This is a genomic window from Sorangium sp. So ce1504 (genome assembly GCF_051521635.1).
Classification (GTDB): Bacteria; Myxococcota_A; Polyangia; order Polyangiales; family Polyangiaceae; genus Sorangium; species Sorangium cellulosum_B.
Genome location: NZ_CP150365.1, coordinates 4617055 through 4674725, shown reverse-complemented (window position 1 = coordinate 4674725; position 57671 = coordinate 4617055). Strand labels below are relative to the sequence as shown.

The following is a 57671-nucleotide window of genomic DNA, read 5'->3' as shown; positions in this document are numbered from 1 at the left end:
CAGGCCGGGCTCGATCTCCGTGCCATCGTGCGCGGACCCGTGCCCCATGCCCGTCATGCTGGCGTAGACGCGGAGCTTGATCCGCTGCGCCGGGCTCCGCGAGTCGGTCCAGGTGAGCCGCACGTGGAAGGTGTTGAAGCCTCGCTTGATCGGCTCGGTCGACTCCACCGCGAACTCGATGCGCCCGTTCACGCCGACGTCCAGCCGGTGGCCGGCGTCCGGCTCCACGTCCCGGGATCCGCAGCCCGCCGGCGAGAGGACGGCGAGCGCCGCGATGAGGGCGGCGCGGGCGCGCGCCCAGCGGCGCCTGGGAGGTGGCTTCGGCGAAGGCTGTTCACGAGGTTCAATCACGTCTTCCCCACACGTAGCGGAGGCCTGCGGACAGGGCGGCGAACGCGCCCTCGTTGCGGCCGATCCCGGAGATCGGCACGTCCACCTGGAGGTTGCCGACGGCGGTCCAGCGCGCGCCGATGTCGTGGGCCAGCACGGCGAGCAGCGCCGTCCGCACGCGCGCCTTTCCCATGGGATTGCGGGGGCCCGGGCCAGGCTCATCCTCGCGCGGCTCGCCCTCGCGCTCGTGGAGCGCGCCCACGGTGAGCGAGGCGCCGGAGGGCCACGCGGGCCCCGCCGCGGCGAGGATCTGCACGCGGGGCGCGGACCGCGCCGCGTCGCCGTCGGGGAGACGGTAGCTGGTGCGGACGCTGGCCGAGGCGGAGAGCAGCGCGTGGAACGAGCCCCACGACTTCTCGAAGATGATCCCCGGCCGGATCTCGGCCACCCCGAGGCCGGTCGTGTCGGCGCCCGTCATGTCGACGCCCATCGCGCGCGCGCCGGTCGCGCCGGTCGCGCCGCTCACGCCGGCGTCGAGCGGCGCCGTCCCGGTGCTCGGGCCGCGCCCGGTCGGGAGCGTCACGCCGAGCGTGAACGCGGCGGACGGGATCCACGGCGACGCCGCGCCATCGATGAGGTCGATCCTGGCTGCCGCGCCCAGGTCACCCGGCCCGCCGCCAGACGCCGTCACGCCGAGCCCCACCCCGCTCCAGGTGACCATCATCGGGACGGAGACGGCGAGCTGGAGGTGATCCCCGGCCCGCACCAGCCACCCGGCCTCGGCCCTCAGCTCGCGGTGGTAGACGCCCTCGCCGGACACGTCGAAGACTCCGTCCACCGCCCACGTCCCGAGCTGCTCGGTGAGCCGGACGGAGAAGCTCGCCGCGGCGCGCTCCGAGGGAGCGAGCCACTGGGCCATGCCGTGGCCCGCACCGCAGCAGGCCGACGCGCGCGCGGCCCTCGGGTGCACCGCGAGCGACAGCAGGAGCACCACACAGGCGACGGCTCTGGCCAGCACGGCCGCTCCTATAGGCGAGGCTCCTGCCCCGCGCCAATGCGACACGTTGTCGCGCGGAGGGCGCCTGATCTCGATCGGGCCGCGCCTTCACGCGGTGCCCCGAGCCGCCTCCGTTCCGCGCGCAGCGCCTCGCGACCGCGCGCGGCGCTCGGCGACGGCGCGGCGCTCGGCGACGGCGCGGCGCTCAGCTGGCGAGGGCCTGGCGGTAGACCTGGACGTAGCGGCGCGCGGGGCGGTCCCAGCCGAGGTCGAGGCGCATGATGCGGCGCTGGACCGCGGGCCAGCGCGGCGACGTGAGGGCCGCGAGGGCGCGCTGGACGCCGCCGAGCAGCGACGTGGCCGTCGGCTTGTCGAACAGGAACCCCGTGCCGGTCTCCAGGGCGGCGTCGATGTCGACGATCGTGTCGACGAGGCCTCCGGTCCTGCACGCCACCGGGGCAGCGCCGTAGCGTTGCGCGTACAGCTGCACGAGTCCGCACGGCTCGAAGCGCGACGGCACGACCACGAGGTCGGCCGCGGCCATGAGCCGGTGCACGACGGCCTCGCTCACCCCGCCGAGGAATTTCGCCCGCTCGGGCGCCTTGGCCGCGGCGGCGGAGAGCTTCTCCATGAGCTCGGCGTCGCCCTCGCCGGCCACGACGACGCTGACGTCGCCCTTCAGGATCTTCGGCATGGCGTTCGCGAGCAGGTCGCTTCCCTTCTGTGCGACCACCCTGCCGATGGACACGAGGAGCGGGCGATCCGGCCGGATCTCGAGCCCGAGCTCCTGGAGGAGCGCGCTCTTGCAGCGGCCCTTGTTGCTCACGTCCTCCGCGTCGTAGCGGGCGATGATGGCCGGATCGGTCATCGGGTTCCAGACGGCGTAGTCGATGCCGTTGACGATGCCGGACAGCTGGTTCGCCCGGGTGCGGAGCACGCCGTCGAGGCGCTCGCCTTGCTTCGGCGTGAGGATCTCGTTCGCGTAGGTGGTCGAGACGGTGGTGAGCGCGTCCGCGGCCAGGATGCCGCCCTTGAGGAAATTGAGCTGGCCGTAGAACTCGAGCCGCTCGGGCCGGAAGTGGTCGTCGTCGAGGCCGAGGTACGGGAGCGCGTCCTTCGGGAAGAGGCCCTGGTGCGCGGCGTTGTGGAGGGTCAGCACGGTCCGGCCAGGCGCGGAGTGCTGGTGGCGGAGCAGGTACGGCACCATGGCGGTGGGCCAGTCGTGGGCGTGGACGATATCGAACGGCGAGCCCGACCGGGCGCGCTGGCGGACGAGCTCCACGACGGCGCGGGAGAACAGGGAGAACCGGCGCGCGTTGTCCTCGTAGTCGCGCCCCTCCTCGCCGTAGATGCCAGGCCGATCGTGGAAGCCTGGTACGTCGAGGACGACGAGCTCCACGCCCGTGCTGAGCCGCCCGTCGAAGAGCGTCACCTGGATCGGCCCGCCCGGCGACACCTTCGCATCGATTTCGAGCGGCATCGGGGTGAGGCGGCGCGCCATCATCAGCCCGCTCGAGTCGAGCGCCTGGTAGCGCGGCAGCGCGATCGTCACCTTGTGCCCGAGCAGCCGGAGCGCCTTCGAGAGCGACGACACGACGTCGGCCAGGCCGCCGACCTTGACGATGGGCGCGATCTCGGACGCAGCGAAGAGGATGTCCATGCGGGCGCCGTGTGTAGCACGAACCGGGGCGCGTACAGCGCGGCTTCCGAACCCACAGCGGCGCTGAACGCTGGCCAGCGCTCGGGTGTCGCCGCAGGGGCAGCGCCACGCGCGCCGTTTTGGAGCAACTTTCCATCCGCGCCACATCCACTTCCAGGGCCCTACATCCAGGGCCCTGCATGGCGAAGACGCCCCATCCGGGCCTGTGTATTATTTCTCCATGAGCAGCATCCTTAAATTTCCCAGGCTTTCCTTGCTCCTCGCCCTCCTCGTCACCGGCGTCGCCGTGAGCTGTGGCGGCAAGAACGACGGCGACGGTTCGTCCCAGGGCTCCGGCGGCATCGGCGGCAGCGGTGGGAGCGGTGGCGCGGGCGGCAGCGGCGCCGGCTCCGGTTCGGGCTCCGGCTTCGGCGAAGGCGGCGCGGGGCTCGACTTCGCCGGCTCGCACAACTCGAGCGGCACGGACGGCGGCGGCGGCGGCGCATGCCAACAGCTCGACATCACGTTCGAGCCGCAGACGCCGACCGTGATGATCGTCGTCGATCGCTCGGGCAGCATGTACGGCAGCGGCTTCTGGGATCCGCTCAAGACTGCGGTGCTCAGCGTCGTCGACGGGCTGCAGGACAGGGTGCGCTTCGGCTTCGTGACGTTCACCGGGATCGAGAACATGCAGTGCCCGCTGCTCGCCAGGGCCGACGGCATCGCCCTCAACCACCACGCCGCCATTTCCGCCGCCTACAACGAGGCCTCCACGGTGCCGCCCGGCAAGCTCGAGACGCCCACCGCCATGACGTTCAACGAGACGGTCGTCCCGGAGCTCCTCGCGTTCCCGGAGCCTGGCCCCAAGTACATCCTGTTCGTCACCGACGGCGAGCCCGATCGCTGCGACGACGTGGCGGCCGTGTGCGCGCGCGACGACGTCGTCGGCGCGGTGCAGGACGCCTACGAGCAGGGCATCGGCACGTTCGTCTTCGGCCTCGGATCGGGCGCGCTCGCGCAGCACCTGCAGGACGTGGCGAACGCCGGCGCGGGCCAGCCCGTCCAGCGGCCCCAGAGCGGCACGAACGAGGATTGCTTCGCCGGCGCAGGCACCTACGCCAACGCCGGCGGCACCGCCACGTACTACACGCCGGACCCCACCGACGCGTCCGCCCTGGAGGACGAGCTCAACGCGGCCATCGCCGGCGTCAAGAGCTGCACGTTCGACCTCCAGGGCTCGATCGAGGTCGACCTCCGCAACGCGTCGCTCGGCCAGGTGCTCCTCGACGGCACGCCCGTGCCCTACGACGCGCAGAACGGCTGGACCATGGAGAGCGCCACCCGGCTCACCCTCGTCGGCGACGCCTGCGAGCGGCTCAAGGACGCGCAGGAGATCTCGTTCGACTTCCCCTGCGAGATCCTCGTCCCTCAGTGAACATGCGCCGGCGCGCGCCAGCGCGCGCCGCCCCTTTTCCGCGCCACAGGCCGGCGCTTTTGCTAAAGGCGAAGGCCAGCTCGACCCATGACCAGGATCAGCGCGCGAGAGCTCGCCGGCACGAGCGGCCCCTTCGGCCGCGGCACGCCGGTGGTGCGCCCCGCGGAGGTGCCGGAGGGTTCGGTCGTCACCGTGCTGCGCGTGCCGCCGGAGTCGGCCGGCATGCGGCTCGACCGGTTCGTACAGACCCAGCTCAAGCGGACGAGCCGCACGCGCGCCGCCGAGATCGTCGCCCGCGGCGCCTACTCGCCCGAGGCGCGGCGCCTGCGCGGCAGCGATCGCGTCCGGCCGGAGCAGTGCATCCTCCTCTGGCGCGAGCCATGGGACGAGCAGGCGCCCGACACCCCGATCCCGGTCCTTCACGAGGACGGCGCGCTGCTCGCCATCGACAAGCCGGCGGGCCTGCCGGTGCACCCCACGGCGCGGTACCACAAGAGCACCGTGATCAAGATGATGGAGGCCGCGCGCCCCGACGAGCGGCTGTTCCTGGCCCACCGGCTCGACCGGGAGACGAGCGGCGTGCTGCTGCTCTGCCGCACGCCCGAGGCCGACCGGACCGTGAAGGCGCAGTTCGAGGAGCGCACCGGCGTCGTCAAGCGCTACACCGCGATCGCCTGGGGCTGGCCCGAGCACGATACGTTCCGGGTCGAGCTGCCGCTCGAGCTCGACGACGCGAGCCGCTACAAGGTCAAGATGCGGGTCGCGCTGCCGGGCCGCGGCCTCGCGTCGGCCACCGCGTGCGAAGTGCTGGGCCGCCGCGCCGATCCCCTCACTGGCCGGCGCTACGCGCTCGTCCGCTGCACGCTCGAGACCGGCCGGCAGCACCAGATCCGGGTCCACCTCGCGGCGAGCGGCCTGCCGCTCGTCGGCGACAAGCTCTACGGCCCGGACGAGGGCATGTTCGCGCGCGGCGCCGACGGCGTGCTCACCGACGACGACCGCCGCGCGCTCGAGCTCGACCGTCACGCCCTCCACGCCGCGCGCCTGGAGCTCACGCACCCGATGACAGGCGAACGCGTGCGCATCGAGGCGCCGCTCTCGGACGATCTGCGCACCTTCTGGGACGCGCTCGACGCGTGATCCACGCGGAAGGCGGAGGATCCATCGCGGGTCACCCCTCCGCTCGTGTGTGTGCGGGGTGACGCTTGCGGGACGCGATGACACCGGTGGGCGAGGCGGCGCCTGCGGCGCGCCATGGACGCTGCAGACCGGAGCCCCGCGCGAGCGCGCTCGAGCGCCTGCGGATCTTGTGCCGAAGTGCCGACTTACGTACGATGGCCGAGATGACGCGTGCGCGAGACGACCTCGAGGCGCTGCGGGATCCAGCGCTCCGGTCCACACCGCTCGAGGCCGAGAGCACCGCCCAGAGCACGACATCGGGGCCGGTGCCTGGTCCGGGAGGGACGATGCAGGACGCGGCGGCGCCCTCTCCAGGAGAGCCTGCCGGCGCCGGAGAGCCGCAGCAGGCGGGCCCGGAGCAGATCGCAGCGGCCTCGTCGGCCGGCGCCGCGCCGCTGCAGGCCGACCCGCGGGCCCGGGGCGACGAGAGCCTGGATCGGGAGCGCTACGAGCGGTACGCGATGCCGGCGAGCGACCTGCCCGCGGCCAACGTGCAGGCCTTTCGCGGCGACGCGAGCGGGGTGCTCGCGATCGTCCGGCGCGCCGTGCAGTCCGTCACGCGCGATCCGGCGCGCCACCGGCGCCGGCTGCCGAAGTCCCGCTTCGACACGATCCGCAGCTTGCCGGAGCTCGCGATGGCGCTCGACTACGCGGTGACGCGCATGCAGCCCGAGAGCGCGCCGCCGCCCGAGGTCGTCGAGAAGCTCGATCTGCTCTACGGCGTGCTGCGCCCGACGATCGCCACCGCCGAGGTGTACTTCCCGCGCAGCATCGTCCCCGAGACCTTCGGCATCGTCCGGCGCGCGCTCGTCGCCGGCGATCCAGCGAGCGCGACGGCCACCATCACCAACCTCATCCTGGACCGGTGGAGCCACGTGCAGAGCCGGATCCCGATCACGAGGGAGGAGCTGACGCAGCTGAACAGCACCGCGAAGTGGCTGCTCAGCAACACGCGCCCGCCGGAGCGGCTCGACTCGAGGGACATCCGCGATCGGCTGTGGTCGCTCCTGCGCGAGCGCTACGAGCAGCTGCGGGCGATCGCTCAGGAGGTCTCGGGCGACGACTCGCGGGAGTACGCGCCCGAGCGGCTCGCGGCCGATTGATCCAGCGCGCGGGGCCGCCCCGGCGCGGCGCGGAAGCCCGGCCAGGTCCGGACGGACATCCGGGGGGCGGGGCGGGTGTACCGCCCCGCAGGCCCGATCTACGCTGCCGACATGCAGGAGCTCCGCAAGACGACCTGTAACCGCGACTGCCCCGACGCCTGCAGCATCGTGGCCACCGTGGAGGACGGCCGCGTCGTGCGCCTCGGCGGCGACCCGGACCACCCGATCACGCGGGGCTTCCTCTGCTACCGCACGTCGCGCTTCCTGGAGACCCAGTACTCGCCCGAGCGGCTGACGACGCCGCTGCTCCGCAAGGGCGGCGAGCTCACGCCCGTCTCCTGGGAGGAAGCGCTCGACACCACGGCCGAGCAGCTCCTCACGATCCGGCGCGAGTCCGGTCCGGCCGCGATCTTCCATTACCGGAGCGGCGGCTCGCTCGGGATGCTCACGGGGATCGCCGACGCGTTCTTCGCGCGGTTCGGGCCGGTCACGGTCAAGCGCGGCGACATCTGCTCCGGCGCGGGCGACGCCGCGCAGCTCGCCGATTTCGGGGAGGAGGACAGCCATGACCTCGCCGATCTCCGGAGCGCCCGGCACATCCTCCTCTGGGGCAAGAACGTCTTCACCTCGAGCCCTCACACGCTCCCGGTGCTGCGCGAGGCGAAGGCGCGCGGCGCGGAGCTCGTGCTCATCGATCCGGTGCACCACAGGACGGCGTCGCTCTGCGGGGCGTTCTACCAGCCGCGCCCCGGCGGCGACTTCGCGCTCGCGATGGCCGTCGCGCGCGTGCTCTTCGACGAGGGGTGGGCCGACCCGCGCGCCGCGGACTACTGTGATCACCTCGACGCTTTCCGCGCGCTCGCGCGCCGGAGCTCGGTCGCCGCGTGGTGCCGCGAGGCCGACGTGCCCGAGCGCGCGGCCCTGGACCTCGCGCGCCGCCTCGCCGAGAGGCCCACGGCGATCCTCGTGGGCTGGGGCATGGGCCGGCGCACCACGGGCGGTGCGATCGTGCGCGCCCTCGACGCGCTGGGGGCGGTGAGCGGGAACCTCGGCATCCCGGGCGGCGGCGTCTCGTTCTATTTCAAGCGGCGCCGCGCGTTCGACCTCTCGCCGTTCGAGGGCGAGCGCCCGGCGCCCCGCACCGTCTGCGAGCCCCTGCTCGGGCGCGAGGTGCTCGGGATGAGCGACCCGCCGATCCGCGCCGTCTGGGTGACCGCGGGCAACCCGGTCGCGATGCTGCCCGAGTCCGACACCGTCGCGGAGGCGCTCCGGACGCGTGAGTTCGTCGTCGTGGTCGACTCCTTCCTCACGGACACGGCGCGGGTCGCCCACCTCGTGCTGCCCACGACGACGCTCCTCGAGGCGGACGACGTGGTCGGCGCCTACGGCCACCATTACCTCGGCGTCGCCACGCCCGTGGTCCCGCCCCCGGCCGGGGTGAAGGCCGATCTCGAGATCATGCAGGCGCTCGCGCGGCGCGTGGGCCTCGGCGGCGTGCTCGACGGCAGCGCCCGCGACTGGAAGCGGCGGGTCACCGAGCCCAGGCTCGCGCCGCTCGGCATCACGCTCGAGACGCTGGAGCGCGGGCCGGTGCGCAACCCGCTGGCGCCGAAGGTGCTGTTCGAGGACCGCAAGTTCCCGACCCCGAGCGGCCGGGTCAACCTCATCACCGAGGCGCCCGAGGAGCGCGTGGATCCCGACGCGAGCGAATTCCCGCTGCTGCTCATGGCGCTCTCCACCGAGAAGTCCCAGTCGTCTCAGTGGGCGCGACCCCAGCACGGTCCGGCCGTCGTCACGGTCCACCCGGACGCGGCCGGCGGCGTGCCCGACGGCGGCGCCTGCCGGATCACGTCGCGCGTCGGCTCCATGACGGCGCTGCTCCGCCACGATCCTGCCCAGCGTCGCGACGTCGCGCTCCTCCCGAAGGGAGGCCACCTCCGGGACGGCCGCTGCGCCAACGCGCTGATCACCGCGCGCACCACTGACATCGGCGAGGGCGGCGCGCTCTACGAGGAGCGGGTGCGCGTCGAGCCGATCGACCCGCCGGCGCCCCTGCCCTAGCGCGCGGCGCGCGGTCGCGCGGTCGCGCGCGCGGCGGACGGAGCTCACGGCGCGGGCGCGACGAGGCGCGGGCTCCGGTAGGGCCACGCCGTACCCGCGAGATCTGCTGGCCCGCTCGGCCGGCGGTCTCTTACGCTCGCGCGATGGCGAGAGAGCTGCCTGCAAGGTTCGGGATCACACCGCACGCGGCGCGCCGCATGGCGAACCGGCAGATCGCGCTCGGCGGGGTGATGGCGGTGCTCGGCGCGGGAGTGAGCGCGATGGGGCTCGGCAGCGTCGCGGCCGGGCTGCCGTTCGGGATGGCCGGCGCGCTCATCATAGCGATCGGGCTCCGCACCCGCTCGATGAGCGTCGCCGTGCAGGTCGTCAACAAGGCGTACAACCTCGCGGCTTCCGGCCAGCGCGAGGACGCCGCCGAGCTGCTCGACTACGCAGAAGAGACGTGCCGCTCGCGCTACGTCCTGCGCGTCATCGACGTCCAGCGCGCGCTCGCTGCCATGCAGCGAGGCGATCTCGCGGGCGCGCTCGTCCGCGCCGACGCTGCGGTGACCCGCCGCACCGACCCGCTCGCCTTTCACCTGGAGCACGCGACGATCGCCGCGGCGCGCTCACTGAGGGCCCTGCTCCGCGCCTCGACGGGCGATCGCGACGGCGCCGCGGCGGACATCGAGTTCGTGCGCGCGAGCGCCCTCGCGTCGCCCGAGGTGCTCGCCCGCGCGGAGCTCGCGGCCGCGGTGCTCCTGGAGCGCTCGGGCGACAGGGAGGCGCTGCGGGCGCACCTGCTCCGCGAACGCAGCCTCCTCGTCGAGCACACGCGCCCGCGCGAGCGCGCCCTCGTCCGGGCGTACCAGCGCATGCTGAAGGCGAAGGCGAGCTCGGTCTACCGCACCGGCGCGAAGCGGGAGCCGGAGGCCGGAGGCGAGCTCTCGGCGGCGGACTGGGCGGCGCGCATCTCGCCCGAGGCGGCGCCGTTCATGCGCGCCCCCGCGCTGGCAGCGGGCGGGGTGGAGGAGCTGTCGCGCGCGGAGGTGGACCGCGCCGACGCCTCCGCGCGCGCCGCCGCGGAGGGGCGCGCCGGGAGCAACCGCCAGCCGGTGGCGAAGGCGGCACGCCGCATTTTGCTTCTGTGGTTGGCCCTGGTGATGGTGTTCCTGGGGGTGTGGCAGCTCTTGAACTCCGATCAGGCGCCGCGGGTGGCGCCCGAGGTCGAGCGTCTGCCAGCGGAGCCGATCTTCGGACCGCTCGCGATCGTCCTGGCATTTCCGGTCTTCTTCATCGTGATGCTCGTCGGTGCGGTGCTGGTGAACGCGGTGCGCACGCGCAAGCTCTCGCAGCGCTTCGTGGCCGCCCAGGTCGCGATCGCGAAGGGCGAGGCGCAGCGCGGGAAGGCTGAGCTCGAGGCCCTCACGCGGACCAAGGCGCCCGCGGCCGCGGCGCAGGCGTACCTCGCGCTCGCCGAGCTGTCGGACCGGCAAGGGGAGCTGCTCGCGGCGCTCGCGGCGTGCGAGGCGGGGCTCGCGCGGCTGAACACCGACGCGGCGCGCGCGATGGCGGCGGACATCCTGCTGCCTGCGCTCCTGGCCGAGCGCGCGTTCGTGTTCGCGGCGATGGGCCGGAGCGCCGACGCGCGCGCCGAGATGGCGCTGCTCGCCGAGCGGTATGCGTCGTACCCGTTCCTGGAGAGGGCCAGGCTGCGGGTGGCGCTGGCCCTGCGGACACGGGAGGGCGACATCGCCGGGGCGGCGCGCCTCACCGAGCGGGACGCGGACCTGCCGCTCAACGCGCGCGACGAGCTGCTCGCCGACGTGTGCCGCGCGGCGGCGAGCCCGGGCACCGCGGGCGCTGGCGAGGTGGAGCGGCTCCGCGAGGAGCTGCGGCTCGACGCCGCGAGCCGGCGCTGGCTCTCGGCGATCGCGCCGGCGGCGCTCGCGGCGTTCGAGCGCCTGAGGGAGCAAGGCGACGCCGAGGCGCTCGCCGGGGCCGAGGCCCTCGCGGAGACCGAGGCGCTCGCGGAGGCCGAGGCCCTCGCGGAGCACGCCGGGGTGCGCCCGCGGGACGCCGGGGCGGCGTGAGCGCCGCGGCGCCGCGGCGTGGGAGCGGCCTCAGGCGCAGCTGCGGACGCAGATCCTCGCGCCGGACGAGCGCGGCGCCCGATCGATCATCCGCGGCGCGCGCGTCGCCGCTCAGTCTTCTCGAGCAGGCGCCCGCATCGGCTCCCTCGGCCTGGTCCGCTCGGGGGGCGCGGCGGCCGAGCCCTCCACGGCGTCGCCGATCTCGCGCGCCACGTCCTCCACGGTGCGCAGGCTGATCCTCCCGGCGAGCACCAGGGTCGCGCCGATCTCGCTGCAGTCGATGGGATCCAGCCGCACCGGCGACGCGAACGCGTTGACGGCCGCCATCTGCCCGGCGGCGTAATCGAGGCGCGCGCCGAACACGAGATCGCCGTACCGGGTATAGGAGATTAACCCGAGCGACGCGTGGGCGCCGCTCATCCGCTCGAAGAAGAGCTTCGACTCGGCGGACATGGGGCCTCGCAGGCTCGACAGCGCGTTGAAATCGGAGGCGACGCCGCCCACGAGGCTGAGGTCGCGCGTGAGGAACACCTCGGCGCCGAGCCCGACGTTGACGATGGGCGCCGCCGCCTCGACGATGTCGAGGCGGCCCCGCGCCCGGCTCGTCACCGCGCCCCCGGCGATCGCGATCTCCTCACGATCGGCGGCGATCCGCGCGAACTCGCGCTGGCCCATGTAGAAGAAGCCGTCGAGCTCCAGTCGCAGCCTGCTCCACTCCGCGCTCGCGCCGACCGCGACGCGGGCTGGAGAGGGGGCCACGAACTCCCCTTCACCGGCCCAGTAGCGCGCCGCCGCCGTCCCGTCGGCGCGCGTGTCGACGTAGCTCGCGTCCAGGGAGTCGACGGCATGAACGCTGGGCGTCCGCAGGCTGATCCCGGCCGAGAACACCCGGTTCAGCCGGTACGTGACGCCGATGTGCGCGAGAAGGTCCCATGAATCGCCCGAGAGCGCGGCCTGGTAGGTCGCGCTGCTCGCCGAGCCCGCGCTGGTGTCCTCCACGAGGCTGGCGACGCCGAGCGAGCTCGTGTAGCGGGTGCGCACGAGCGAGAGCGAGGCGCCCACGGCGAGGCGCGAGGTGGCGCTGTAGCTCCACGAAGGACCGGCGCTGAAGCGACCCCACGCGTAGCGGAGCGCCTGCGCCTGGCTCACGCGCCGCGAGGCGGACTCCCCCGAGAATCGCAGCGCGTCGAACCCGAACTCGTTCTCCTCCGTCTTGCCGAGGCAGGCGGCGACGACCTGTCGGCCGACCCGCACCCGCGTCGAATCCGCGCCTCGTGCGCCGCTCTTCCAGTTGAAGAAATAGCATGTCGCGTCGGGGAGGCTGTCCAGCCCATGATCGCTCACCGACGTGCGATCGAGCCGGAGATCGCCGTACAGGCCGGGGTCGACCGGACCTGGCTGGTGCCACCGTTGCAGTGTGCGGTGCGCGTAGCGGAAGAACGCCGACGAGAACGCGATGTTCCGGTCCTCGATTCGGACGATCGTGGCCGGGTTCAGGAAGGGCGCGGCGCCGTCGACGCCCAGCACGACCCCCGTGCCCCCCAGGAGCGCCGATCGCCCGCCGAGGAGCGCGGATTCGTACCTTCCCTGCGCGCGCGCCGCGTCTCCGCCGAGCGTCCCGAGCAGCGCGCTGGCGAGGCCGAGCAGCGCTCGGCGCGCTCCGGAGCTGCGAACCAGGGCGCGCGGGCTCGGCATGGCAGGCGCCAGCATGGATCACGGCGCCGTCGCCGCAATGGCGGCAGCGCCCGCCCGCCCACGGCCCCCTCCCGAGGCGACGTGCTCCTGCCCCATCCTCGCCCGCCGCGCCGCGTGTCCCTGCGACGCCGCCCCGCGGTCTCTCTTGAGTCGCCGTTGGAGGGGGCGAGAAGTAAACTGCAAGGGATGTCTGATCCGCTTCGCAGAGATGGGTCCGCCATGCCCGTGCCGCCCCTCGCCCCGCTGAAGGTCGTTGATCTGGAGGACGAGCGGCTAAGACGCTTGAACGCCCTCGGGCATTTTCTGGACAACTCCATCCGTATCCCTGGAGTCGGCTACCGGGTCGGCTACGACGCCGTGATCGGGTTGATCCCTGGGGTCGGCGATCTCATCGGTTTCGCGCTCTCGATTTACATCGTGCTCGCGGCGACGCGTTACCGTCTCCCCGCCTCCGCGGTGCTGCGCATGGTGCTCAACGTGGGCCTCGAGACGCTGCTCGGCACGGTCCCTCTCGTCGGCGATCTCTTCGATGCGACCTACAAGGCGAACGCGCGCAACCTCGACCTGCTGCGCGCCCACCTCGCAGCGCGAACGCAGGGCGGCGCGCCGCCCTCCAATCTTCGTTTCTACGCCGGCCTGTTCCTGGCGCTGGCAGGCATCCTCGCCCTGGCAGCTCTCATGCTCTTCTCGCTGACAAGAGCGCTACAGACCCTCTTCGGCTCCTGACGCCCCCTCTCCTCACTTCTCTGCGACGGACGCCCCCTCTCCTCACTTCTCTGCGACGGACGCCCCCCGAGTCCTTCTCCGCAACGAACGCCACCCGAGCGGGGTGCACCCGCACAGGAGACGGGCCCAGATCGGCGTTTTCGGCGCGCAGGCGTACTCTTGTACGCCGAGCACCGAAAACGTCGAGGTGGGCCCGTATCCGAAGCGGGTGCGCCCCGCTCAGTTGCGGGAGCTGATGAAGAGGCGGAGCACGTGCCAGAACAGCATGGCGACCGACGCGAAGAGCTCGAGCGCGGCGCCGACGTACCGGTCCTCGGGGAAGTGGTGCAGGATGTTCGACGTGTCGTACAGGATGGCGGCCCCAGCGAACGCGACCATGGCGACGCTGAAGAAGGTGCCGAGCTGGAAGCCGAACAGCGCGCCTGCCGCGATGAGGACGAGCGCGCAGATGGCGCCCCAGCGCAGGAGAGCCCCAAGGAACGAGAAATCCTTGCGGGTCACGAACGCGATCGCGGTGAGCCCGGCGAAGCCGGCCATCGTGGCGAGCCCAGCGCTCTGGATCGCGCCAGGAGCGACCATGTCCGCGATGTAGAGCAGCGGCACGAAGACGATCGCCTGGGCGAGCACGAAGCCGCCGAGCGCGGCGTACTGCGCCGGCTTCGATACCGACGTGTGCGCCGCGCGGCTGGCCAGCCAGCTCACGAGCATGAACGCCCCGAGAACCAGCAGCCAGCTCGTGCCCATCATCGCCCTGGCGATGACCGAGGCGACGCCGGTCTTGAACAGCGCGACCTCGATCGCAGCGAAGAGTACGATCGCACCGAACAGGTGGTTGTACGTTCGCACGATGAAGCGCTCGCGCGACTCGGCACCGGCGCGGAGCACCGACGAGCGGGTCCCGTATCCTACGTAGTTCTGGTCCATGTTCCCTCTCTGGTAGACCTCGACTCTAGCACGTCAAGCACGCCGCATGCCCGCGGCGAGGCGGCCGGGGGACGAGGCGCAGCGCCACGGCGCCGCGAGCGCCGGCGCCTGTGCAGGGGCCCTCCGCCGCTCGCCGGCTCGGGAAAGCCGGCCGGCCCGCGGGTCCCCCACGGCACCGCTCAGGGCCCCCCGGAGCCGGCGGCGCCCGCCGCACGATGATGGAAATGCGGACGTCGCGCCCTGCGTCCTGTCGAAGTCTCCTGGAAGAAGGGATTAAATCCCCTTCGGGATCTTGTCGAGGTCCACCTGGGAGAGCGCATGCCGGATCAGCGCGCTCCTGTTGGCCTTGGTCATCCCGCGCGCCTTGAGCGAGCTGACCATCTCGTCCAGCCGCTCGAGATCCTCGGTGTACATCGAGATACAGATGACCTTGTAGTGCTGCGGTCTCTCCGGCGCCGGCGCAGCACCCGGCTCGGATGCGGCGCCGCTCGTCCGGGCCTTCGCGCGCACGCGAGGCGCTTCCGCGGACGTATAGAACGCCCCGGACAAAACACCTTCCACTTCGTCGCGATCGAGCAGCGCCCGCGCGGCGCCCCCGAGATCGCCTTCGCTTTTCATTGCTTCCTCCAGCTCCCCTGCCCGGTCGAGGCTCCGCGACTGCGGGCCCTTCATTCAGCGAACCCCCGCATCCGCGGGTCCCTTCATCCAGCGGGACTCCGCGTCCGCGGGTCCCTTCATCCAGCGGGACTCCGCGTCCGCGGGTCCCTTCACGCCCCCGCCGCCGCAGCGCCCGGCCGCTCGGTGGCCGCGTCCCCCCGGTCGACGCTCCACGCTGTCCCCTCGCGCGCCGCCCCTGCCTCAGGGCCCGCCGTGCCGCGCTCGCGGCTCTCGATGATGCGATCGACCACCGCGAGGTAGTCGTCCGCGGCAGGGGTTCCCGACGCGTACTCGAAGATCGTCTGCCCTTGCGCGGGCGCCTCCTTGACCTTGATCGCCTGCCGGATCGGCGCGAGGCAGCGCTCCCCGAAGTGCTGCTTCATCGTGCTCACCGCCTCGCGCGCGATCTTCGCGCGGCCGTCGTAGAATGTCGGCAGCACGCCCCAGATCTGCACCGGGTGATGCAGCAGCGCGTTCACGTTCTTCACCGTCTTGATCACCTGCCGGACGCCGACGAGCGACAGATAGTCGCACGCGACCGGGACGAGCACGCTGTCGGCGAACACCAGCGCGTTCTGATTCATCAACGACAGGCTCGGCGAGCAATCGAGCACCACGTAATCGTACTCGGCCGCCGCAGCGGAGAGGCGATCCGAGAGCACGCGGTCGCGGTTCTGGCGCCCTGCCAGGTAGAGCTCTGCCGCGGCGAGCGTCTCGTTGGACGGCAGGAGATCCAGGTTCGGTCGCACCGTCTTGGTCGCGTCCGCGACCCGGAGCCCCATCACGAGCACGTGATAGAGCGACCGCTCCGCGCCCGCGCCGAGCGAGACAGAGACGTTCCCCTGCGCGTCGGTGTCGACGAGGAGCACCCGCTTGTCGCGCGCCGCGAGCCCGGCCGCCACGCTCACGGCCGTCGTCGTCTTGCCCGTACCGCCCTTGTGGTTGAACACGGCCAGACAGCGGGGCACCCCGGCCGGGCGCTGCGGCGGCTGCGCCGGCCGCTTCGCGCCCCCCGCCGGCGACAGGGGCACCGCGACCGCGCCCTGCCCTTTGAGCTCCGCCGGGCGAGCGGCAGACGCGACCGGCGCGGCCCGCCCCGTCGCCTCGCCCTGGGCGCTCGCCCGAGCCGCCGGCGGCGCCGGCTCACCTGCCTCCACGGCGGAGCGCGACCCGCCTCCTGCCAGCGGCGCCTCGTCACCGGTCGCCGTTGCTCCCTCGGCCGGCGCCGCGGCCGCCGCCGCGATGTCGCCGAGCCGCACCCCCTTCGCCTCACGGACCAGCTGCGTCCGGCACCCCAGAGAGCACGCGTAGTGCCGGCGCCCGGCGACGTAGAGCACCTGGGACACGAGATCCGGCGGAAACCGCTTCGCGCACGCGTCGCACGTGGCGAGCGCGGCGCCGTCCTGCCCGCCGAGCTGGCTCTTTTCCAGGCATTTCTGCGAGCAGAAGAAGGAGAAGCCGCCGTCCTTCTCCTCCATCTGGTACCGGAACTGGACCTCGAATCCGGTCCCGCACACGCTGCACGTCTCGCTGATTCCGCCCACAGCTCGCTCCTTCGCGCCGCGCACAGCGCTTTGCCCAGGCGCAGCGTTGACCATCATCACAGTCAAGGCGCAAAGGTCAACTTTTCTGCGAGCGTGACCCACCCTTCCGGCGCAAGGGAGGGTGAGCGCGCGTTCCGGAACGGAGGCGCGAGGCCGGTTCAGTGACGGGACCTCGGCGCCAGGACAGCTCAGTGACGGAAGTGCCGGGCCCCGGTGAACACCATCGCGATCCCCGCCGCGTCGGCCGCGGCGATGACCTCCGCGTCCTTCACGCTGCCGCCAGGCTGCGCGACCGCCGTGATCCCGTGCTCCGCGGCGAGCACCACGTTGTCCGGGAACGGGAAGAACGCGTCCGACGCGAGGACGCTCCCGCGAGCCCGCTCGCCCGCCTTGCTGCAGGCGATGCGAACGCTCTCGACCCGCGACATCTGTCCGGCGCCGATCCCGACCGTCCTCCCGGGAATCGCGAGCACAATCGCGTTGGATTTCACGTGCTTGCAGACGCGCCAACCGAGATCGAGCGCATCGATCTCCTTCTCCGCCGGCGCGCGCTTCGTCACGACCCGGCCGCCGCGCACCTCGCCGGCCGCCGAGGCATCTCGCTCCTGGACCACCAGGCCCCCGCCGACGCGCTTGAACGTCAGCTCCCGGTGATCCGCGGGCAGGAGCGCGCCGGTGGCGAGCACCCGGAGGTTCTTCTTGGTCCGGAGCACCTCCAGCGCCTCGGGCGTATAGGCGGGCGCGACCACGCACTCCAGGAACGTCTCGACGAGCACCTCGGCAGCAGCGCGGTCGACCTCGCGGTTCAAGGCGACGATCCCACCGAAGGCGCTCACGGCGTCCGCGTCGCGCGCCGTCCGGTAGGCGGCCGCGAGGCTGTCGCCCGTCGCGACGCCGCACGGGTTCGTGTGCTTCACGACCACCGCGGCGGGCTGCGTGAACTCGCGCACCGCCTCGAACGCGGCGTCCACGTCGACGAGGTTGTTGAACGAGAGCTCCTTGCCGCCCGCGCCCAGCGACTCCGCCAGCGCGAGCGACCCCGCGGCCGCGCCCCGCTCACGATAGAAGGCGCCGGACTGGTGCGGGTTCTCGCCGTACCGGAGCGGATAGGCCCGCTCGAGGGCGAGCGTGAGGAAGCGCGGATAGGCCTCGCGCTCCGCGGCGCTCGGCTCACCTTCCTCGGGGAGCGAGGAGAGGTAACCGGACACCATCCCGTCGTAGGCCGCCGTGTGCGCAAACGCCTTGGTGGCGAGCCGGCGGCGGGTGGCGCTCGACACCTCACCTTGCCTGTCGATCTCGGCGAGCACAGCATCGTAGTCGGCCGGATCGACCACCACCGCGACGCGCGCGTGGTTCTTGGCCGCGCTCCGCACCATCGACGGCCCGCCGATATCGATGTTCTCGATGATCTCGGGGTGCGTGACCCCCGGTTTCCGGACGGTCGCCTCGAAGGGATAGAGATTGCACACAACGAGATCGATCGGCGCCCCGCCGAGCCGCGCGAGGTCCTCGTCGTCGATCGCGCCGCGCATCAAGATGCCGCCGTGCACCCGCGGATGGAGCGTCTTCACCCGGCCATCCATGACCTCGGGAGAGCCGGTATAGGCCTCCACCCCGATGACCGGCACGCCGGCGTCCGCGAGCGCCCGCTGCGTCCCCCCGGTCGAGAGGATCTCCACGCCCTTCTCCGCGAGCCGCCTGGCCAGCGGGAGCAATCCCGTCTTGTCGGATACCGAAATCAGTGCGCGTCGAATCATTGCGACGCACAGCTAGTCCGTCTCTGCGGCCGCCGCCAGCCCATAGCGGGGCGCATCTTCATGCGTTACCGGCTCATCCGCGTCGTTCGGCTCGCTGCGGCGTACGTTCGCCTGCCTCGCGGCTGACCCCGGAGCGCACGAATCCGCACGCCGCTCACGCTGTCTGGCGCCGCGCTCACGCGCCGGGCGGCGCGGCCGGCGTCGGCTCGCCCGCCGCGGCCGGCGGCGCCTTGACCGGCGCCGCCTCGGTGACGAGCTCGCCGTCCCGGTACTCCAGGACGCCCTTGGGCGGCCCGAAGATCGCATAGGAGTCCGGCAGGAGGAGCGCCTCACGGAGCACGTCGTCGACGTGCTCGACGAGCACGAGCCGCAGCGCCTTCAGCACCCGCCGCGGCACGTCCCGGAGATCCTTCCGGTTCTCCTTCGGCAGGATGACGGTCGCGATGCCGCCGCGGTGGGCCGCGAGCAGCTTCTCCTTGAGCCCGCCGATCGGCATCACGCGCCCGCGCAGGGTGATCTCGCCCGTCATCGCGAGATCCCTCCGGACAGGCACCTTCATGAGCGAGCTGACGAGCGCGGTCACCATCGTGACGCCGGCGCTGGGCCCGTCCTTGCGGACGAAATCGGGGAAGTGAATGTGGATGTCGACCTTCTGATAGACGTCCGCCTCGAGCCCGAGGCGGTCGAGGCGCGAACGGACATAGCTCATCGCCGCGTGCCCGCTCTCCTCCATCCCCTTCTCCAGCAGCCCGGTGATCACGAGCTTGCCCTTGCCCGGCACCACCGTCGCCTCGGCCGGGAGCAGATCGCCCCCGACATTGGTCACGGCGAGGCCGTTCACGAGGCCCACCTCATCGCGCTCCTCGCGCCGGCCGAGCCGGTACTTCGGGACGCCGAGGTACTTCGGGATGCTCTTCGCGACGACCTCGATCGGCTTCTCCTTGCCGTCGGACACCACCCGCCTGGCCACCTTGCGGCAGACGCTCGCGATCTCGCGCTCCAGCGAGCGCACGCCGCTCTCCTTCGTGTAGTGGTGGATGATCGTCCGGAGCGCGCCCTCCGTGAAGTCGAGCGACACGTCCTCGAGGCCGCACTCCTTCCGCTGCCGGGGCACGAGGTACTTCACCGCGATGTTCAGCTTCTCGAACTCCGTGTAGCCCGAGAGCTGGATGACCTCCATGCGGTCCTGGAGCGGCACCGGGATGCCGGAGAGCGTGTTCGCCGTCGTGATGAACATCACGTCGGAGAGGTCGTAATCGAGATCCAGGTAGTGGTCGTTGAACGTGTGGTTCTGCTCCGGATCGAGCACCTCGAGCAGCGCAGCCGCCGGGTCCCCTCGGAAGTCGGTCGACATCTTGTCGACCTCGTCGAGCAGGAACACGGGGTTGTTCGTCCCGACCTTCTTGAGCGACTGGATCAGCTTGCCGGGCAGCGCGCCGATGTACGTCCGCCGGTGGCCGCGGATCTCCGCCTCATCGCGCACGCCGCCGAGCGACAGCCTCACGAACTTGCGCCCCGTCGCGCGCGCGATCGACTTCGCCAGGCTCGTCTTGCCGACGCCGGGCGGCCCCACGAAGCAGAGCACCGGGCCCTTGAGCTTCTTCGTGAGCGCCTGGACCGCCAGGTACTCGAGGATCCGCTCCTTGATCTTCTTGAGGCCGTAGTGGTCCTCATCGAGGATCCGCTCGGCCTCGACGAGGTCATAACGCTCCTCGCTCTTGTCGTACCAGGGGAGCTCCAGGATCCAATCGATGTAGTTGCGCACCACGGTCGCCTCGGCGCTCGTGGGGTGCATCATCTTCAGCTTCTTGAGCTCCTTCTTGACCTTCGCGGCGGCCTCCTTGCTCATCCGCTTGGTCTTGAGGGCCTCTTCGATCTCCTGGATCTCGTTCTTGAACTCGTCGCGCTCGCCGCCACCCAGCTCCTTCTGGATGGCCTGCATCTGCTCGTTGAGATAGTATTCCTTCTGCGTCTTCTCCATCTGCTTCTTGACGCGACTCCGGATCTTCTTCTCCACCTGGAGAATCTCGATCTCGGCCTGCATCAACTCGATGAGACGCTCGAGCCGCTTCTGCGGCTCCTCCATCTCGAGCAGCGCCTGCCGGTCGGTCAGCTTGATGGTCGGCAGGTTGGCGATGATGGTGTCGGCCAGCCGCGAGGCCTCGTCGATGGCCTGCACCGCCATCAGGACCTCGGGCTGGATCTTCTTGTTGAGCTTGACGTACATCTCGAACGTCGACTGGACCGAGCGCATCAGCGCCTCGACCTCGACGCTCGCGACCGAGCTCTCGACGATCTCGTCGTATTCGATCAGGAAGTACGCATCGCTCTGGACGTAGCGGCGGATGCGCGCCCGGCGCTTGCCCTCGATGAGGACCTTGACGGTGCCGTCCGGGAGGCGGAGCAGCTGCATGATCGCGCCGACCGATCCGACGCCGAAGATGTCGTCCGGCGTCGGATCGTTCGTCTTCGCGTTGCGCTGCGCGGCGAGGAAGATCTCCTTGCCGCGGTTCATCGCCTCGTCGAGCGCGGCGATGCTGCGCTCACGCCCGACGAACAGCTGCGAGACCATGTGTGGAAAGACGATGATGTCGCGAAGCGGGAGCAACGGGACGATCCCGCGCTCGGGTGCGTTCTTGCCGCGATCACTGTCGTTCTTGAAGAACATCCGCCGTCTTTCCGGGAGTATCGGGAGGTCGGGGCACCCCCGCCTCGGTTGTCACAAATACCTTGATCTGATGCTGAACTTCCGCCGGCTCGTCCCGCTGCCTCCAGGGACACGCGGCGCCGGCACGCTCGGAGGAGCCTCCGGGGGGCGAAGGCGCAGCTCGGGCCCCGCCTTGCGCCCCGACCCACCGCCCCCCCGGGGGGCGAGCGCTACGCGAGCTCCGCCTCCTTCGTGTACACGATGAGCGGAGGCTCGTGCTTCACGATCACGTCCTCGCTGACGACGACCTCCTTGATCCCCGTACGGGACGGGACGTCGTACATGATGTCGAGCATCGCCGACTCGAGGATGGCGCGAAGACCGCGGGCGCCGCTGTTCCTCTCGAGGGCCTGGCGAGCCACCGCCACGAGCGCGCCGCGGGTGAACTTGACCTTCACCCCGTCCATCTCGAAGAGCTTCTGGTACTGCTTGACCAGGCTGTTCTTCGGCTTCGTGAGGATGTCGATGAGCGCCTCCTCGTTCAGCTCGTGGAGCGTCGCCACGACCGGCAGGCGCCCGATGAACTCCGGGATGAGCCCGAACTTGAGGAGGTCCTCCGGCTGGACGACGCTGAGCAGGTCGCCCAGCTTGAAGTCCTTCTTCGCCTTGATGTCGGCGCCGAAGCCGAGGGTGTTCTGGCCGATGCGCCGCTGGATGATCTGGTCGAGCCCGACGAACGCGCCGCCGCAGATGAACAGGATGTTCGTCGTGTCGACCTGCAGGAAATCCTGCTGCGGGTGCTTGCGTCCGCCCTTCGGGGGGACATTGGCGATCGTCCCCTCGATGATCTTGAGCAGCGCCTGCTGCACGCCCTCTCCGGAGACGTCGCGGGTGATGCTCGGGTTGTCGCTCTTCCGGCTGATCTTGTCGATCTCGTCGATGTAGACGATGCCGCGCTGCGCGCGCTCGACGTCGTGATCCGCGTTCTGCAGGAGCTGGACGATGATGTTCTCGACGTCCTCGCCGACGTACCCGGCCTCGGTCAGCGTCGTCGCGTCCGCGATGGCGAAGGGGACGTTGATGATCTTGGCGAGCGTCTGCGCGAGGAGGGTCTTGCCGGACCCCGTCGGCCCCAGCAGGAGGATGTTCGACTTGGACAGCTCCACGTCGTCCGAGGAGACCCGGCTGTCGATGCGCTTGTAGTGGTTGTGCACCGCCACAGCGAGGATCTTCTTGGCGCGGTTCTGGCCGACGACGTACTCGTCCAAGGTCGCTTTGATGTCGGCGGGCTTGGGCACCGGGGTCGACCCCGCGTACGGCTCGTCCTTTTCGACCTCCTCCGCGATGATGTCATTGCACAGCCCGATGCACTCATCACAGATGTACACCGTGGGGCCCGCGATGAGCTTCTTCACCTCTTTCTGCGACTTGCCGCAGAAAGAGCAGCTTAGATTGCCATTCGAGTGATCGTCCCGCCTTCGCTCCACTTCGACCCTCAGTGCGGTCTGCCGACGCTACCGCTTCAATGAGAGGTGGGGTCCCGCCGCGGCGGCGGCCCCTCCAACTTGCGGCGGGAACGGCTTCCACCGTCCCCTGTATTTTCAGCGATGCGCAGCCAAACGCCGCGCTCGGATTCTAGTGCGGTGCCCGTACCGTCGCAAGCTAACGGGGGTGGTCTCCAGCCTGTGGCCAAAGTCAGGGAATCACCCGATGGCGCCCCGCGGTCGGCCACCGACGCGGCCGCGCATCGCGCGAAAAGCGCGAAAAGCAGCGGATCGAGCGAGCGCAGCGCGGCGCATGAAGCGCCGAGCCCGCGTGCTCCGCTGCTGCGCGCCCGCGCGCAATGCCCCGCCCGCCACAGCGGCGGGGCGTGGCGTGGCGTCACGACGCCGCGCCGCGGCGCGGCCCGGGGCGACGCCGCGCCGGCCTTCATCCCGAGCACGCCCGCCGGACGCGGCGGCGCGGCCACCTACTTGTTCCGCTTCGGGAAGACCTCGTCGATCAGGCCATACTCCTTGGCCTGCGTCGCGCTCAGGTAGAAGTCGCGCTCGATGTCCTTCGCCAGCTCGTCCCGGTTCTTGCCGGTCGCGTCGACGAGGATGTCGATCAGCGTCTCCTTGATCTTCTTGATCTCGCGCGCCTGGATCTCGATGTCCGTCGCCTGGCCTCGCGCGCCGCCGAGCGGCTGGTGGATCATCATCCGCGCGTGCGGCAGCGCGAAGCGCCGACCCTTGCGACCGGCGCCGAGCAGCACGGCGCCCATCGACGCGGCCTGGCCGATGCACATCGTCGACACCGGGCAACGCACGTACTGCATCGTGTCGTACATCGCGAGCCCCGACGTCACCACGCCGCCCGGGCTGTTGATGTAGACCTGGATCTCCTTCTCGGGATCCTCGCTCTCCAGGAAGAGGAACTGCGCGATCACGGCATTCGCGACGAAGTCGTCGATCTCCGTGCCGATGAAGACGATGCGATCCTTGAGGAGACGGCTGAAGATGTTCCACTCCCGCTCGCCGCGGTGGGTCACCTCGGTGACCGTCGGGAGGATGTAGGCCTTCTCGCGTTCGAGAAACTCGATGGCTTGGGTGCGGGTTTCGACTCGTCGGGTCATCCGGTGCTCCGGGGGGTTCGCTGCCGCGCGGCAGGGGCTCTACTCCTGGGCCAGACTGCGTCCGATCGCAAGACCGAACGCGCCCGAGGTTACCGGAAATATCGGCCGCTCGCCGCGCGGCGCACGGAACACGCGGCGCGCCGCGGCCCGCTCGATCCAGCCGCGCGCGCCCGACGTCGATCGAGAGCGCGAGAGGCGCGACCTGGACAAACGGCGCACGCCGGCGCAGCAGAGCTGAGGCGCCGGCGTGCGGTGCAGAAGTCCGGCCATTCCGCGCCGGACTGCTGCTGGGCGAAGCTAGCTCGCGTCGGCGACCTTCGCCGCAGCCTCGATGATGTCGAGGATCTTGTCCTCGAGGATCATCCCGGCGAAGAGCTCGCGCTTCTGGGGCTCGCGGTACTCCGCCTTGATCTTCGCCACGTTCTTGCCGGTCTGCTCGGCGAGCTCCTCGTAGCCCTTCTCGAGGTCGGCCTCGGTGATCCTGACCGCCTTCGCCTTCGCGATCTCGGCCATGACCAGGCCCGCGCGCACCTTCATCTCGGCGTCGAGCCGCACGCGGGCGCGGAACTCCGGCGTGGGATCGACGCGCTGCCCCTGCCTCCGCGCCGTCGCGAGCAGCTCGCGCTCGGCGAGCTGCGCCTGCTGATCGACGAGCGACGGCGGGACCGGGATCGGGTTCGCCTTGCAGAGCTCCACCACGAGCTGCTCGGCGACCGCGTCGCTCGCCCGCTGCGTCAGCTCCTTCTCGAGCTTCTTGCGGAGCGACTCGCGGAGCGCGGACAGGCTCTCGTCGCCGCAGTCCTTCGCGAACTCATCGTCCACCTCAGGGAAGATGCGCTCCCGCAGATCCTTCAGCGTGATGTGGAAGGTCGCCTGCTTGCCCCGCAGATCCGCGTTGGAGTGCTGCTCGGAGAACGTGACCGGTACGTCCTTCGACTGGCCGGGCGTCATCCCGGCGAGGGCGTCCTCGATCTCCTTGAAGACCTGGCCGCTGCCGAGCTCGGTCTCGATCTCCTGCTCCTTCGTGTCGCGCAGCGCGCCGCCGACCTCGAGGGTGAACGCGATCGTCGCGACATCCCCCTTCGCCGCGGGGCGCTCCGGCTCGGGCGCCTGCAGCGTCGAGTGCTCGCGCCGGAGGGCGGTGATCTCGGCGTCGATCATCTCGTCGCTCGGCGTCGTCGAGGGGCGCTTCACCTCGAAGCCCTCCCACTTCACCTCGGCGATGTCGGGGCGGACCTCGAAGCGGGCCTTGTAGGAGAACGCGTCGTCAGGGCGGAGCTCGGTGGGCGCGATCGCCGGCTGGGACAGGGGCTGCACCTGCTTGTCGGCGAGCGCCTGGTTCAGCGTGGCGTCGACGAGCCGCTGGGCGACATCGGCGTGGATGCGGCCGCCGTAGAGGTGCGCGAGCACCTGGCGCGGCGCCTTGCCAGGCCGGTAGCCCCGGACCCGGGCCGTCCGCTGGAGCGCCGTATAGGCCTTGTCGACCTCGCTCCGGACCCGGTCCGCGGGGACCTCCACCTGAAACTCCATCAGCACGGGAGAAAGCTTTTCGACGTTGACTTGCATGGCGGTTTTTTCGAAGGGCGGCACTCGTGCCACGCGTCGCTGGGGGGGTCAAGACGAGCGACAGGACGCTGCTTTAAAAAAAAGGAGCCCCGGCGGAGAGGCGGCCGCCGGGGCTCGGATCCCGGGAGGGATCGTGCAAGCTGATGTGCAGCGCCGGCGCTGGCGACGCGACGGAGCAGCAGCGCCGAGCGCGACCGCGCGGACGTGCGAGGACGTTGAAGCCATCCCGCGCGCAGCGCCGCCGCGCCGTCGCGCTCAGTCGTCGTCCGAGACGTCGAAGGGGTCCTTGTCGAAGTCGAGCTCGGCGTCGAAGGACCCCTCCTCCTCGACGATGTCCTCGAGCGAGAAGCCCACACGGCTCGGGCGGAGAATCTCCCGCTCGAACTCTGAAAAGCTCTGATACGACCTGGGAAGCGGCATCTGTCCTCCTCACATGTGCCGAGGCGACGTCGGTGCGTCGGTCTGCTCGGCGAAGCTGGGCACCACGTCCGTGATCAAGGGGCGGTCGACGTCGGCCCGCGACTCGAGGTCGAGGGTGGACGACGGCGCGAGCCGATCGCCGACCTGCGTTGAAGCGAAGGCGAAAGCACGAGGACCTGCGCACGAGCGAGCGGCGCAGGGCCGCGCCCATCGCCCCAGAAGGCGCGAGCAAGGACCCGATCGACGGGCCCCGGGTCGCAGCAGGCGAGCAGCGCCCCGCCGAGGCCGAAGCAGCGGCCTCGCCTCGAGGCTCGACCGCGCGCCCATGCCTTCGCCGTTCGGCCACCTTTGCCTACATCAAGCGACATGTGGGCACTGTAGATACCCCCGCCGTTCAGGCCAACAATCTGGCAAGCGAACGGTGGGATGGCGGCGAGCGGGTGACGACGCCCCGCGCGGGTCACGTCGCCGGGGGGGGGCCCCCACCCCAGCGTCCAGGGCGTGCTCTGGGCACGGCGGCCCAGCGTCCACGGCGTCCCCCGGGACGCCCGCGGCGGCAGCGCGCTGGGCCCGCGCGCTGGGCCGACCGAAGGACGGACCCGCACGCTCGGTCGAACGTTTGTGTCGAGGCGCCCGCTTCTCTCGACGTGCCGATGGGGGTCGTGTAAGCAGCCTGGTCGGACGCGACACAGCACGATGCCATCGCCCAACGAGGGGGGCGCGCCCGGCAAGCCCGGCTCCGCCCCCAAGCCTTCGCCTGTCATCTTCGCCGTCGCCAACCAGAAGGGGGGCGTCGGCAAGACCACGACCTCGGTCAACCTGGCCGCGAGCTTCGCCGCGGCAGAGTGCCGTACGCTGCTCGTCGACTGCGATCCGCAGGGGAACGCATCGAGCGGCGTCGGCGTGCGGCGCGGGAGCTTCGAGCTGTCGCTCTACGATGTCCTGATCGGGCGGGCGGTGCTGAAGGACGCGATCGTCCCGACCGAGGTGCCGCTCCTCGGCGTGGTGCCCGCGACCCAGGACCTCGTCGCGGCGGAGCTCGAGCTGGTCGACGCGGACGACCGCGCGGTGCGGCTGCGCAACGCCCTGCGCCCGCAGCTCGACGGCTACGACTACGTCGTGCTCGATTGCCCGCCGTCGCTCGGGCTCCTCACGCTGAACGCGCTCACCGCGGCGCACCGGGTGCTCGTCCCGCTCCAGTGCGAGTACTACGCGCTCGAGGGGCTGACGCACCTGATGGCGACCATCGACCGGGTGCGGAGCGCCTTCAACCCGGAGCTCACGGTCGAGGGCGTCGTCCTCACGATGTACGACGGGCGCAACTCGCTCACCCACCAGGTGGCCGACGAGGTGAAGGCGCATTTCCGCGTCTTCGACGCGATCATCCCGCGCAACGTGAAGCTCAGCGAGGCGCCGTCGCACGGCAAGCCGGCGCTGCTCTACGACGCGCAGTCGAAGGGGGCGCAGGGCTACCTGAGCCTCGCGCGCGAGATCCTGGACGGCCCGCCCGCCGCCGCGGCAGACACGAAGAAGCGGCCGCGCGGGGACGCCGCCGAGGCGGAGCCACCGGCCGAGCCTTCGCCCCCGCAGAACCCCGGAGAGCGCGCGAGGGACGCACGACCCAGATCATGAATGCCGATCAGAAAGGGGCGCGGCGCGCGCTCGGACGGGGGCTCGACGCCCTGCTCCCGGCGGCGCCGCCGGCGACAGCGACTGCGGCCGAGGGGCGCAGCGTGTTCGTGTGCGCGATCGAGAAGATCGTCCCGCAGAAGGGGCAGCCGCGGCAGCACTTCGACGAGACCGAGCTGGAGGAGCTCACCGGCAGCATCCGCGAGCACGGGCTCATCGAGCCGCTCATCGTGCGCAGGACGCAGGCGGGGAACGACGCCTTCGAGCTCATCGCGGGCGAGCGGCGGTGGCGCGCCGCGCAGCGCGCGGGGCTCAGGGAGGTGCTCGTCGTCGTCAAGGACGTCTCCCCCAAGGAGGCGTTCGAGCTCGCGCTCGTCGAGAACGTGCAGCGAGCCGACCTCAACCCGATCGAGATCGCCGAGGCGTTCGACCGGCTGCTGCGCGAGCACAGCTACACGCACCAGACCCTCGCCGAGCGCGTCGGCAAGGATCGCACGACGATCGTCAACTCGCTCCGGCTGCTCCGGCTGCCGCCGCGGATCCGCACCATGGTCATCTCGCGCGAGCTCAGCGAGGGCCACGCGCGCGCGCTGCTCGGCGCGCCCAGCGACAAGGTGATGGCCGACGTCGCGGAGCGGACCGTCCACGGCAAGCTCCCCGTCCGCAAGGTCGAGGCGCTGATCAAGGCGGCGAAGGAGAGGGAGGTCCGGGCCGCCGAGGGCGAGGAGCCGGGCGAGAAGAAGCGCGGCGGGAAGTCGCCCGCGATCAAGGACCTGGAGGCGCGGCTCGCGCGGCGGCTCGGGACCCGCGTCGAGGTGCGCGACGAGGGTGGCCACGGCGAGCTCGGCATCACCTACGGCTCGCTCGACGAGCTCGACAGGATCATCGCGCTGCTCGGCGCGTGACCCTGCGCGGCCGGCCCCTCGCCCGCCCGCGCAGGCGCGCCCCTGGCGGTGGCGGCGCGCAGGCGGGCGAGCGCGGCGGGCCTGGCGCGCGGCCGCGCATCACTTCAGCCTGGCGCTGAGCTCCTTCACCTTGGCGCGGGCGCGCTTGCCGATCTCGGTGTCGCCGCCGTGCTTCCCGGCCTCGGTGAGCGCGGCGATCGCGCTCTGCGGCTTGCGCTCGGCCAGGAACGACAGGCCGAGGTAGTAGTGCGCGGCCGCGAACCGCGGGTCCACCTTGATCGCCGCCTGGTAGTCGGCGCGCGCCCCCGGCTCGTCGCCGAGCTCGTGGCGGCACGTCCCGCGGCGCACGTGGAACTCGGCCTCCGGCTTCAGCTTGATCGCGCGGTCGAACGCCGCCACGCAATCGGCGTAGGCCTTCGCCGGCCCGAGCATCCGCCCGATCGTCGCGATCGTCGCCACGTCGTCGCCGGTCGCCGCGAGCGCCTTCCTGAGCTCGGCCGCGGCCCGGTCGAGCACCTTCGCCTCGAACAGCATCGCGCCGTAGGCGAAGCGCGTGGCGGCCGTGTCCTCGGCCTTGAGCGCCGCCTCGTAGTGCTTGCTCGCGTTCGCGACGTCGCCCTTCAGCCCGTACGCGTAGCCCAGGTTCTGGTGGAGCGCCGCCCGGTCCGGCGCCTGCTCGATCGCCTTCGAGAGGACCGCGATCGCCTCGTCCGGCCGAGGCGGCTCGTCCAGGTAGAGCGCGGCCAGGTTCAGGGCGGCGGCCTCGAGCTTGGGGTCGCTCGCGAGCGCCTTCTTGTACGACGCCTCGGCGCCGGCGCGATCGTTCGTCTTCTCGTTCGCGAGGCCGAGGTAGTAGTGCGCCTCGGCGCTGCCCGGCTCGTGCTCGATCGCCTGGAGGAGGTGCTGCTTCGCCTCCTCGTACTTCTCGTTCTTGATGTACGCGATGCCCCGGTCCAGCGCCGTGGACGACGCGCCCTTCGAGGCCGCCGCGTCGCTGCCTTCGGGCGGATCGGCCAGGAGCGGGTCGCGCTGGGGCTCCTGCGCCCCCCCGCACGCCGCGACGCACGCGGCGAGCGCCGCTGCCGCCAGGACCCGCTGCGCGGCGAGCCTCGCCGTCGCCGTCCACACCGCGCGCGTAAACCACCTCTCGTTCATCCGACACTCCCTTCGCCGTCCAGGCCCTGGAGGACCGCGTGCAGCCGCTCCTCCACCTCTTGCGTCCGCTTGCCGCTCGCGATCTTCGTCCCGTCCGCCTCGCTCACGTAGAACACGTCGGCCACACGCGTCCCCTCCGTGTTGATCTTGGCGACCGAGATCGAGAGGCCGAGCTGGTAGAGCGCGTCCGAGATCGCGAACAGGAGGCCGGGGCGATCGCGCGTGAGGACCTCGATCACCGTGTGGTGCGAGGCGCGATCGTCGATGGATATCTGCGTCCGGACCTTCGGCGTCGGGCGCTCGCGCAGCGCGCCGCCCCGGCGCTTCTTGGCGAGCTCGGCGCCGGAGAGCTGCCCCGAGAGCACCGCCTGGATGTCGGTCACGAGCTTCGGGATGGCGCGCGCCACCCCCCCTACCCCTTCGCCGCGGTCGCGCACCCAGAACAGGTCGACGGCCTGCAGGCGCACGCCCGCCGGCGGGGACGAGCCCGCCCTCGCGCGGATCACGCCGCCGTCGTCCATCCCGTCGTCGTCGCACGCGCGCGAGTGGATCTGCGCCGCGTGGACCTCGAGGCGCGAGGCCGCGAGCGCGGCCGTGATCGCCGCGAGCAAGCCGGGGCGATCCGGCGCCACGACGCAGACCTCCGCGGCCTCCGGGTGGCGCGACGGGACGAGCGCGACCGAGACGCTGTTGCCGCCGGACTGCTGCTGCCGGGCGAGCTCCGAGTGCGCGGCGATCGCGGCCGGGCTGTTCGCGAGCAGGTAGCGCTCGGGCATCGACGCGAGGTAGCGGGCCAGGAAGTCCCGCTGCGCGCGCCGCTCGGCCTCGCTCGCGGCCGGGAGGTCCTCGAGGGCGCCGACCGTGCCGCTGATCGCGCGGGCCATGCGCTGGTCGTCGATGTCGAACGGCCCCGCGTCCTCGCGCGCGCCGCGCAGGGCCCTGTCCGCGGAGAGGTACAGCTCGTCGAGCATGCGCGCCTTCCACGACGTCATCGACGTGGGGCTCGTGGTCGAGATGTCGGCGACCGTGAGCAGGTAGAGATCGCGCAGCCCCTCGCGGCCGTGCACCTCGTGGCAGAACTCCGAGATCGTCGCGGGATCATCGAGATCGCGCCGGGTCGCGATGAGGTACATCACGAGGTGCTTCAGCACGAGGTGGCACGCCTCGTCGATGTCCTCCTGAGGGAAGCCGAGCCGCGCCAGGATCTTCCGGGCCATCTCGGCGCCGCGCCCGCTGTGATCGGTGCCCCCGATCGCCTTGCCCACGTCGTGCAGGAGCGTGGCGAAGAACAGCATCGTCGGCCGCGTCGCCTCGGCGGCGAGCCGGCACGCGAGCCCGAACTCGCCCGCGAGCTCGCCCCGCACGAGCGCCGCCAGCCGATCGACCGCGGCGACCGAGTGAACGTCGACCGTGTACACGTGGTAGACGTCGTGGTGGACGCGCCCGACGACCGGCAAAAACTCCGGGATCATCGCGAGCAGGAGGCCGAGGTCGTGCAGCTCGCGGACGACCGAGCCGCTCTGCAGCTCGGTCTCCTTGCACGTGGCGACGAGGGTCCGGAACCGCTCGGCGGCCTCGGGGCTCTCGCGGAGCGCCGCGCAGAACGCCGGATCGCCGGCGGCGCGGACGATCGCGCCGCGCGCGTAGGGCAAGAGCGGCACGCCGCGCTCGACGGCCTCGGAGACGAGCCGCAGCGCGATCGCCGGATCGGTCCTCAGCAGATCCGGATCGCTCATCGTGATGCAGCCGTCGAAGAGGCGGACCCCGGCGCCGAGTTCCTCGTCGCGGCGGCGGCGCCGCGTCAGCGTCGGCGTGGCGCGCGAGACGATCATGTCGAGGGAGCGCGAGATGGCCCGGGCGCTCCGGTAGTAGTCGCTCATCATCCGCTCGATCGCCTCGGGCGACACGGCGGCCTCGTCGGGGGGCGGCGCGCCCTTCCGGCCGGCGTCGGCCGGACCGGCGCCCTTGCTGTAGCCGAGCGCGCCCGCGCAGAGCTCCTGCTCGTCGAATGTCAGCCGGTCGGTCCTCCGCCCGGAGTGGGCGTGGAGCAGGTTGCGGATGCGCCAGAGCATCTCCGCGGCGCTCCGGATTTCCTCCGCCTCGCGGGCGACGAGCGCGCCGAAGCGGACGAGCGCGTCGAACTCGCCGACGCCGTAGCGCGCCTTCGCGGCCCAGCGGGCGACGTCGAGATCGCGCAGCCCGCCCGCGCCGTTCTTCACGTCCGGCTCCAGGAGGTAGACCGAGCCGCCGAAGCGCTCGTGCCGCTGCGAGATCTCCTTCCCGAGCCGCTCGATGAAGCGGGGCAGCTCCGAGTGCGCGAAGATGCCCGACGAGGCGCGCTGCCAGAGCGACTCCGACAGCGACGCGTCGCCGACGACGTGCCGCCAGTCGAGCAGGCTCGTCGCGGTGGGCAGGTCCTCGCGCGCGCCGTCGATGAGGTCGTCGATGGTGACGACCTGGTGCCCCACGGCGACCCCCATGTCCCAGAGCGGGTAGAGCAGCGCGTCCGCGATGGCGCTGGCGCGCTGGGCGTTGTGGGCGAGGATGCGCAGATCGAGGTCGCTCCGCAGCGCGACCGCGCCGCGGCCGTAGCCGCCGACCCCGGCGATCGCGACCGAGTCCCACTCCTTGCGGCTGGGCCCGCCGGACTCGCGCAGCAGGTGGAAGAGGCGCGCCAGGAGATCGTCGAGCAGGCGCGCGTGGCGCCGCCCCAGGGCGACCCCGACGGCGGCCGGGTCCGCGGCCGGCGTGGAGCCGCTCGGCGCCGTGCGATCGAGCTCGGCGCGCTCGCGCGCATAGGCGGCGCGGAGCTCGACGAGCCCGCTGGGCCTGGACGTGGGGGAGAGGTCGACGCTCATGCGGTGTCGTTCTGCTTTCTCAGGCGCCCGGGGCGCGGAAGGCGGTGACGTGCGCGTTCACCTTGACCGGCGTGAGGCCGGCGCCGCAGAGGCGCGGCGCCTCGGTCGCGGCAGAGAACAGGAGCCCGCCCGGGCCGAGCTCGGCCGCGAGGCGGCGCGCCACCGCGTCGCCGGCGGGCTCTGCGAGATACAGGAGCACGTTCTTGAAGAAGATGATCTGGAACCCGCCGCTCGGCACGGCGTGCACCAGATCGCAGACCTCGAAGGACACGACGTCGCGGAGCTGCTGGCCGACGTGCAGCGCGCCGCCCTTCTCTTCACAGTAGCGCTGAACGAAGGACGGGGGGAGCTGGTCGACGGCCTCGGCGGAGTAGACGGCCTCGCGCGCCGCCTCGATCGCCGGAGCGGCGCGGTCGACCCCGAGCACGCTGAAGCGGCGGCCCGCGCTCGCGAGCACCATCGCCAGGGTATAGGCCTCCTCGCCGGTGCTGCACCCGGCCGAGAGGCCGGCGATGGGCAGGTCGGGCGGGAGCCTGGGCAGCACCGAGGTGGCGATGGCCTCCCAGATGATCGGGTCGCGGTAGAAGCGCGTCTCGCCGACGCGGAGCGCGCTGACGATCTCCTCGATGGCCTCCCTGTCGTCCCGCAGCCGCTCGGCGGCCGCGAGCGGCGACACGCCGTGGCGCGCGGCCACGGCGCTGAGCACGGCGAGGACCCGCTCGCGCACCCAGCCCGGGGCGGCGAGGCTGCGGCCCAGGCCGAACCGGCGCTGCAGCTCGGCGAGCGCGAGGTCGACGGCCCGCTGGGCGGACCGCGCCGCAGGACCTCCTCCCGCTCTCGACGATCGGGCCATCGAAGGTCGTCGCGATCAGCCGAGGAAGCCGGCTTTCCTGGCCTGGGCTCCCTTGCCGCCGCCGTCGAGGGCGATGGCGAACACGTCCTTCAGCGCGAGCACGAACGTCTCGCCCTTGGTGCTGCGCGCCTTGAGGAGCCCGCCCGCGCTCGACACGGCCTCGATCTTGGTCACCGGGAGCGACACGCCGTCGTGCGCGGCGTAGATCGTGAGCACGCGCCCTTCAGGGAGCTCGGCCCAGCCGTCTTTGTCGGTCTTCGCCTCTGCCGTCTCGAGGGCTGCCTTGAGTAGGTCGTCGGTCATGAGCAACGTTTCCGTCCCGCGCCCTGCCGCGTCAAGCACGTGCTCGCCCTTACTGTGATGCAAGGCGATCGGCGTCCTGCGGGGCCTCCTCCGTGGTACCGTACTGTGCGGATGTCGAGAAGGCCGCCCAGCCAGCCCCCCCCGCGAGGGGCCCCCCCGGAGGCGCAGCAGGTGGGCAACATGCCGCCGGGGTGGCAGCCGGGGGATCACCTCTTCGTCGACGACATCAAGAAATCGTTCGGGGCGACGAAGGTGCTGCACGGCATCACGATGCACCTCCGGCGGACCGAGACGGCGGTGATCATCGGCGGGTCGGGCGCTGGCAAGACCACGCTGCTCCGGCTGCTCATCGGGCTGGAGCGGCCGACCACCGGTCACATCTGGGTCGACGGCGTGGACATGGGCGCGCTCGACGATTTCGAGATGAACCGGATGCGCCAGCGGTTCGGCATGGTGTTCCAGTACGCGGCGCTGCTCGACTCGCTGACGATCTTCGACAACGTGGCGTTCCCGCTGCGCGAGCACCGGAAGCACATGTCGAAGCGGGACATCCACGACAAGGTCGTGGGCATGCTGAACTCGCTCGGCCTCGAGAACAAGGAGGACCGGATGCCGTCGGAGCTGTCCGGCGGGCAGCGCAAGCGCGTGGGCCTGGCGCGCGCGCTGATGCTGGAGCCCGAGATCCTCATCTACGACGAGCCGACCAGCGGGCTCGATCCGCTGACGAGCCGGATGGTCGACGACCTGATCGAGGAGACGCGGGCGCGCTTCAAGGTGACGAGCGTGGTGATCTCGCACGACATGGCGAGCACGTTCCGCATCGCGCACCAGGCGTTCCTCGTGATCCAGGGGCGCGTCGTCGCGTCGGGGACGCCGGACGAGCTGGCGCACGGCGACAACGAGCAGGCGCGCCAGTTCATCGCGGCGTCGGGGGTGGCGACGGACGAGGTGTCGCGGGTGAACCGGCCTGCGCTGGCGGACAGCAAGGGCGGGCAGGTGATCGAGTTCAGGAAGGCGGCGGAGTAGGCCGCGTAGGCGCGCGGCGCTTCACCCGCGCGAGCGTCGAGTCAGCGGCGGGGCGAACGCAAGGGCACCGCCACCGGACACGGTGATCGCGACGCGTGCGACGAGGTGAAACGAATGGATCGGTGGTTCTGGATCGGCCTCGGTGGCGCAGCGGGGACCCTCGCCCGCTACGGGCTGTCGACGTGGTGCCAGCAGCGCTTCGGCGCCGAGTTTCCTTATGGGACGCTCGCGGTCAACGTGATCGGGTCGTTCTTGCTCGGCGCCATCGGAGAGGTCGCCGCGACGACGGAGCTCCTGTCGCCGACGCTCCGCCTCAGCCTGAGCACCGGCGTCATGGGCGGCTTCACCACGTACTCGAGCTTCAACAACGAGACGATCCGGCTCATCGAGTACAAGTCGTGGGCCGTGGGGCTCGCCAACATCGCGATCACGCTGGTCGGTTGCCTGCTCGCCGGCGTCCTCGGGATGGTCGTCGCGAGGCGGCTCGTCGCGGGCTGAAGGCGCGGAGACGGGCCGTTGAGAGCGTCGGCGACGGGCGGCGCCGCCCGTGGTCCTGGGGGATGAGGCTCAGCCGTCGGCGCCGAGGATCGGCGCGGTCTCTCCCTGCGCCGGCGGTGCGGCGCCCGGCGCTCCGCCGATGGCGGCCGGGGGCGTCTCTGCGCCGGACGAGGGCTTCTCTCCGGCGGGCGGAGCCTTCTTGCCGGAGCTGCCGGAGCGGGCCTCGAACATCCATGCGGCCTTGTTCAGCTCGGGGACCAGGATCGTTCCGTCGACCCGGCGCGCCGCGCGGAAGGCGCGGAGGATCTTCTCGATCACGACCGCGACCCTCCCGTCCTGCAGATCGAGCGCGCGCTGCGTCACCCGCCGCCCCGCGGCGATCTGGACGCTGGCGACGCCGCGCACCCGCTGCGCCGTGGCACGGAGCGCCGCCGCGCACTCGGCGCCGACGCCGTAGTCCTCGAGGAGCCTCGCGTCCTGCGCCGGATCGGCCCTTCGGGTCTCGTCGATGAAGCTCGCGAGCGCCTCGAGGCCCTTGGCGAGGCTCTCGGGGGAGTCCGCGCGCCCCACGACGGCGTCGACCCGCGCCATGCGGCGAGCGCCGAGCGCGTTGCGCAGGCCGTCGTAGCAGAGGTCGCGCTCGCCGATGCCGTCGCGCATCGCGCTCCGCCCCTGCACCTCGAGCGCGGCCCTCGCGCCGGCCGCCTCGGTCTCCGCCGCGTCGTGCGACCGCTTCATCGCCTGGAGCCTGCCCGCCTCGGCGACGAGCAGCGGCAAGAGCGCCACCGGCATGCGCACCTTGCCGCGCTGCGCCTCGGACAGCGAGCCCAGGATCCGCCGCGCCGAGGCGACGAAGTGCGGGGCGTCATCGATGAGGCTCTGCGAGTCGATGCGCGTCCCCTCGGCGACGAGGTCCTCCTCGGGGATGCCCGCGTACGTGCGCGCGGCGAACGCGCCATCCGCGGGGCCGAGCTCCCTCGCGAGCGCGTCGAGGGTGATGGTGGCGGGTGAGCTGATCGGCACCTCGGCCGGCGATGCCGCCGGCGCGGGCTTCTTGGTCTTGGAAGTGGCCATGAGAAGAGAGGCTACGGGAGGGCGTCAACGCAAGGAAAGCTGGCAACTGCGCTGGGCAGGATCACGTCGCGACGGCCCGGGCCCGCGGGCGCTCCGCGCCAAGGGCAGCGCTTGATCGGTGGCGAGGCGCCGCGCGAGCACGCGGCGCGCCGCCGCCGCGAGCGCGCGGCTCATGCAGTCCTCCGCCGTGTCGCCGAGGAGCGCCTCGGCCTGGCGGGTCAGGTCGCGCGCGGTCGCGAGGGATCGATCGTCTTCCGGATCGAGCATGGTCCCGAGGAGCTCGACCCCCAACGTCGACACCCCGGGTCACGCGATGAGCCCGCGCTCCCTGCTCGCCTCGTCCAGCCGCACGAAGCTCGCTCCCCTCCGCGCAAGCTCCTCCACGAACGCCCCCAACGCCTCGAGCCGCCTGCCCAGCGCGACCCGGAGCTCCGGCTGGTACGGCGCCAGCGCCTCGAGGCCGTCGCTCCGGTCGAGGAAGTCCATCCCGTGCAGCTCCAGGTTGACGAGCGCCTCCCCGGCGCACGCGCGCGCCAGGAGCCGCACGCCCGCCGCACCCGCGAGCGCGACGCTCGTCCCGATGACCGGCAGCCGCAACCCCGGCGTCACCTGGATCGGCAGCTCGACGAAGCGCCGGCCGCCACGGCGGTACCACGGCCGCCCGGGCCGGTACGGCCCGCGGGGCGCCGCGAGCACACGCGGGGTGTCCAGGATCGCCGACGACCCCCTGCCCTTCACCCGCTGCACGCCCATCGCGAGCGCCTTCGCGGCGTAGTACGGCGGGCATGGGAACACCGAGGAGTCGAACGCGACCCCCACGGCGTCGAGCGCGTCGAACAGCGCGTCGCTCACGGTGTACCCCGGCGCACGGAAGCCCGTCGGACGCCGGCCGACCGCCTCCGCGATGGCCTCGGCGCCCAGCAGGACCTCCCGCGCGATCGCGGCGCGCGGGAGCCGCGAGAGGTCGTAGCGGTGCCCGTACGAGTGGTTTTCGACCGCGTGGCCAGCGTCGCTCAGCGCGCGCAAGGCCACGGCGCTCTCGGGGCGCGCGAGGTCGCGGCCTATCGCGAACAGCGTGACGGGGATGCCGTGGGAAGCAGCGAAATCAGCGATGCGCGGGAGCGCCGTGTCGTAGACGGCGCTCAGCGCGGCCGCCGCCCCGGAGCGATCCGGGACGGCGAGCCCGTGGATGGCGAAGTAGTTCGGGACCTCGTCGAGGTCGATCGAGACGGCGGCGAGGCGCCCCCGCATCGGACCGCGTCAGCTCGCGGCCATCTTCGCCACCTCGGCGGCGAAGTCGTCCTCTTTCTTGGCGATGCCCTCGCCGCGCTCATACCGCACGAAGCGCGTGAGCTTGAGCTCGCCGCCGGCCGCCTTCGACGCCGCCTGGAGGAGCTTCTCGATCGTCTGGCCGGCCTCGCCGCGCGACGCGGCCTCCACCGACTCCTGCTCGAGCAGCGCGACCTCCGAGTACCACTTGTTGAACTTGCCCTCGATGATCTTCGGCCACGCCGCCTCCGGCTTCGGCTTCGGATCCTCGCGCAGCTGCCCCTCGAAGATCTCCTGCTGCTTGGCCTTCAGCTCCGCCGTGACCTCGTCGCGACGGAGGACGAGCGGGCTCATCGCGGCGGCCTGCATCGCCGTCTCGTCGACGAACTTTTGCACCGCAGGGTGCTCCGCCACCGCCTGGCTCGACGCCTCGACCGCCACGAGCACGCCGATCTTGCCGCCGAGGTGCACGTACGCGTGGGCGACGCCGTGCTTGCCCGCCGGGATCGACACCCGATCCCACCGGCGCACCGCGACCTTCTCGCCGATGCGCGCGGTCAGCTCGGTGGCCGTGTCGGCGATCGACTTGCCGCCGATCGAGAGCTGAGCCGCGTCCGCGCCGTCGGGCGCCTTCTCGACCGCCGCGAGCACGTCGCCGACGAACTGCCGGAACGCGTCGTTGCGGGCGGCGAAGTCGGTCTGGATGTTGACCTCGACCATCGTCGCGCTCCGCCGGTCGGCCGCGACCACCGCGCGGACCTCGCCCTCGGTGGCGGACGCGCCGGCCCGCTTGGCGCTCTTCGCGAGACCCTTCTTCAGGATGATCTCGACCGCCTTCTCCATGTCGCCCTCGGCCTCCGTGAGGGCGCTCTTGCAGTCGCTCATCCCCGCCTGGGTACGCTCACGAAGCTCCTTGATCGCCTGCGCATTGATGCCGGCCATGGCTCTTTCTCCTTCAACCTGGAACCTAGATAGGAAGAGGCCGCTCCGAGCGGCCCCCGTTCACCACACGTCCGACTGCTGTTGCACGAACGGCCCGAGCGAGGGCGGGTCGAACCGCAGAGGCACAGAAGGCGCAGAGGCGTGAAATTTTCATTTCTGTCCCTGCGCCCTCTCTGCTCTCGCGCGGCTGCCACACCGCCCAGTCGAGCGGCGACGTCGTCGTCACCGCGCCGCCCGAGCGCTGGGCCGCTCCGTTGCGGCTCGCGCCGCGCTACGACGCCTGCTGCTGGCGCGGACCGCCGCCGCGGCCGCCGCGGCCGCCCTGGTAGACGTTGATCTCGTCGCGCTGGCCTCGACCGCCGCCCGCCGCCTGCTGCCCGCCCTCGCCGTGATCCTTGCGGCGCTGCGCGCCCTCGACGCACGCGTCCGCGACGCGGGCGGTGATCAGCCGGATCGAGCGGATGGCGTCGTCGTTGCCAGGGATGACGAAGTCGACGAGATCCGGGTCGCAGTTCGTGTCCGTGATGGCCACGACCGGGACGTTCAGCTTGCGCGCCTCGCTGATCGCGATCGACTCCTGGTGCGGATCGATCACGAAGATCGCGGCCGGGAGGCCGCCCATCCCCTTGAGGCCGCCCAGGTACTTCTCGAGCCGCTCGCGCTCCTTCTCGAGGCGGACGACCTCCTTCTTGAGCAGCTGCTCGTAGGTGCCGTCCTCCTTCATGCGCTCGAGGGTGCGCAGGCGATCGAGGCCCTGCTTGATCGTCCGGAAGTTCGTCAGGGTGCCGCCGAGCCAGCGGTTCGTGACGAAGTACATGCCCGACCGGCGGGCCTCCTCCTGCACGATGTCCTGCGCCTGGCGCTTCGTGCCGACGAACAGCACGTGGCCCCCGCGGCCGACGGCGTCGGTCAGGAAGTCGTACGCCCGCTTGAAGAGCCGCGTCGTCTGATCGAGATCGATGATGTGGATGCCGTTGCGCGCGCCGTAGATGAACGGCCGCATCTTCGGGTTCCAGCGCTTCGTCTGGTGGCCGAAGTGCACGCCCGCGTCGAGCAGCGAGCGGAGCGGAAGCGGGAAATCCCCCGGCTGGGGGGCGGCGGCCTGCATGGTGTCGGCCGCGGGGACGGATGCGGAGAAGCTGGTATCGGTCACGGCAGTGCCCTTTCGGTTGGTCCGCCGCTCCCCCTCCCGCGACCAACCCCATGCGCGGACAGGAGCGTCCGTGCTGCTGGGGCACCGGGCCGCGGAATGCCGTGGGTGCCAGGAGAGCGTGTGGATTCGGTTCTGCGGCAGCGAAGGCGAGGATTCGGCCTCCGCTGTCCCCCTCGTCACGAGACCGCAAGAAGGGGGGCGGTTTGCTACCCCGAGGCGCCTCGCTTGTCAAGCGATGAAGCCGCCACCTCGGCGTGCACAATTTCCGTGTGTTTGCGTGTGTCTCCGCGCGGTTGTCCGCGCAGTTGCCTTCGTTGCGTCAGCTGCGCCGATGGGACCACGCGGCGCGGAGCACGGGAACGCCGGGCCACGCTCCTGGCGCGCCGTGGCCCGGCATCCGCGATGGCGTACACTCGCCTCGTGCGAACCGCATCACGAGGCTTTCTTACCGCACGCTTCGCTTCGGTCTGCGCAGGGCTCGCGATCGTCTCTGCCTGCATCGCCTCGGCGCCGGAGGGCATCCGCCGGCAAACCGACGGCGATGGCGGCGATTTCGGCGTGGACCCGCAGACAACGTCGACGTCATCGTCCGCCGGCGCAGGGCTGCCCGGCGGCGATCCGCACGCGCTGCTCGGCGCGGACCCGACGCACGGGCCGTTCAACGGAGGCCAGCGCGTCCTGCTCCACGGCAACGGCTTCAGCTCCCAGGTCCGCGTCTGGTTCGGCGACGTCGAGGTCGATCCGTCCGCGATCGTGCCCATCGATCCCAGCCGGGTCCAGGTGGCGGCGCCGCCGGGCGCGGCGGGCCCGGTGGAGCTCGCCGTGCAGAACGGCGATGACACGTCGACCCGACGAACGCTGCCGGGCGGCTACGTGTACGACGCGCTCTATGCGTCCCCGTCGAGCGGGCCGATCTCCGGCGGGACGACCATCGAGCTCGTCGGCCAGGGCACGCGCTGGAACGAGACGACGGTCGCGAAGATCGATCAGAAGCCGTGCACGTCGCTCGCCGTCCAGGAGCCGACGCGGCTCCTGTGCACGGTGCCCCAGGGCACGCCGGGCGCGAAGACGATCTCGGTGACGACCGGCGGCGAGAGGATCCTCGTGCTGGACGGCTACACCTACGAGGACAGCGAGAACGGCTACAAGGGCGGGCTCAGCGGCGCGCCGCTCGCCGGACGGCTGAAGGTGCTCGTCTACAACAACTTCACGGGTGATCCGATCCCGGGAGCGAGCGTCGTCGTCGGCACCGACACGACCTCCCCGATCGAGGTCGACGCGTCCGGCGTCGCGGTGATCGAGGACGCGTCGCTCGATTCGCCGCGCACCGTCACCGTGGCCGCGACTTGCCATAGCCCGATCTCGTTCGTCGACGTGCCGGTCGACACGGTGACCGTCTACCTGGATCCGGTGCTCACCCCCGCGTGCGGCGCGTCCGGCGATCCGCCCCCGCCGGTCGGCGGTAAGGTCGGCAGCGCGGGGGCGATCGAGGGCGAGCTCGTCTGGGACACGTCGCTGGACCCCGGGAGCGTCGCGTGGGGCAACATCCCGAGCCCGCGCCGCGAGACCGAGCGAAAGGCGGCGTACCTGTTCACGACGGGCGCCGATCCTCTCGCGACCTTCAGGCTGCCGTCCGAGTTCCAGGCGCTCACGCCGGAGACGTCAGGCGAGCTCGGGCACGGGTTCACGATGTACGTCGCGCCCGGCAACCGCACGATCTACGCGCTGGCGGGCCTCGAGGATCGCTCGACGACCCCGCCGCGGTTCACCGCATACGCCATGGGCGTGGTCCGCGGGATCCCCGTGCTCCCGAACGAGTGGACGAGGGAGGTGTTCGTGCGGATCAATCAGCCGCTCGACCACGCCCTCTCGATGGACGTCAGCGCGCCGGCGAAGGGGCCGAAGGGGCCGGATCGGATCCAGGCGAACGTGTCGCTGATGATCGGCAACGACGGGTTCGCGACGCTCCCGATCGGCGCACAGAGCCCGCTGATCCCGTTCGACGGGGGGCTGACGTTCGTGGGCGTGCCGCCGCTCGCCCGCGACCTGCTCGGCGCGAGCTACCACTCGTCCGCGCGCGCGGTGACCGGCCAGGCCGGGCTCGCGCCGCTGTCCGTCGTCGGGCGGGTCCTCTCGACCAGCACGAGCGAGCCCGTGCACATCGGCGACTTCGTGGGGGTGCCGACGCTCGAGGCGCCCGCGCAGAACAGCGCCTGGGATGGGTCCCACCTCGCGACCTCGTTCGGCGCGGGCGCGCCCGTCGATCTCAGCGTCTACGACATCGCGAGCGGAAACGGCCTCATCCGGTGGACGGTGGCCGTGCCGGCAGGGTCGCACGCCGTCGAGGTGCCGGACCTCCGGCAGCTCGGGCTCGAGCACGGCGCGCTGCCGCCGGGGCCGCTCACGATCGGGGTGTACGGGGCGCGGATCGACGGCTTCGATTACGGCAAGCTCGTCTACCGGCAGCTCAAGCCGGCAGGGATGGCGGCCTACTCCCTCGACAGCTTCAACGCGCACCTGTGATGAGCGCCCCGCCCCACCCGACGCGAGCGCGCAGGCCGACGCGCGCACGGAAGCCAGGACGCCGCGCCCGATCGCGGCACGCTGCAGCCGCCCTCGTCGCCGTCGCCGCGGGGCTCGGGCTCGCGCCGAGCTGCTTCGACAGCGGCACGCGGTGGGGTGAGCGGCCGGAGGAGCCGCCGCTCTGCACGGCCGGCGACGTGCGCTGCGGGGCGGAGCTCGCGCGCTGCGAGGAGACCGGCGCAGGGCTGGCCTGGGTGACGCTCGACGACTGCGCCGCTCAAGGGCGCGTGTGCGCGTCGCCCGAGCTCGGCTGCCGGCCATGCGTGCCCGCTGCGCGCTCGTGCCGCGAGCAGGACGTCGTCGTCTGCGACGCGGACGGCAGCTTCGGCCGCGTGATCGACACGTGCGACACGGAGGCCGGCGAGGCGTGCCGGAGCGGGAGCTGCCAGCAGCTCTGCGCCGTCGCGGAGCTCGAGCGGAGCAACGTGGGGTGCGAGTACTGGGCGGTCGATCTGGACAACGCGCGGATCGACGCGACCGGAAACGCGGCGGCGCAGCAGTTCGCGGTGGTGGTCTCGAACCCGCAGCCGGACGTGCCGAACGAGATCCACATCTTCCAGGACGACGGCGCGCCGGGCGACGAGCCCGCCCCGGTGGAGATCGCGAGCGCGCTCATCGCGCCGCTCTATCTCCAGGTGTTCAAGCTCGGGCCGCGCGAGGTCGATGGCAGCCCGGAGGGCGAGTACAACACGGGCACGCACACGGCGCTCACGCGGCACGCGTTCAAGATCAAGTCGAAGTTCCCCATCGTCGCCTACCAGTTCAACCCGCTGGAGAACGCCAACGTGTTCTCCAACGACGCCTCGCTGCTGAAGCCGCGCGAGGCGCTGACGTACAGCCCGGGCGCGATGGCGACGGCGTACGTCGTCACAGGGTGGCCGCAGACCATCGCGGTCACGGACGATCCGGACACGAACTTCGATCCGCAGAACCCGATCGACCTTCGGGCGTTCCTGACCATCGTCGGGACGCGCGAAGGGACGACCGTGCAGGTGACGACGACGGCGAGGGTCGTCGGGGGCGGGCCCGTCCCGGAGACGCCGGAGGGCGGGTCGATCGAGGTCAAGCTCGGCGCGTTCGACGTGCTCAACCTGGAGAGCGGCGGGTTCAACGCGGACTTCACCGGATCGATCGTGAAGGCCGATCAGCCGATCGCGGTCTTCACCGGAAGCGAGGCCTCGGACGCGCCGCACTTCGACGTGCTCGCGGATCGCCGCTGCTGCGCCGACCACCTGGAGGATCAGCTCGATCCGACCCGGACCGCCGGCAAGCGGTTCGCGGTGCCGCACACGCCGAGCCGGTCGCTGACCGTCAAGGAGGCCGGCGCGCGGATCGAGGCCGTGCCCGAGCCGGAGTACGTCAGGATCGTGGCGGCCAGCGGCAAGGGCGCCGTGATCGAGACGACCCTGCCGCCGCCGGACGATCGGATCACGCTGTCGGCGCTGGGCGACTTCCGCGAGGTGACGGCGTGGGGCGACTTCATGATCGAGAGCTCCGAGCCGGTCATCGTGTCGCAGATCATGGCCAGCCAGAACGCGACGGGGGTCAAGCAAGGGCTGCCAGGCGGAGACCCGAGCCTCATCATCCTGCCGCCCATCGAGCAGTTCCGGCCGGACTACGTGTTCCTGACGCCGGACAAGTACGCGTTCGACTTCATCTCCGTGGTCGCGCCGCGGTCGGCCGTCGTGCGGCTCGACGACGCGACGCTCGGGCCGGACGAGTGCGAGATCGCGCCTGCGGACGGGCTCACGGAGGAGCAGCGCGGGGGCGGCGCGCCGTCGTTCGTCGTCTACCGCTGCCAGCTGAGCTTCGCGGCGATCGATCCGGCGCGGCAGGCGCCGGACAACGTGCTGCCCGGGATGCAGCGCGACGGCGTGCACTGGCTCACGGCCTCCGCGCCCGTTGGGCTGCTCGTGACGGGGTTCGACTCGTTCGTGAGCTACGGGTACGCGGGCGGCACCGAGCTCCGCGAGATCGCGCCGCCGGACTGAGCCGCCGCGGTCAGCCGCCGCCGAGGAGCCCCTTCAGCTTGGCCACGAGCCGCAGCGCGTCGAGCGGCGCGAGCCGATCGACGTCCACGGCGCGCAGGGTCTCGATGACGGCCGACTGCTCCGGCGGCACCGCGGCCTGCGCGGGGGCGAACAGGTCGAGCTGCGCGGCGCCGCCGCGCGTGCGGCCGCGGAGGGAGGCGTGCTTGCCGCCCGGCAGCGCGGCGCCCGACTCCAGCGTCGCGAGGATCGCGCGGGCGCGCGCGAGCACCCCCTCGGGGACACCCGCGAGCCGCGCGACCGCCACGCCGTAGCTGCGGCTCGCGGGGCCCGCCTCGAGCTTGTGGAGGAAGATGACGTCGTCGCCGTGCTCGCGCGCGGCGACCGAGTAGTTCGCGATGCCCGGCGCGCGCGCGGAGAGCTCCGTCAGCTCGTGGTAGTGCGTCGCGAACAGGGCGCGGCAGCCGATCGCGTCGAACAGGTGCTCCGCCACGGCCCACGCGATCGCGAGGCCGTCGTACGTGCTCGTGCCGCGGCCGATCTCGTCGAGGATCACCAGCGATCTCCGCGTCGCGTCGCGGAGGATCTCGGCGGTCTCCCGCATCTCCACCATGAACGTGCTCTCGCCGCGCGCGACGTTGTCGCTCGCGCCCACCCGCGAGAGGATCCGATCGACGAGGCCGATCTCCGCCTCGCGCGCCGGGACGTAGCTGCCCATCTGCGCGAGGACCACGATCAGCGCCACCTGGCGCATGAGCGTCGATTTGCCCGCCATGTTGGGGCCCGTGATCAGCCAGAGCCGCTCGCCCGAGAGATCGAGGCGGGTGTCGTTCGGCACGAAGTGCCCCGCGGCCGCGTAGCGCTCGACCACCGGGTGGCGGCCGTCGCGGATCGCGAGCGCCTCGCCCGCCGTGACGTGCGGCCTCACGTAGTCGTTGCGGTGGGCGACGTCGGCGAGGGCGGCGGCGACGTCCCACGCCGCGAGCTTGCGCGCGAGCGCGCGGAGGCGGCCCTCGCTCTTCGCGACGAGGGCCCGCAGCCGATCGAAGAGCGCGGTCTCCCGCTCCAGCGCGCGCGCCCCGGCGTGCTCGATCTTGTCGGCGAGCTCGTCGAGCTCGTCGCTCGTGTAGCGCTCGCCGGTCGCGACGGTCTGCTTGCGGCGGAAGGTCGCCGGGACCTTGGCGATGTGCGCGCGCGTCACCTCGATGTACCAGCCGAAGACGCGCGTGTACTTGACCCGGAGCGAGGGCGCGCCCGTCTGCGTGCGCAGCTTCGCCTCGAGCGCGAGGATGAGCTCCGTCGCGTTCTTCTCCACGCCGCGCGCGTCGTCGAGCTCCTTGTCGTACCCCTCACGGAAGATGCCGCCCTCGCGCGTGTTCGGGGGCGGCCGCTCGATCAACGCGGCGGTGAGCTCGGCGCACACGTCGGCGACGACATCCAGCGCCGCCGCCTCGGCGAGGAGCGGCTCGGAGCTCGATCCGGCCGCAGCGCCCTCCTCGCCCCGCGCAGCGGCGCCGTCGTCGCTCCGCGCCGCCGCCTTGCCGAGGTCGGGGATCGACCGGACCGCGGCGATCGCCGCCGGGGCCGCCGTGAGGCCGTCGCGCAGGAGGCCGAGGTCGCGCGGCGTGGCCTCGCCGAGGAGCGCGCGGACGCTGAGGCGCTCGAGGTCGCCGACGCCGCCGAGCGCTTGCCGCAGCTCGCCGCGGGCGCGCGGGTGCGAGACGAAGAGCTCCACCTCGTCGAGGCGCCGGCGGATGCCGGCCAGGTCGGCGAGCGGCGAGAGCAGGCGGCGGCGCAGGAGCCGGGCGCCGCCCGGGGTGACCGTGCAGTCGATGACGTCGAGCAGGGTGCCGCGGCGGCCGCCGTCCGCGGCGCGCACGAGCTCCAGGTGCGCCTGGGCCGTCTCGTCGATGCGCAGCGTGCCCGAGGTGTCGTGCGGGGCGATGCGGCGCACCGGGATGCGCGCGCCGGGGCTGCAGCGGCGCGCGAAGCGCAGCGCCCGGGCCGCGGCGCGCACCGCCGGGAGCGGGTGCTCGGCCAGCGTCGCCGCCGAGATCGGCTCGATCGCAGCGTCGTCGAGGATCGACGCGACCTGCGCGCTGTCGAGCTCCTCGTCGTCGCGCAGCGCCGCGCGGCAGGCGAGCGAGGCCGCCGCCGCGCGGACGTCCGGGAGGTCCCGGGCGATGAGCGCCTCGCGCGGATCCGCCCGGGCGAGCTCCGCGAGCAGCGTCGCGGCGTCCGGGACCGAGGTGGCCGAGAGCTCGCCGGTGGAGAGATCCAGCAGCGAGAGGCCGTAGGGCCCCCCCGCTCCGAGGGCGTCGCCGCGGGGCACGCCGCCGCCGTCGACCGCCGCCAGGTAGTGGTTGGCGCGCGCGTCGAGCTGCTCGGTCTCGGTGACGAGCCCCGGCGTGACGACGCGCACGACCTGCCGCGGCACGAGCCCCTTGATCTTCGACGGATCCCCGCACTGCTCGCAGATCGCCACCTTGTGGCCGAGCGCGAGCAGCCGCGCGATGTACCCGTGCGCCGCGTGGTGCGGGACGCCGGCCATCGGGGATTCGTCGGGCTCGCCCTTGTTGCGGCTCGTGAGCGTCAGGTTCAGCGCGCGCGACACGAGGACCGCGTCGTCGTTGAACATCTCGTAGAAGTCGCCCATCCGGAAGAAGAGGATGGCGTCGGGGTGGAGCGCCTTCGCATCCTCGTACTGGCGCATCACCGGGGTCAGCTTCTTCCTGGCCGCAGGCTGCTCGGACGGCTGCATCGCCGGCGTCTTAGTCTCGACCGCCGGTGAGGTCTACGCGGGATTCGCGCGTTTGTTCCGCTGTTTTCGTGGAAATATCGGCGCCGAAACCGCAATGCCGCGGGGCCGGCAGGTGGCTCAGCGGTACCGGCGCGTCACGGCGACGTCGCGTGAGCTCAGCAGGAACAGGCCCTGGACCGAGCCGTCGGTGACGGCGAGCTGGCCCGTGGCCGGAACGAGCTGGATGGACTGCGGCTGGAGCTCCGGTGTGTTGCTGATGTCCGCGAGGTCCAGGGCGAGCGGCGTGAACGCCCCCTGGGTGGTGAAGCGGAACTGCATGTCCTGCTCGGGCACGCCGCCCGTGACCGCGAACCGGAACATCGGGTTGATGAACGCCCCCACATCACCGTCGGTGACGCGCCCGTCGCGCGGCGTATGGACGACGCGCCCGTTGAACCGCGAGAGGCGCGTGTCGCACGAGTTGCGGCAATAGCCGCCCGCAGGATCGGCGATCACGTGGTGCAGGAAGCCGGCGCCGTTGCTCCGGACGACCCACTGGCCTCCGGCGCGGATGCCGAGCTGCACCGAGCCGGCGAAGCAGCACGCCGCGAACTCGACCTCATTCCTGGGCTCGAGCTCGAGGTGGTCCTCGTAGGCCTCGACGATGCGGAGCGCCGGGCGCGACGTGATGACGCTGCCGTACTTCGCGTTGCAGGTGTCGAACGAGCAGACGGCCGGGTCGACGCTCTTCCAGTAGGTCGCATCTTCGTCCGGAAGCTCGGACGTGATCTGCGCGAAGTCGGCGAGCTGCCCGGCGCGGGTCCCGTCCTCGTCCTCCGGGACGCCCGCGGCCTTCAGCTGCGCCTTCACGCTGGTCAGGCTCTGCACGCCGCGGCGGCAAAAGCGGGCGTCGGTGCCCCTCAGGTGGAGGTTCTCGTCGAAGGCCACGGAGGCCCGGGTGATCGACGTGAGCACCCCCTCGTACGTCACGTTCCACGTCTCGTTGGCGATGTGCACCCGCGGGTCCTCGAGGTTCATCGTCAGCGCGTGCTGCGGCCCGCCGGACCTAAGCACGAGCCCCCGCTCGTCGAGCTCGCTTTCAGCGCTGTCGCTCGACGCGATCACCTCGCGCTGCACCCCCACCGCGAGCGCGAGGTCAGGCGCGGCCCCCTCGGACGGGAACGTGGCGCGCATCTTCGGGCTCTCCCCGGAGAGCGGCACGACCGCGCCGCTGCGATCGTAGAGGATCGGCAGGCCCTGCACGCCTGGCTCGAGCTGGCCGGAGCCGTCGCTCGCCACGATGTAGGTCTCCGAGCGGACAGCGTGCGGGAGGACGACGTTGCAGGACGCCTCGCCGCTCGTCTCGAGCAGCGGGCTGCTCGGCGAAGCGTCCGCGTCGCAGCCCGCGCGGACGCTCTGGCGCTCGGGTCCGCGGCAGGCCGCGTCGAGGTCGTCGATGTCGACGATCGCGACCTGCCCGTTCGTGAGCGCCATGTACGCGAACGTGCCCCGGAGCTTCAGCGGGCCGGCGCCGGAGTCGCGATCGGTCGACGTGCGGTACAGCGTCTCGAGGTCGCACGACGTGACGCTGCTGTCGCACGTCCTGAGCTCCGGGAGGGGGCTGCACCGGATCCCCCTCGGCACCACGCCCGTCGCCGGGAGGCTCCTCGGGACCTCGCGCTGCACGATCGCGAGATCGCGGACAGGCGCCGGCAGGCGGATGCGGTCGGGCGGCTGGAACGGGTTCCAGTCCGGATTCTCGCGGGAGAGCGGCGACCGGCCGGACGCGTCGTCGCTGACGTCGTCGCTGACGTCGAAGACCATCACGCTGCCGTCGCCGGCGTCGACCGCGTAGAGATAGCGGTTGAACTCGGGGGGCGACGCCTGGCTCACCGCGAGGCGCCTCGTCGTGACGACGCGCCCTGGGTCGAGCGTCGACGCGGGCAGCAGCGAGGGCAGCTCGCGCGGCTCGCAGGGCGTCGGGAGGTCGACGACGTGGATCACCGGCGCGTCGAGATCGGCGATGAACAGCCGGTCGCCGGAGAGCGCGAGCCCCGCGGGCCGGGCCTTGTCGAAGGCTTGCTCCGGGCTGGCCGCGACCGCCGGCTGAGAGCACGACACCTCGTCGGGCGACGCCTCCTCGGGCGGCGGCTCGTCGGGCGGCACGGCCGGCGGGAGCGCGACCTGGAGAGGGACCCACCGCTCCACCTCGCACGCCTTGAAGCCGCCGTCCTTGTAGTCCTCGTGCTCGAGGAGCTTCTGCGCGTCGATCACGACGAAGCCGCCAAGATCGGGCAGGGTCACGAGGAGCTTCTGCCGGCCGCCGCCCTCCATGGCGAGGCTCCCGTTCGAGGTGGCGCAGACATCGTCCACGAACGCGCCGGGGTCGCCAGGCTTGGTCGGCTCGACGTCGTACGGGGGGGGGCCGGCGTCACACGAGCTCCGCACGTTGCCGTTGGTATCCGGCGGGTCGGCGAGGAGCACCATCTCGCCCGGCGCCGAGGGGAGCGAGCAGGCCGGCCAGGAGCTGAGCGACGGGACCGGGCAGCCTTCGCGCGGCAGCACCTTCGCCGACGGAAGCGCGTAGATCCCCGCGCGCCCCGGCTCGGCGACGGCGACGAACGACGCCGTCCCCCCCGGCGTCGCGACGATGTCGACCGGCTGCGCGCCGACCGGGAGGAAGCTCGGGGCGGGCGTGCCCGTGTCCCGATCGACGATCAGCGAGGACTCGGTCGTCAGGTCGACGAGCGCGACCTCGCCGTGCGTAGTCTGCGTGACGAGGCCGTAGAGGTGCGGGAGCGTGGCCCTGCCCCCGTCCTTGGCGTCGACCTCGTAGTCGGTGGACGACTCGACGGTGCCGTACGAGCAGTCCGTGATCGGCAGCGAGCGCATCACGCCCGGCTTGTCGGGATCCGGCCGGTCGATGGCGAGGCAGACGAAGGCGCTGCGGCCGGACTGCGCCAGGGCCTCGACGGGGACCGGCGTGGCCTCCGCGGCGCACCCGGCGAGCGCCAGGGCGGAGGTGGAGGCGAGGAGCGCGGCGCGCAGCTTCATTGGGACTCCCGGGGCGGGACGGGCGTGCCCACCGTGAGGATCATCGTTCCGAACGTGTTCGTCTTGCGCATGTCGAGGTTGACAACGCCGAGGTACGAGTCGGTGAAATGCGCGATGTACATGAGGGAATAGGGTTCGCAGCCGGCGCTGCCCTGCTCGCATTCGCAGCGCTCCTTCTCGTCGCCGCACGTGGAACCCGTGTCGAACGCGAGCGCCTGCGGTCCACGCCCGGTCTTGATGGGGGGGTCGAGGCGGCGCGCTTCCGGGTCGTAGGAGAACGCGAGCCCCGTGTCGAACGCGAGCGCGAAGACCCTGCGGCGAGGCACGCCTTCCAGGTCGATCACCTCGCCGATCTCGATCCGAGACGGGTAGGCCCCGAGCACGGCGGCGTCGTGGAACGCGATCGTGTCGAACACCGAGGCCCGCTTCGCCGCGGGGACGTCCGAGTCCTTCTTGACCAGCGTCGTCGTCAGCTCGCCGATGAGCAGTGAGTTCGGGCCGCGATGCGCCACGTACACCGCGATCGGGATCTCCACGCACCGCTCGAGGCACTCGACCACGTCTGCGTCATCCGCACAGCCGTCCTCGCACGCCTGCCGCTCGCTCGCGTCGAACGCGATCCCGCGGGAGTCGGTGCCGCTCGCGAGCGCGGTGATCGGCGTCGGGGTCGACTCGTTCAGGCGCGGCGCCCCGCCTGAAGCGGCGTCCTGATAGCGGAGCAGGCCGAGCTCCGGCGCCGCGAGGTACGTGACCGCGAACGGGGGCTGGTCGTCGATCGCCCACCCGCTCTGCTGCAGCGCCCCGAGCACGCTCGGGCGCGGCACGGCCGCGAGCTCCGTCGGCCCGAAGGCGAGATCCGTGAGGACGTGCGCGAGCTGCGGCCGCTCGTTCGCTTCCCAGCGGTTCACGATGACGCTCGCGGCGTTCTCGGTCTGGTGCGACACGACGATGCTCGTCCCGCCCGGGCCGGCGGCGATCCCGAACGGCTCCAGCGGCAGCTTGCGCCGGATGAGCTCCTGGCCCGGGTCCTCCCCGATGCGGTGATCTCTGCTGCAGCGCCCCCCCGCCGCGCTCGCGCCGCAGTCCAGCTGGAAGCAGGCATCGCCCTCGCAGCGCTGCGCGCCGGCGTCGTCGGACCGATCGTCGGCGACGTCGAAGAAGGTCACCGAGGGGTCGCCGCGCACGGGCACGAACAGGCGCGCCTGCCGCTCCGCGCCGGGGTCGGCGCCCTCGCCGCTGAGCGGCCTGTGCACGAGGAGGAGGTTGGACGCGAACGCGCCGATCACGGCCGAGCTCCGGACGACCTCGTCGTCGCCCTCGAGGGCGGAGATATCGAGCGGCCCGCACGGCCCCGGGTAGAGCGACGGCGCAGCGTTTGTCGCCAGCCCCACGTTATTGCACGCACCGCGCACGCTGGCGTCCTGCCCGCCGGGAGCGAGCTCCGACTGGAGCGTGAGCGCCCGCTTGCGCAGCCGCTGGAGATCCAGCGCCTGGACCGTGCCGCCGTTGTACTGGAGATCGAAGTCCGAGTTCGCGACGTAGAGGACCCGTCCCCCGGGAGACGCCGCCAGGCCCGTCGGGTAATAGAACCCCTCGATCGGCGGCGGGAGGCCCTCGCCCTCGACGAAGCAGCCCACGACCCCGAGCCCGCCCACGATCGAGACCGCGAGGCCCACGCCAACGATGCGAGGTGTCTGGAGAAGTGTGTGGGCGAGCTTCATGCGGGCGCGGAGACTAGTCAGCACCAGCAGCACTGGCAACCCGCTCCGCTCGGTGGGTTCGTTTGCGGCGGACGCACGCCGGGCGCGCGGCTCGCAGCGGGCCTCCTGGCGAGCGAGCGGCAGCCGCCGCTGTGAAGGCCCTCGTTTCTCGCGCGCACCTGCCGCAGCGCAGCAACATCCGCACGGCCTGCCCCGGGTGAGCGCGCACGGCCCGCCAGGCGCAGCCTCTTCCTGGCGAGGCGCGCTGCTCTGGGCGAGGCGCTCTGCAGCGGTCGCCCGTCACGGGGTGGCGAGCCCTGCGGCGGGGTGAGGTGGCGCTCCCTGCGCCGGGTGGTGCCCAAGGTGCGCCCCTGCAGTGTGAGCCCCGCAGGTCAAGGTCGACCAGGATCGATCGCCGTCTTCCGTCCCCCTGCACGTTGATCTCGGAGACGCGGCGCGCCTTTGCTACGTTGGTCGCCGGGACATGGCCGATCTCGCAGCCGCCCTTGTCATGGGAATCGCCCTTCTTGGGCTGATCTATTGGTATTTTCGCTCAAACAACGGCGACCGGGCCCGTCCTCGCGCGGCGACGACGCCGACGCAGGGGGGCCCAGGAGCCCAAGCCCTCGACGAGGGGGAGGGAGATCTCGAAGATTCAACGACGAGGCCAGGCGCAGCAGGGCTGCGGGGCGGGACGCCCGCGAGCGAGAGCGCCCACGCGAAGACCGCAGGAGGTCACGGCCGCACCGAGCGGGTCTCGAGCGCCGACTGGAAGCGTTCGAACGGCCCATCGCGCTCCGACGACGACGCGTTCGACGACGATGACGACGACCTCACGCTGATCACGCTGGCGCCGCCGGAGGTGCTGCAGAGCACGATCAAACGCGCGAGCGTCCCGTCGTACGGCGGCGACGACGACGACGACGATGACGATGACGATGATGACGGGCACGAGCGCGAGGAGCCGTCCGCCGTCCCCATCATCTACGACGACGAGGCCGCCGTCGACGAGCCGACCAGCTCGTCGCCGCTCCTGCTCATCAGCGCCGTCGGCCAGACCGATCCCGGTCAGAAGCGCAAGAAGAACGAGGACTGCTACCTCTGCCTGGACGAGCACTACCTGTTCGCCGTGGCGGACGGCATGGGCGGCCACGCGGGCGGCGACGTCGCCAGCCGCCTCGCGGTCGACACGATCGCGCACGCGTTCAAGGATCAGTCGTTCGTGGACAGCGACGCGGAGAGCCCCTACCCCGACGTCCCTCGTCGCGGCAGCGAGCTCGCGGTCGCGATCCAGCAAGCGAACCAGGCGATCTACGAGCGGGCCCACGCCGAGCGGAGCCTCACGGGCATGGGCACGACCCTCGTCAGCGCGCGGTTCTCGCCCAACAAGCAGCGCCTCTACATCGGCCACGTGGGCGACAGCCGCTGTTATCGCCTGCGCGACAACGAGCTGACGCAGCTCACCACCGATCACACGATGGGCGCCGCGGGGATCACCGGGCCGATGGCGAACCACCTGAGCCGGGCGATCGGAATCTCCCCCGCAGTCAAGGTCGATCTGATCATCGCCCGGCCCCACCCCGGAGACGTCTACCTCCTCTGCTCCGACGGCCTGTCGAAGATGGTGACCCACGAGGCGATCCGCGACATCCTGCTCGCCGAGCCCGATCCCGAGAAGGCGTCGCAGGCGCTCATCGAGAAGGCGAACGCGGGCGGCGGGCGGGACAACATCACCGTCATCCTCGTCCGCGTCAGCGATCCCAAGGACCTCGCGCGGCTCGCCTCGCGCGCTGGCGCCAGCGCCGGCGTCAGCGCTGGTTGACCGCTCGCTGTCCCCTTCCCCCTCGCCCCCTCCCTCCCCCTCCAACGAGATCGATCGCGCACGGCGCTGACCGAGAGGTCCGCGCGGCCGGTGGAGCATGCCCGCCGCGCGCAGGCCATTGCAGACAACGTGTCTGCATTGCCACGAACCCCGACGGATTCTCATGTTCCGCGCCGGTCAGCTGCCTGCGTGCATACGGACGAATGGTCACGCTCGTCACGGATCCGGATCCCGCTCTCGCGCAATCGTGATTTCGCGGCCATTACCATTCACGAGCTTCGATTATCACGTCAATTGACGCCAGCCGGGATCGCGAAGAGAGACGACGTGAGCTCTTGACGTGCTTTGCCTCGAGAGCGCTTCATGGCGGCCACGGATGGCTCGTCCAGCGGAGCCGCTGACCGGGGATATGGCACGCTCCTTTCTCTGCATGATCGTCTTCGCCTCTCTGCTGCTCAGCGCGCCATCGCGCGCGGCGGAGCCGGCACGCCGCGCGCTGCGGCTGCGCTACAGCGAGGATGCGCAAGCGGCCTCGTGCCCTGGAGAGCGCGCGCTGCGCGAGCGGATCCGGCTGCGCGTCGGGTACGACCCTTTCCGCGAGGACGCGACCGAGGAGGTCGACGTCGCGATCAGGCCTCACGGCGCCCACGTCGTCGCGACGACGACCTACCGGAACGCCGACGGGCGGGTCTCCGGCCGAGGCTTTGACCTCTCGCACGGAGACGGCGCCTGCGAGCAGCTCACCCATACCGTCGCGGTCGCGATCTCCTTCACGCTGACGCCGTTCGCGAGCGACAAGCGAGCGCCCGCCGCGCCGCCTCGCCCGGAGATCGCGCCGGCGCGCCCGGAGCCCGCGAGCAGGCCCGGCGAGCCGTGGAGCTCGGCGCGGGTCGGCATCGGCGCCATAGCGGGGCTCGGGGTGCCCGAGGGGCTGTTCGGCGGCGCCTCCTTGCTCGTCAGGGTTCGCTGGTCACAGAGCCTCTCCTTCTCGCTGGAGAGCCGGGGCACGTTCGTCGTCTCGAAGCCGAGCGCGCTCGAACACGGCGAGGTGTCGAGTCCGTACGCCCCGAGCCCCGGCGGGAGCACGAAAGCGCGATCGCCGTACCCGCGCACGCACACGAGCGGCGCCTTCGCTCCGTGCCTTCACACGGTCGACCTGCTCGTCACATGCGCTCTCGTCGAGATGGGCGTCGCGCAGGTCGGCGATCGGGCCGCCCCCGCCACCGACGTGTCCCTGCTGTTCATGGCGCTCGGGCTCCGCGGCGGGATCGAGCTCGCGCTCAACGACACGCTCTCGTTCTATACCCACGCCGAGGTCCTCGCCGCGCTCGGGCTCGTCGACCACCCGCTCGCCGGCGCGCTGAGATCTCCGCGTCCGAGCGCTTCCCTCGGCGCCGGGCTACTCGCGGGGTTCTGAGCGCACGGAGGCCCCGCGCGGGCAGGAGGATGGTGCGGACGGCGCGGCGGCTGGCTGGAATTTTCGAGCGCCGTGCCCCGATCGCGCCGCTCGTGGCGGCGCTACGCTGCGGAGCAGCACGACGATGGCGCGCGATTCGGGCTTCGGCCCAGGTCGCCCGCCGGCGCTGCGCGCCGCGCAGAGCGCCTTCTCGCTGGCATGAAGACGCGAGGTTCGCGTAGCCTATCCGGACGGTGCTCCCGGAGTTCACCGACCCGACCGACCGCTTCATGATCGAAGCCCGCAGCCGAAGCGGCGGCATGGGTGATATTTTCAAGGGCACGGATCAGACCACCGGCGCCCCGGTCGCGCTCAAGATCCTGCGCGCCGCCGCGTCGCACCAGGAGCGCGCCCGCTTCGCGCGCGAGATCTCGATCCTCGCCGATCTGCGGCACCCCAACATCGTTCAGTACGTCGCGCACGGCACCTGGCTCGACGGGCGCCTCTTCTTCGCGATGGAGTGGCTGGACGGCGAGGATCTAGGGCAGCGCCAGCGGCGCGCTCCGCTCGGCCTGCGCGACTCGGTGGAGGTCGTCCGGCGCAGCGCCGCCGCGATGGCCGCCATCCACGCCCGCGGCGTCGTGCACCGCGACCTCAAGCTCTCCAACATCTTCCTCGTCCGCGGCAAGGGCACCGCGATCAAGCTGATCGACTTCGGCGTCGTGAAGCTCGCGGTCCCGGACGACTGCCCCACCGAGCGCGGCACGATCATCGGCACCCCGCATTTCATGGCGCCCGAGCAGGCGCGCGGCGAGGCGGTCGACGCGCGGGCCGACGTGTACTCGCTGGGCGCCGTCCTGTTCCGCCTGGTCACGGGCAGGAACGTGTTCGAGACCGAGAACGCGATCGCGCTGCTCAGCCGCCTCGTTGTCGAGGACCCCCCGCGCTCGCAGCAGATCCGCTTCGACGTGCCCGAGGCCCTCGACGAGGTGCTCGCGCGCGCCATCGCCCGCGATCGCGAGCAGCGGTACGAGAACGGCGGCGAGCTGGCGCGCGCGCTCGCGCGGGTCGGGGAGCTGAGCAACGATCCCCCCGCGACCGACAGGTCCGCCTCGATCGTCCGGCGCGCGGCCGCGCAGGAGATGATGCCGAGGCCCGGCGGGCCGGGCGACGAGCGGCCGCAGGTGCGGCTCGCCAACAGCGAGCGGCGCGTGGTCGCCTGCGCGCTCTTCGAGCTGGGCGCCGGCCCGCTCCGCCCCGCGGTGGACGCCGCGCTCCGCGAGGTCCTCGGCGACGACCCGCGGTTCGAGCCGCTCCCCGACGGGAGGCTCGCCGCGGCGCTCGGGGTGGAGCGCTCGCGGGGCGACGAGGCGGCGCGCGCCGCGCGGGCGGCGCTGACCGTGGCCCGATCGACGCCGGGCGCGCGGGCCTCGGTCGCGGTCGGGCACGCCGTCCGCGGCAGGGCGAGCCTCGCCGGCGAGGCGCTCGATCGCGCTGCGCAGCAGCTGGAGTACGCGGCGCCCGGCGCGGTCCGGATCGACGCCCACGCGATCGCGGCGCTGGAGGGGCGGTTCGTGGTCCAGGAGGACGCGCGCGGCGGCGTGCTCGTCCACGAGGACGCCGCCGGCTTCGACGCGCGCAAGCTCGCCGGGCTTTCCACGGCGATCCTCGGGCGCGAGCACGAGCTCGCAAGGCTCCAGGGCATCTTCAGCGCGATCGCCGAGGACGGCGCGCCGCGCGCGGCGCTCGTGACGGGCCCCGCCGGCATCGGCAAGAGCCGCGTCCGCGCCGAGCTGATCCAGCACCTCGAGACGGCGCCGCACGCGCCGATCATCCTGCTCTGCCGCGGCGACGCGATGAGCCAGGGCGCTGGCCTCACGACGCTGGGCCGCGCCCTGCGCGCGCTCATGGGCATCCGCGACGGCGAGCGCCTCGAGGACCAGGTGCAGAAGGTGAGCGCCCACGTGGCGATGCGCCTGGCCCGCCCGCTCCGCTTCCTCGCCGGCTTCATCGGGGAGCTCGCCGGCGTGCCCTTCCCCGACGAGGGCAACGAGCCGCTGCGCGCGGCCCGCGAGAGCCCGCAGCTCATGGAATCGCGCACGCGGATGGCGGTGGAGGCGTTCTTCCGCTCGAAGTCCGAGACCACGCCGCAGATCCTGGTCATCGAGGACATGCACTGGGCCGACAGCACCACGGTCGAGCTCGTCGACTGGCTGCTCGGCTGCGCCGATCTCCGCTTCGGGGTCTTCGCCTTCGCGCGGCCCGAGCTCTCCGCCCGGTTCCCGTCGCTGTGGGAGCACCGCGACGTGACCCGCGTGACGCTCCCGCCGCTGTCCCCAGAGGCCGCGGATCGGCTCGCGGCGAGCGCCCTCCCGCAGGCCGACCCGGCCACGCGCGGCGCCATCGTCCAGCGCGCCGGCGGCTACGGCCTCTTCCTGGAGGAGCTCATCCGGTCCGCCGCGGAGGGGCGCGACGGCGTGCCGCTCAGTGTGCAGGCCCTGGTGCAGGCCCGCGTCGACCGCATGTCGAGCGGGGTGCGCGGGGCGCTGCGCGCCGCGTCCGTCTTCGGCCAGGTCTTCTGGACGGCGGGCGTCGCGGCGCTGCTCGAGCGCGCCGTGGGCGCGGAGCTCGCCGAGCTGGAGGCGGGCGAGATGATCGCGCGCCAGCTGGAGCCGCGGGTCCCGGGGCAGGTGCAGTGGACGTTCCGGCAGGCGGTCGTGCGCGACGCGGCGTACGCGTCGATCCTCGAGGAAGACCGCGCCGCGCTCCACCTCGCCGCGGCCGCCTGGCTCGAGTCCGCGGGCGTCGATCCGGGGCTGATCGCGCGCCACGCCGAGACGGGCGGCGACAAGGCGCGGGCGGCGCTGCTCTACGCGCGCGCGACGCGGGACCCGGCGGCGAGCGGCGCGGAGCTCGACGAGGCGCTCGAGCTCGCGACGCGCGGGCTCGCCTGCGGGGCCGAGGGGACCACGCGCGCCGCGCTCCTGGTCCGCCGGGCGGAGCTCCTCGAGCTCCTCGGCCGCCTCGACGAGGCGCTCGACGCCGCGGAGCAGGCGTCGCGCCTCGCGCTGCCCGGCTCGGATCTGTGGGGCGAGGCGCAGGTCGTCGCGGTGACCTGCATGATCGAGGCGGGCCAGGGCGCCGAGGGCGACGCGCGCGCCGCGTCCGCGCTCTCTCCGCAGTTCGCGGCGGCGCTCTCGCCGTCGATCCGCGCGAAGCTCCTCGCGTCGCGCGTCCGCGCCCTGGCGGCGCTGGGCCGGCCCGCCGAGGCGCTCCGCGCCGCGCACGCGGCGATGGAGGCCGCGCGCAGGAGCGGCTCGACCGACGCGCTCCTCCACGCCCGGGAGGCCCACCTGG

Annotated in this window: 40 protein-coding genes (2 of these 40 only partly in view); 15 read left to right on the top strand and 25 right to left on the bottom strand. The window is 72.0% G+C overall.

Translation table 11 applies throughout. The features are described 5' to 3' along the window. The 3 genes from WMF39_RS17590 to glgA form a co-directional block, all read right to left on the bottom strand. Positions 1 to 351 carry the 5' portion of a FixH family protein gene (locus tag WMF39_RS17590; RefSeq protein ID WP_437746642.1) on the bottom strand. It extends 111 nt beyond the left edge of the window, so 351 of the gene's 462 nt are visible here — the first part of the coding sequence; the start codon lies at positions 349 to 351; the stop codon falls past the left edge of the window. After that, a complete protein-coding gene (locus tag WMF39_RS17585) occupies positions 344 to 1348 on the bottom strand; it encodes a hypothetical protein (protein WP_437746641.1) in 1005 nt (334 codons plus the stop codon). The genes WMF39_RS17590 and WMF39_RS17585 overlap by 8 nt, the downstream gene beginning before the upstream one ends. A 184-nt stretch (positions 1349 to 1532) precedes the next feature. Then, complete coding sequence (gene glgA, locus WMF39_RS17580) at positions 1533 to 2987, bottom strand: glycogen synthase GlgA (RefSeq protein WP_437746640.1); 1455 nt, start codon at positions 2985 to 2987, stop codon at positions 1533 to 1535. A 220-nt stretch (positions 2988 to 3207) separates the two neighbouring features. Here glgA and WMF39_RS17575 point away from each other — a divergent pair, with 220 nt between their 5' ends. The 5 genes from WMF39_RS17575 (at position 3208) to WMF39_RS17555 (ending at position 10816) form a co-directional block, all read left to right on the top strand. Beyond that, positions 3208 to 4401 (top strand): vWA domain-containing protein, encoded by a 1194-nt coding sequence (locus WMF39_RS17575; RefSeq protein ID WP_437746639.1) that lies wholly within the window; start codon positions 3208 to 3210, stop codon positions 4399 to 4401. An 87-nt stretch (positions 4402 to 4488) separates the two neighbouring features. Beyond that, on the top strand, positions 4489 to 5541 hold the full coding sequence (locus WMF39_RS17570; RefSeq protein ID WP_437746638.1) for an RluA family pseudouridine synthase: 1053 nt from the start codon (positions 4489 to 4491) through the stop codon (positions 5539 to 5541). 203 nt (positions 5542 to 5744) lie between these two features. Further along, a complete protein-coding gene (locus WMF39_RS17565; protein WP_437746637.1) occupies positions 5745 to 6683 on the top strand; it encodes a hypothetical protein in 939 nt (312 codons plus the stop codon). Between the two features lie 111 nt (positions 6684 to 6794). Next, positions 6795 to 8744: a molybdopterin-dependent oxidoreductase gene (locus WMF39_RS17560; RefSeq protein ID WP_437746636.1), complete on the top strand. Its 1950-nt coding sequence runs from the start codon at positions 6795 to 6797 to the stop codon at positions 8742 to 8744. Between the two features lie 143 nt (positions 8745 to 8887). After that, positions 8888 to 10816 carry a hypothetical protein gene (locus tag WMF39_RS17555; RefSeq protein WP_437746635.1) on the top strand — a complete coding sequence of 643 codons (1929 nt, stop codon included), beginning with the start codon at positions 8888 to 8890 and terminating at the stop codon, positions 10814 to 10816. Positions 10817 to 10927: 111 nt separating this feature from the next. Here WMF39_RS17555 and WMF39_RS17550 read toward each other — a convergent pair whose 3' ends face one another. Further along, on the bottom strand, positions 10928 to 12511 hold the full coding sequence (locus WMF39_RS17550; RefSeq protein WP_437746634.1) for a hypothetical protein: 1584 nt from the start codon (positions 12509 to 12511) through the stop codon (positions 10928 to 10930). A gap of 219 nt (positions 12512 to 12730) precedes the next feature. Here WMF39_RS17550 and WMF39_RS17545 point away from each other — a divergent pair, with 219 nt between their 5' ends. Beyond that, on the top strand, positions 12731 to 13237 hold the full coding sequence (locus WMF39_RS17545; protein ID WP_437746633.1) for a DUF4112 domain-containing protein: 507 nt from the start codon (positions 12731 to 12733) through the stop codon (positions 13235 to 13237). Positions 13238 to 13456: 219 nt separating this feature from the next. On the opposite strand, the gene WMF39_RS17540 is transcribed toward WMF39_RS17545, so the two are convergent. The 9 genes from WMF39_RS17540 to WMF39_RS17500 form a co-directional block, all read right to left on the bottom strand. Then, on the bottom strand, positions 13457 to 14161 hold the full coding sequence (locus WMF39_RS17540) for a Bax inhibitor-1/YccA family protein (protein WP_437553059.1): 705 nt from the start codon (positions 14159 to 14161) through the stop codon (positions 13457 to 13459). Between the two features lie 273 nt (positions 14162 to 14434). Beyond that, a complete protein-coding gene (locus WMF39_RS17535; RefSeq protein WP_437746632.1) occupies positions 14435 to 14779 on the bottom strand; it encodes a hypothetical protein in 345 nt (114 codons plus the stop codon). Positions 14780 to 14928: 149 nt separating this feature from the next. After that, positions 14929 to 16362: a ParA family protein gene (locus WMF39_RS17530; protein ID WP_437746631.1), complete on the bottom strand. Its 1434-nt coding sequence runs from the start codon at positions 16360 to 16362 to the stop codon at positions 14929 to 14931. 188 nt (positions 16363 to 16550) lie between these two features. Then, entirely contained in the window at positions 16551 to 18119 is a 1569-nt protein-coding gene (gene purH, locus WMF39_RS17525; protein ID WP_437746630.1) for a bifunctional phosphoribosylaminoimidazolecarboxamide formyltransferase/IMP cyclohydrolase, read from the bottom strand. Positions 18120 to 18294: 175 nt separating this feature from the next. Beyond that, a complete protein-coding gene (gene lon / locus WMF39_RS17520) occupies positions 18295 to 20787 on the bottom strand; it encodes an endopeptidase La (RefSeq protein ID WP_437746629.1) in 2493 nt (830 codons plus the stop codon). A 209-nt stretch (positions 20788 to 20996) separates the two neighbouring features. Then, on the bottom strand, positions 20997 to 22253 hold the full coding sequence (clpX, locus tag WMF39_RS17515) for an ATP-dependent Clp protease ATP-binding subunit ClpX (RefSeq protein WP_012235779.1): 1257 nt from the start codon (positions 22251 to 22253) through the stop codon (positions 20997 to 20999). A 482-nt stretch (positions 22254 to 22735) separates the two neighbouring features. Further along, positions 22736 to 23380 carry an ATP-dependent Clp protease proteolytic subunit gene (locus WMF39_RS17510; protein ID WP_012235778.1) on the bottom strand — a complete coding sequence of 215 codons (645 nt, stop codon included), beginning with the start codon at positions 23378 to 23380 and terminating at the stop codon, positions 22736 to 22738. A 297-nt stretch (positions 23381 to 23677) separates the two neighbouring features. After that, positions 23678 to 24946 carry a trigger factor gene (gene tig, locus WMF39_RS17505; RefSeq protein WP_437718100.1) on the bottom strand — a complete coding sequence of 423 codons (1269 nt, stop codon included), beginning with the start codon at positions 24944 to 24946 and terminating at the stop codon, positions 23678 to 23680. Positions 24947 to 25201: 255 nt separating this feature from the next. Then, positions 25202 to 25366 carry a hypothetical protein gene (locus WMF39_RS17500; protein ID WP_012235776.1) on the bottom strand — a complete coding sequence of 55 codons (165 nt, stop codon included), beginning with the start codon at positions 25364 to 25366 and terminating at the stop codon, positions 25202 to 25204. Positions 25367 to 26062: 696 nt separating this feature from the next. Between WMF39_RS17500 and WMF39_RS17495 the strand changes: the two genes are divergently transcribed. Next, complete coding sequence (locus WMF39_RS17495; protein ID WP_437746628.1) at positions 26063 to 26998, top strand: ParA family protein; 936 nt, start codon at positions 26063 to 26065, stop codon at positions 26996 to 26998. Continuing rightward, positions 26995 to 27900, top strand: coding sequence for a ParB/RepB/Spo0J family partition protein (locus tag WMF39_RS17490; RefSeq protein WP_437746627.1), 906 nt, complete (start codon positions 26995 to 26997; stop codon positions 27898 to 27900). Before WMF39_RS17495 ends, WMF39_RS17490 begins: the two co-directional genes overlap by 4 nt. A 99-nt stretch (positions 27901 to 27999) precedes the next feature. On the opposite strand, the gene WMF39_RS17485 is transcribed toward WMF39_RS17490, so the two are convergent. The 4 genes from WMF39_RS17485 to WMF39_RS17470 are packed head-to-tail and all read right to left on the bottom strand — an operon-like array spanning position 28000 to position 33069. Further along, positions 28000 to 29055, bottom strand: a complete 1056-nt coding sequence (locus WMF39_RS17485; RefSeq protein ID WP_437746626.1) for a tetratricopeptide repeat protein — start codon at positions 29053 to 29055, stop codon at positions 28000 to 28002. Then, a complete protein-coding gene (gene glnD / locus WMF39_RS17480; protein ID WP_437746625.1) occupies positions 29052 to 31913 on the bottom strand; it encodes a [protein-PII] uridylyltransferase in 2862 nt (953 codons plus the stop codon). Before glnD ends, WMF39_RS17485 begins: the two co-directional genes overlap by 4 nt. 19 nt (positions 31914 to 31932) lie before the next feature. Beyond that, positions 31933 to 32766, bottom strand: a complete 834-nt coding sequence (locus tag WMF39_RS17475; RefSeq protein WP_437746624.1) for a CheR family methyltransferase — start codon at positions 32764 to 32766, stop codon at positions 31933 to 31935. A 15-nt stretch (positions 32767 to 32781) separates the two neighbouring features. After that, positions 32782 to 33069 (bottom strand): hypothetical protein, encoded by a 288-nt coding sequence (locus WMF39_RS17470; protein ID WP_044965043.1) that lies wholly within the window; start codon positions 33067 to 33069, stop codon positions 32782 to 32784. 180 nt (positions 33070 to 33249) lie between these two features. On the opposite strand from WMF39_RS17470, the gene WMF39_RS17465 reads away from it, so the two are divergent. Both WMF39_RS17465 and crcB read left to right on the top strand, forming a co-directional pair. Then, positions 33250 to 34095 (top strand): ABC transporter ATP-binding protein, encoded by an 846-nt coding sequence (locus tag WMF39_RS17465; protein WP_437747993.1) that lies wholly within the window; start codon positions 33250 to 33252, stop codon positions 34093 to 34095. 114 nt (positions 34096 to 34209) lie between these two features. Further along, positions 34210 to 34593, top strand: coding sequence for a fluoride efflux transporter CrcB (gene crcB, locus WMF39_RS17460; protein ID WP_437746623.1), 384 nt, complete (start codon positions 34210 to 34212; stop codon positions 34591 to 34593). A gap of 69 nt (positions 34594 to 34662) precedes the next feature. Here crcB and WMF39_RS17455 read toward each other — a convergent pair whose 3' ends face one another. The 5 genes from WMF39_RS17455 to rpsB all read right to left on the bottom strand — a co-directional run bounded on the left by WMF39_RS17455 (position 34663) and on the right by rpsB (position 38986). Further along, a complete protein-coding gene (locus WMF39_RS17455; RefSeq protein WP_437746622.1) occupies positions 34663 to 35667 on the bottom strand; it encodes a hypothetical protein in 1005 nt (334 codons plus the stop codon). A gap of 24 nt (positions 35668 to 35691) precedes the next feature. Next, positions 35692 to 35967 (bottom strand): hypothetical protein, encoded by a 276-nt coding sequence (locus tag WMF39_RS17450; protein ID WP_437746621.1) that lies wholly within the window; start codon positions 35965 to 35967, stop codon positions 35692 to 35694. A gap of 6 nt (positions 35968 to 35973) precedes the next feature. Then, a complete protein-coding gene (locus tag WMF39_RS17445; RefSeq protein ID WP_437746620.1) occupies positions 35974 to 36918 on the bottom strand; it encodes a polysaccharide deacetylase family protein in 945 nt (314 codons plus the stop codon). Between the two features lie 9 nt (positions 36919 to 36927). After that, complete coding sequence (gene tsf / locus WMF39_RS17440; RefSeq protein ID WP_437746619.1) at positions 36928 to 37878, bottom strand: translation elongation factor Ts; 951 nt, start codon at positions 37876 to 37878, stop codon at positions 36928 to 36930. A 271-nt stretch (positions 37879 to 38149) separates the two neighbouring features. Next, a complete protein-coding gene (rpsB, locus tag WMF39_RS17435; protein ID WP_437719550.1) occupies positions 38150 to 38986 on the bottom strand; it encodes a 30S ribosomal protein S2 in 837 nt (278 codons plus the stop codon). A gap of 465 nt (positions 38987 to 39451) precedes the next feature. Here rpsB and WMF39_RS17430 point away from each other — a divergent pair, with 465 nt between their 5' ends. Further along, the gene (locus WMF39_RS17430) at positions 39452 to 41554 is read left to right on the top strand and encodes an IPT/TIG domain-containing protein (protein WP_437746618.1); all 2103 of its coding nucleotides are present in this window, start codon (positions 39452 to 39454) and stop codon (positions 41552 to 41554) included. Continuing rightward, positions 41554 to 43605, top strand: a complete 2052-nt coding sequence (locus WMF39_RS17425; protein WP_437746617.1) for an IgGFc-binding protein — start codon at positions 41554 to 41556, stop codon at positions 43603 to 43605. The genes WMF39_RS17430 and WMF39_RS17425 overlap by 1 nt, the downstream gene beginning before the upstream one ends. Positions 43606 to 43615: 10 nt before the next feature. Here WMF39_RS17425 and mutS read toward each other — a convergent pair whose 3' ends face one another. The 3 genes from mutS to WMF39_RS17410 all read right to left on the bottom strand — a co-directional run bounded on the left by mutS (position 43616) and on the right by WMF39_RS17410 (position 51141). Further along, positions 43616 to 46363, bottom strand: coding sequence for a DNA mismatch repair protein MutS (gene mutS, locus WMF39_RS17420; RefSeq protein WP_437746616.1), 2748 nt, complete (start codon positions 46361 to 46363; stop codon positions 43616 to 43618). A gap of 117 nt (positions 46364 to 46480) precedes the next feature. Continuing rightward, a complete protein-coding gene (locus WMF39_RS17415) occupies positions 46481 to 49396 on the bottom strand; it encodes a hypothetical protein (RefSeq protein ID WP_437746615.1) in 2916 nt (971 codons plus the stop codon). After that, complete coding sequence (locus tag WMF39_RS17410) at positions 49393 to 51141, bottom strand: hypothetical protein (RefSeq protein WP_437746614.1); 1749 nt, start codon at positions 51139 to 51141, stop codon at positions 49393 to 49395. The genes WMF39_RS17415 and WMF39_RS17410 overlap by 4 nt, the downstream gene beginning before the upstream one ends. 439 nt (positions 51142 to 51580) lie before the next feature. Between WMF39_RS17410 and WMF39_RS17405 the strand changes: the two genes are divergently transcribed. The 3 genes from WMF39_RS17405 to WMF39_RS17395 form a co-directional block, all read left to right on the top strand. Beyond that, on the top strand, positions 51581 to 52918 hold the full coding sequence (locus WMF39_RS17405; RefSeq protein WP_437746613.1) for a PP2C family protein-serine/threonine phosphatase: 1338 nt from the start codon (positions 51581 to 51583) through the stop codon (positions 52916 to 52918). A 409-nt stretch (positions 52919 to 53327) separates the two neighbouring features. Beyond that, entirely contained in the window at positions 53328 to 54335 is a 1008-nt protein-coding gene (locus WMF39_RS17400) for a hypothetical protein (RefSeq protein WP_437746612.1), read from the top strand. 233 nt (positions 54336 to 54568) lie between these two features. Continuing rightward, positions 54569 to 57671 carry the 5' portion of a serine/threonine-protein kinase gene (locus WMF39_RS17395; RefSeq protein WP_437746611.1) on the top strand. The gene runs 1025 nt beyond the window's last position, so only the first 3103 of its 4128 coding nucleotides appear in the window; the start codon lies at positions 54569 to 54571; the stop codon falls past the right edge of the window.

What these genes read in the sequence shown, in the direction of transcription:
- glgA (WP_437746640.1), bottom strand. Translation starts at nt 2,987, where the DNA reads ATGGACATCCTCTTCGCTGCGTCCGAGATCGCGCCCATCGTCAAGGTC.
- WMF39_RS17575 (WP_437746639.1), top strand. Translation starts at nt 3,208, where the DNA reads ATGAGCAGCATCCTTAAATTTCCCAGGCTTTCCTTGCTCCTCGCCCTC.
- WMF39_RS17570 (WP_437746638.1), top strand. Translation starts at nt 4,489, where the DNA reads ATGACCAGGATCAGCGCGCGAGAGCTCGCCGGCACGAGCGGCCCCTTC.
- WMF39_RS17565 (WP_437746637.1), top strand. Translation starts at nt 5,745, where the DNA reads ATGACGCGTGCGCGAGACGACCTCGAGGCGCTGCGGGATCCAGCGCTC.
- WMF39_RS17560 (WP_437746636.1), top strand. Translation starts at nt 6,795, where the DNA reads ATGCAGGAGCTCCGCAAGACGACCTGTAACCGCGACTGCCCCGACGCC.
- WMF39_RS17555 (WP_437746635.1), top strand. Translation starts at nt 8,888, where the DNA reads ATGGCGAGAGAGCTGCCTGCAAGGTTCGGGATCACACCGCACGCGGCG.
- WMF39_RS17550 (WP_437746634.1), bottom strand. Translation starts at nt 12,511, where the DNA reads ATGCCGAGCCCGCGCGCCCTGGTTCGCAGCTCCGGAGCGCGCCGAGCG.
- WMF39_RS17545 (WP_437746633.1), top strand. Translation starts at nt 12,731, where the DNA reads ATGCCCGTGCCGCCCCTCGCCCCGCTGAAGGTCGTTGATCTGGAGGAC.
- WMF39_RS17540 (WP_437553059.1), bottom strand. Translation starts at nt 14,161, where the DNA reads ATGGACCAGAACTACGTAGGATACGGGACCCGCTCGTCGGTGCTCCGC.
- WMF39_RS17535 (WP_437746632.1), bottom strand. Translation starts at nt 14,779, where the DNA reads ATGAAAAGCGAAGGCGATCTCGGGGGCGCCGCGCGGGCGCTGCTCGAT.
- purH (WP_437746630.1), bottom strand. Translation starts at nt 18,119, where the DNA reads ATGATTCGACGCGCACTGATTTCGGTATCCGACAAGACGGGATTGCTC.
- lon (WP_437746629.1), bottom strand. Translation starts at nt 20,787, where the DNA reads ATGTTCTTCAAGAACGACAGTGATCGCGGCAAGAACGCACCCGAGCGC.
- WMF39_RS17510 (WP_012235778.1), bottom strand. Translation starts at nt 23,380, where the DNA reads ATGACCCGACGAGTCGAAACCCGCACCCAAGCCATCGAGTTTCTCGAA.
- tig (WP_437718100.1), bottom strand. Translation starts at nt 24,946, where the DNA reads ATGCAAGTCAACGTCGAAAAGCTTTCTCCCGTGCTGATGGAGTTTCAG.
- WMF39_RS17500 (WP_012235776.1), bottom strand. Translation starts at nt 25,366, where the DNA reads ATGCCGCTTCCCAGGTCGTATCAGAGCTTTTCAGAGTTCGAGCGGGAG.
- WMF39_RS17495 (WP_437746628.1), top strand. Translation starts at nt 26,063, where the DNA reads ATGCCATCGCCCAACGAGGGGGGCGCGCCCGGCAAGCCCGGCTCCGCC.
- WMF39_RS17490 (WP_437746627.1), top strand. Translation starts at nt 26,995, where the DNA reads ATGAATGCCGATCAGAAAGGGGCGCGGCGCGCGCTCGGACGGGGGCTC.
- WMF39_RS17485 (WP_437746626.1), bottom strand. Translation starts at nt 29,055, where the DNA reads ATGAACGAGAGGTGGTTTACGCGCGCGGTGTGGACGGCGACGGCGAGG.
- glnD (WP_437746625.1), bottom strand. Translation starts at nt 31,913, where the DNA reads ATGAGCGTCGACCTCTCCCCCACGTCCAGGCCCAGCGGGCTCGTCGAG.
- WMF39_RS17475 (WP_437746624.1), bottom strand. Translation starts at nt 32,766, where the DNA reads ATGGCCCGATCGTCGAGAGCGGGAGGAGGTCCTGCGGCGCGGTCCGCC.
- WMF39_RS17470 (WP_044965043.1), bottom strand. Translation starts at nt 33,069, where the DNA reads ATGACCGACGACCTACTCAAGGCAGCCCTCGAGACGGCAGAGGCGAAG.
- WMF39_RS17465 (WP_437747993.1), top strand. Translation starts at nt 33,250, where the DNA reads ATGCCGCCGGGGTGGCAGCCGGGGGATCACCTCTTCGTCGACGACATC.
- crcB (WP_437746623.1), top strand. Translation starts at nt 34,210, where the DNA reads ATGGATCGGTGGTTCTGGATCGGCCTCGGTGGCGCAGCGGGGACCCTC.
- WMF39_RS17455 (WP_437746622.1), bottom strand. Translation starts at nt 35,667, where the DNA reads ATGGCCACTTCCAAGACCAAGAAGCCCGCGCCGGCGGCATCGCCGGCC.
- WMF39_RS17445 (WP_437746620.1), bottom strand. Translation starts at nt 36,918, where the DNA reads ATGCGGGGGCGCCTCGCCGCCGTCTCGATCGACCTCGACGAGGTCCCG.
- tsf (WP_437746619.1), bottom strand. Translation starts at nt 37,878, where the DNA reads ATGGCCGGCATCAATGCGCAGGCGATCAAGGAGCTTCGTGAGCGTACC.
- rpsB (WP_437719550.1), bottom strand. Translation starts at nt 38,986, where the DNA reads ATGCAGGCCGCCGCCCCCCAGCCGGGGGATTTCCCGCTTCCGCTCCGC.
- WMF39_RS17425 (WP_437746617.1), top strand. Translation starts at nt 41,554, where the DNA reads ATGAGCGCCCCGCCCCACCCGACGCGAGCGCGCAGGCCGACGCGCGCA.
- mutS (WP_437746616.1), bottom strand. Translation starts at nt 46,363, where the DNA reads ATGCAGCCGTCCGAGCAGCCTGCGGCCAGGAAGAAGCTGACCCCGGTG.
- WMF39_RS17415 (WP_437746615.1), bottom strand. Translation starts at nt 49,396, where the DNA reads ATGAAGCTGCGCGCCGCGCTCCTCGCCTCCACCTCCGCCCTGGCGCTC.
- WMF39_RS17405 (WP_437746613.1), top strand. Translation starts at nt 51,581, where the DNA reads ATGGCCGATCTCGCAGCCGCCCTTGTCATGGGAATCGCCCTTCTTGGG.
- WMF39_RS17400 (WP_437746612.1), top strand. Translation starts at nt 53,328, where the DNA reads ATGGCACGCTCCTTTCTCTGCATGATCGTCTTCGCCTCTCTGCTGCTC.